The sequence below is a fragment of the Ligilactobacillus aviarius genome (assembly GCF_001654615.1).
Classification (GTDB): domain Bacteria; phylum Bacillota; class Bacilli; order Lactobacillales; family Lactobacillaceae; genus Ligilactobacillus; species Ligilactobacillus aviarius_B.
This window is the reverse complement of sequence record NZ_LWUD01000016.1, coordinates 1-57,671: the sequence shown is the minus strand read 5'-3', so window position 1 is coordinate 57,671 and position 57,671 is coordinate 1. Positions and strand designations below refer to the sequence as shown.

At 42.0% G+C, this 57,671-nt stretch carries 59 protein-coding genes and 1 other RNA gene (1 of these 60 running past the window's edge); 14 read left to right on the top strand and 46 right to left on the bottom strand.

The genetic code is table 11. The annotated features are described in order from the left end of the window. The 19 genes from A3O17_RS03285 to A3O17_RS03195 form a co-directional block, all read right to left on the bottom strand. Positions 1 to 443, bottom strand: the 5' end (the start) of a protein-coding gene (locus tag A3O17_RS03285) for an RluA family pseudouridine synthase (RefSeq protein ID WP_064212920.1). Its footprint begins 463 nt before the window's first position; the window shows 443 of its 906 coding nt (coding positions 1-443); the start codon lies at positions 441 to 443; its stop codon lies beyond the left edge, outside the window. Further along, a complete protein-coding gene (lspA, locus tag A3O17_RS03280; RefSeq protein ID WP_064212919.1) occupies positions 436 to 888 on the bottom strand; it encodes a signal peptidase II in 453 nt (150 codons plus the stop codon). The genes A3O17_RS03285 and lspA overlap by 8 nt, the downstream gene beginning before the upstream one ends. Before the next feature lie 70 nt (positions 889 to 958). Next, the gene (locus A3O17_RS03275) at positions 959 to 2,617 is read right to left on the bottom strand and encodes a formate--tetrahydrofolate ligase (RefSeq protein WP_064212918.1); all 1,659 of its coding nucleotides are present in this window, start codon (positions 2,615 to 2,617) and stop codon (positions 959 to 961) included. A 59-nt stretch (positions 2,618 to 2,676) separates the two neighbouring features. After that, a complete protein-coding gene (gene purD, locus A3O17_RS03270) occupies positions 2,677 to 3,927 on the bottom strand; it encodes a phosphoribosylamine--glycine ligase (protein WP_064212917.1) in 1,251 nt (416 codons plus the stop codon). Between the two features lie 18 nt (positions 3,928 to 3,945). Further along, positions 3,946 to 5,484, bottom strand: coding sequence for a bifunctional phosphoribosylaminoimidazolecarboxamide formyltransferase/IMP cyclohydrolase (purH, locus tag A3O17_RS03265; RefSeq protein ID WP_064212916.1), 1,539 nt, complete (start codon positions 5,482 to 5,484; stop codon positions 3,946 to 3,948). Beyond that, positions 5,481 to 6,080 carry a phosphoribosylglycinamide formyltransferase gene (gene purN, locus A3O17_RS03260; protein ID WP_064212915.1) on the bottom strand — a complete coding sequence of 200 codons (600 nt, stop codon included), beginning with the start codon at positions 6,078 to 6,080 and terminating at the stop codon, positions 5,481 to 5,483. The genes purH and purN overlap by 4 nt, the downstream gene beginning before the upstream one ends. Further along, a complete protein-coding gene (gene purM / locus A3O17_RS03255; protein WP_064212914.1) occupies positions 6,077 to 7,141 on the bottom strand; it encodes a phosphoribosylformylglycinamidine cyclo-ligase in 1,065 nt (354 codons plus the stop codon). Before purM ends, purN begins: the two co-directional genes overlap by 4 nt. Continuing rightward, positions 7,131 to 8,588, bottom strand: coding sequence for an amidophosphoribosyltransferase (purF, locus tag A3O17_RS03250; protein ID WP_064212913.1), 1,458 nt, complete (start codon positions 8,586 to 8,588; stop codon positions 7,131 to 7,133). Before purF ends, purM begins: the two co-directional genes overlap by 11 nt. Next, entirely contained in the window at positions 8,564 to 10,789 is a 2,226-nt protein-coding gene (gene purL / locus A3O17_RS03245) for a phosphoribosylformylglycinamidine synthase subunit PurL (RefSeq protein ID WP_064212998.1), read from the bottom strand. The genes purF and purL overlap by 25 nt, the downstream gene beginning before the upstream one ends. Positions 10,790 to 10,808: 19 nt before the next feature. Beyond that, complete coding sequence (purQ, locus tag A3O17_RS03240) at positions 10,809 to 11,474, bottom strand: phosphoribosylformylglycinamidine synthase subunit PurQ (RefSeq protein WP_064212912.1); 666 nt, start codon at positions 11,472 to 11,474, stop codon at positions 10,809 to 10,811. After that, complete coding sequence (gene purS, locus A3O17_RS03235) at positions 11,475 to 11,723, bottom strand: phosphoribosylformylglycinamidine synthase subunit PurS (protein WP_064212911.1); 249 nt, start codon at positions 11,721 to 11,723, stop codon at positions 11,475 to 11,477. It lies immediately after the preceding gene. Positions 11,724 to 11,735: 12 nt separating this feature from the next. Next, positions 11,736 to 12,449: a phosphoribosylaminoimidazolesuccinocarboxamide synthase gene (gene purC / locus A3O17_RS03230; RefSeq protein ID WP_064212910.1), complete on the bottom strand. Its 714-nt coding sequence runs from the start codon at positions 12,447 to 12,449 to the stop codon at positions 11,736 to 11,738. Positions 12,450 to 12,744: 295 nt separating this feature from the next. After that, positions 12,745 to 13,869, bottom strand: coding sequence for a 5-(carboxyamino)imidazole ribonucleotide synthase (gene purK / locus A3O17_RS03225; protein ID WP_064212909.1), 1,125 nt, complete (start codon positions 13,867 to 13,869; stop codon positions 12,745 to 12,747). Beyond that, positions 13,862 to 14,350 carry a 5-(carboxyamino)imidazole ribonucleotide mutase gene (purE, locus tag A3O17_RS03220; RefSeq protein WP_064212908.1) on the bottom strand — a complete coding sequence of 163 codons (489 nt, stop codon included), beginning with the start codon at positions 14,348 to 14,350 and terminating at the stop codon, positions 13,862 to 13,864. Before purE ends, purK begins: the two co-directional genes overlap by 8 nt. Before the next feature lie 195 nt (positions 14,351 to 14,545). Continuing rightward, complete coding sequence (locus A3O17_RS03215) at positions 14,546 to 14,935, bottom strand: EbsA family protein (protein ID WP_064212907.1); 390 nt, start codon at positions 14,933 to 14,935, stop codon at positions 14,546 to 14,548. A gap of 14 nt (positions 14,936 to 14,949) precedes the next feature. Continuing rightward, on the bottom strand, positions 14,950 to 16,080 hold the full coding sequence (locus A3O17_RS03210) for a THUMP domain-containing class I SAM-dependent RNA methyltransferase (RefSeq protein ID WP_064212906.1): 1,131 nt from the start codon (positions 16,078 to 16,080) through the stop codon (positions 14,950 to 14,952). A gap of 59 nt (positions 16,081 to 16,139) precedes the next feature. Further along, positions 16,140 to 16,509: RNase P RNA component class B (rnpB, locus tag A3O17_RS03205), an RNA gene on the bottom strand. Positions 16,510 to 16,535: 26 nt separating this feature from the next. Then, positions 16,536 to 16,877 (bottom strand): cell division regulator GpsB, encoded by a 342-nt coding sequence (gpsB, locus tag A3O17_RS03200; RefSeq protein WP_057827320.1) that lies wholly within the window; start codon positions 16,875 to 16,877, stop codon positions 16,536 to 16,538. Positions 16,878 to 16,940: 63 nt separating this feature from the next. Continuing rightward, a complete protein-coding gene (locus tag A3O17_RS03195) occupies positions 16,941 to 17,492 on the bottom strand; it encodes a DUF1273 domain-containing protein (protein ID WP_064212997.1) in 552 nt (183 codons plus the stop codon). 76 nt (positions 17,493 to 17,568) lie between these two features. Between A3O17_RS03195 and recU the strand changes: the two genes are divergently transcribed. From recU to A3O17_RS03180, 3 genes are all read left to right on the top strand, one after another. After that, positions 17,569 to 18,201 carry a Holliday junction resolvase RecU gene (gene recU / locus A3O17_RS03190; RefSeq protein WP_064212905.1) on the top strand — a complete coding sequence of 211 codons (633 nt, stop codon included), beginning with the start codon at positions 17,569 to 17,571 and terminating at the stop codon, positions 18,199 to 18,201. Beyond that, a complete protein-coding gene (locus A3O17_RS03185; protein ID WP_155728906.1) occupies positions 18,194 to 20,485 on the top strand; it encodes a transglycosylase domain-containing protein in 2,292 nt (763 codons plus the stop codon). The genes recU and A3O17_RS03185 overlap by 8 nt, the downstream gene beginning before the upstream one ends. 279 nt (positions 20,486 to 20,764) lie before the next feature. After that, positions 20,765 to 21,865 carry a baeRF6 domain-containing protein gene (locus A3O17_RS03180; RefSeq protein ID WP_064212903.1) on the top strand — a complete coding sequence of 367 codons (1,101 nt, stop codon included), beginning with the start codon at positions 20,765 to 20,767 and terminating at the stop codon, positions 21,863 to 21,865. Positions 21,866 to 21,943: 78 nt separating this feature from the next. Here the strand turns inward: A3O17_RS03180 and A3O17_RS03175 are convergent, their stop codons facing one another. The 4 genes from A3O17_RS03175 to A3O17_RS03160 form a co-directional block, all read right to left on the bottom strand. Further along, on the bottom strand, positions 21,944 to 22,639 hold the full coding sequence (locus A3O17_RS03175; protein WP_064212902.1) for a DnaD domain protein: 696 nt from the start codon (positions 22,637 to 22,639) through the stop codon (positions 21,944 to 21,946). Between the two features lie 73 nt (positions 22,640 to 22,712). After that, entirely contained in the window at positions 22,713 to 24,014 is a 1,302-nt protein-coding gene (asnS, locus tag A3O17_RS03170) for an asparagine--tRNA ligase (protein ID WP_064212901.1), read from the bottom strand. Positions 24,015 to 24,109: 95 nt separating this feature from the next. Then, positions 24,110 to 24,610: a cell wall elongation regulator TseB-like domain-containing protein gene (locus tag A3O17_RS03165; protein ID WP_064208019.1), complete on the bottom strand. Its 501-nt coding sequence runs from the start codon at positions 24,608 to 24,610 to the stop codon at positions 24,110 to 24,112. Positions 24,611 to 24,662: 52 nt separating this feature from the next. Next, positions 24,663 to 27,443, bottom strand: coding sequence for a helicase C-terminal domain-containing protein (locus A3O17_RS03160; RefSeq protein ID WP_064212900.1), 2,781 nt, complete (start codon positions 27,441 to 27,443; stop codon positions 24,663 to 24,665). A 252-nt stretch (positions 27,444 to 27,695) separates the two neighbouring features. On the opposite strand from A3O17_RS03160, the gene mvk reads away from it, so the two are divergent. From mvk to fni, 4 genes are read left to right on the top strand one after another with little or no spacing between them, the layout of a single operon-like run. After that, entirely contained in the window at positions 27,696 to 28,640 is a 945-nt protein-coding gene (gene mvk / locus A3O17_RS03155; RefSeq protein WP_064212899.1) for a mevalonate kinase, read from the top strand. After that, the gene (mvaD, locus tag A3O17_RS03150) at positions 28,633 to 29,610 is read left to right on the top strand and encodes a diphosphomevalonate decarboxylase (RefSeq protein WP_064208022.1); all 978 of its coding nucleotides are present in this window, start codon (positions 28,633 to 28,635) and stop codon (positions 29,608 to 29,610) included. The genes mvk and mvaD overlap by 8 nt, the downstream gene beginning before the upstream one ends. A 12-nt stretch (positions 29,611 to 29,622) precedes the next feature. Further along, entirely contained in the window at positions 29,623 to 30,687 is a 1,065-nt protein-coding gene (locus tag A3O17_RS03145) for a phosphomevalonate kinase (RefSeq protein WP_064208023.1), read from the top strand. Positions 30,688 to 30,689: 2 nt separating this feature from the next. Then, positions 30,690 to 31,718, top strand: coding sequence for a type 2 isopentenyl-diphosphate Delta-isomerase (fni, locus tag A3O17_RS03140; RefSeq protein ID WP_064208024.1), 1,029 nt, complete (start codon positions 30,690 to 30,692; stop codon positions 31,716 to 31,718). A gap of 56 nt (positions 31,719 to 31,774) precedes the next feature. Here the strand turns inward: fni and A3O17_RS03135 are convergent, their stop codons facing one another. Genes A3O17_RS03135 through A3O17_RS03125 form a run of 3 tightly spaced genes read right to left on the bottom strand, consistent with a single transcriptional unit; the run spans position 31,775 to position 34,964 of the window. Then, positions 31,775 to 33,148 (bottom strand): RsmB/NOP family class I SAM-dependent RNA methyltransferase, encoded by a 1,374-nt coding sequence (locus A3O17_RS03135; protein ID WP_064208025.1) that lies wholly within the window; start codon positions 33,146 to 33,148, stop codon positions 31,775 to 31,777. A gap of 43 nt (positions 33,149 to 33,191) precedes the next feature. Continuing rightward, the gene (locus A3O17_RS03130) at positions 33,192 to 34,175 is read right to left on the bottom strand and encodes a hypothetical protein (RefSeq protein WP_064208026.1); all 984 of its coding nucleotides are present in this window, start codon (positions 34,173 to 34,175) and stop codon (positions 33,192 to 33,194) included. 33 nt (positions 34,176 to 34,208) lie between these two features. Next, positions 34,209 to 34,964 carry an alpha/beta fold hydrolase gene (locus A3O17_RS03125; RefSeq protein WP_064208027.1) on the bottom strand — a complete coding sequence of 252 codons (756 nt, stop codon included), beginning with the start codon at positions 34,962 to 34,964 and terminating at the stop codon, positions 34,209 to 34,211. Between the two features lie 136 nt (positions 34,965 to 35,100). On the opposite strand from A3O17_RS03125, the gene A3O17_RS03120 reads away from it, so the two are divergent. Then, the gene (locus tag A3O17_RS03120; protein ID WP_064208028.1) at positions 35,101 to 35,910 is read left to right on the top strand and encodes a Cof-type HAD-IIB family hydrolase; all 810 of its coding nucleotides are present in this window, start codon (positions 35,101 to 35,103) and stop codon (positions 35,908 to 35,910) included. Positions 35,911 to 36,041: 131 nt separating this feature from the next. Here the strand turns inward: A3O17_RS03120 and A3O17_RS03115 are convergent, their stop codons facing one another. From A3O17_RS03115 to A3O17_RS03105, 3 genes are all read right to left on the bottom strand, one after another. Beyond that, positions 36,042 to 36,605: a hypothetical protein gene (locus A3O17_RS03115; RefSeq protein WP_064212898.1), complete on the bottom strand. Its 564-nt coding sequence runs from the start codon at positions 36,603 to 36,605 to the stop codon at positions 36,042 to 36,044. Between the two features lies 1 nt (position 36,606). Then, the gene (locus tag A3O17_RS03110; protein ID WP_064212897.1) at positions 36,607 to 36,792 is read right to left on the bottom strand and encodes a hypothetical protein; all 186 of its coding nucleotides are present in this window, start codon (positions 36,790 to 36,792) and stop codon (positions 36,607 to 36,609) included. 244 nt (positions 36,793 to 37,036) lie between these two features. Beyond that, complete coding sequence (locus A3O17_RS03105) at positions 37,037 to 37,225, bottom strand: 2-hydroxymuconate tautomerase (RefSeq protein WP_064212896.1); 189 nt, start codon at positions 37,223 to 37,225, stop codon at positions 37,037 to 37,039. A gap of 186 nt (positions 37,226 to 37,411) precedes the next feature. Here A3O17_RS03105 and A3O17_RS03100 point away from each other — a divergent pair, with 186 nt between their 5' ends. From A3O17_RS03100 to A3O17_RS03085, 4 genes are all read left to right on the top strand, one after another. Continuing rightward, on the top strand, positions 37,412 to 38,152 hold the full coding sequence (locus A3O17_RS03100; protein WP_064212895.1) for a gamma-glutamyl-gamma-aminobutyrate hydrolase family protein: 741 nt from the start codon (positions 37,412 to 37,414) through the stop codon (positions 38,150 to 38,152). Further along, a complete protein-coding gene (locus tag A3O17_RS03095) occupies positions 38,148 to 39,443 on the top strand; it encodes an APC family permease (RefSeq protein WP_225354678.1) in 1,296 nt (431 codons plus the stop codon). The genes A3O17_RS03100 and A3O17_RS03095 overlap by 5 nt, the downstream gene beginning before the upstream one ends. 254 nt (positions 39,444 to 39,697) lie before the next feature. After that, positions 39,698 to 41,134 carry a C69 family dipeptidase gene (locus A3O17_RS03090; protein WP_064208034.1) on the top strand — a complete coding sequence of 479 codons (1,437 nt, stop codon included), beginning with the start codon at positions 39,698 to 39,700 and terminating at the stop codon, positions 41,132 to 41,134. A 20-nt stretch (positions 41,135 to 41,154) separates the two neighbouring features. Further along, a complete protein-coding gene (locus A3O17_RS03085) occupies positions 41,155 to 42,114 on the top strand; it encodes a hypothetical protein (protein ID WP_064212894.1) in 960 nt (319 codons plus the stop codon). Positions 42,115 to 42,715: 601 nt separating this feature from the next. On the opposite strand, the gene tsf is transcribed toward A3O17_RS03085, so the two are convergent. The 5 genes from tsf to A3O17_RS03060 all read right to left on the bottom strand — a co-directional run bounded on the left by tsf (position 42,716) and on the right by A3O17_RS03060 (position 46,690). Next, complete coding sequence (gene tsf / locus A3O17_RS03080) at positions 42,716 to 43,591, bottom strand: translation elongation factor Ts (protein WP_057827794.1); 876 nt, start codon at positions 43,589 to 43,591, stop codon at positions 42,716 to 42,718. A 98-nt stretch (positions 43,592 to 43,689) separates the two neighbouring features. Beyond that, positions 43,690 to 44,484 carry a 30S ribosomal protein S2 gene (gene rpsB, locus A3O17_RS03075; RefSeq protein WP_057827793.1) on the bottom strand — a complete coding sequence of 265 codons (795 nt, stop codon included), beginning with the start codon at positions 44,482 to 44,484 and terminating at the stop codon, positions 43,690 to 43,692. A 157-nt stretch (positions 44,485 to 44,641) separates the two neighbouring features. Further along, positions 44,642 to 45,640 (bottom strand): D-2-hydroxyacid dehydrogenase, encoded by a 999-nt coding sequence (locus A3O17_RS03070; RefSeq protein WP_064212893.1) that lies wholly within the window; start codon positions 45,638 to 45,640, stop codon positions 44,642 to 44,644. A gap of 32 nt (positions 45,641 to 45,672) precedes the next feature. Then, positions 45,673 to 45,948 (bottom strand): GIY-YIG nuclease family protein, encoded by a 276-nt coding sequence (locus tag A3O17_RS03065; RefSeq protein ID WP_064208181.1) that lies wholly within the window; start codon positions 45,946 to 45,948, stop codon positions 45,673 to 45,675. After that, complete coding sequence (locus tag A3O17_RS03060; protein ID WP_064208180.1) at positions 45,938 to 46,690, bottom strand: tRNA1(Val) (adenine(37)-N6)-methyltransferase; 753 nt, start codon at positions 46,688 to 46,690, stop codon at positions 45,938 to 45,940. Before A3O17_RS03060 ends, A3O17_RS03065 begins: the two co-directional genes overlap by 11 nt. Before the next feature lie 90 nt (positions 46,691 to 46,780). Between A3O17_RS03060 and A3O17_RS03055 the strand changes: the two genes are divergently transcribed. Continuing rightward, entirely contained in the window at positions 46,781 to 47,416 is a 636-nt protein-coding gene (locus A3O17_RS03055; protein ID WP_064208179.1) for a lysophospholipid acyltransferase family protein, read from the top strand. A gap of 50 nt (positions 47,417 to 47,466) precedes the next feature. Here A3O17_RS03055 and A3O17_RS03050 read toward each other — a convergent pair whose 3' ends face one another. Further along, a complete protein-coding gene (locus tag A3O17_RS03050; protein WP_057827788.1) occupies positions 47,467 to 47,709 on the bottom strand; it encodes a YneF family protein in 243 nt (80 codons plus the stop codon). Between the two features lie 82 nt (positions 47,710 to 47,791). After that, positions 47,792 to 48,079 (bottom strand): DUF896 domain-containing protein, encoded by a 288-nt coding sequence (locus tag A3O17_RS03045; protein WP_057906915.1) that lies wholly within the window; start codon positions 48,077 to 48,079, stop codon positions 47,792 to 47,794. A 145-nt stretch (positions 48,080 to 48,224) separates the two neighbouring features. On the opposite strand from A3O17_RS03045, the gene lexA reads away from it, so the two are divergent. Continuing rightward, positions 48,225 to 48,854, top strand: coding sequence for a transcriptional repressor LexA (lexA, locus tag A3O17_RS03040; RefSeq protein ID WP_064208178.1), 630 nt, complete (start codon positions 48,225 to 48,227; stop codon positions 48,852 to 48,854). A 29-nt stretch (positions 48,855 to 48,883) separates the two neighbouring features. Here lexA and recN read toward each other — a convergent pair whose 3' ends face one another. From recN to A3O17_RS02990, 10 genes are all read right to left on the bottom strand, one after another. Further along, complete coding sequence (gene recN, locus A3O17_RS03035) at positions 48,884 to 50,572, bottom strand: DNA repair protein RecN (RefSeq protein WP_064212892.1); 1,689 nt, start codon at positions 50,570 to 50,572, stop codon at positions 48,884 to 48,886. 19 nt (positions 50,573 to 50,591) lie between these two features. After that, positions 50,592 to 51,410, bottom strand: a complete 819-nt coding sequence (locus tag A3O17_RS03030; protein WP_064212891.1) for a TlyA family RNA methyltransferase — start codon at positions 51,408 to 51,410, stop codon at positions 50,592 to 50,594. Further along, a complete protein-coding gene (locus A3O17_RS03025) occupies positions 51,407 to 52,306 on the bottom strand; it encodes a polyprenyl synthetase family protein (protein ID WP_064212890.1) in 900 nt (299 codons plus the stop codon). The genes A3O17_RS03030 and A3O17_RS03025 overlap by 4 nt, the downstream gene beginning before the upstream one ends. Beyond that, entirely contained in the window at positions 52,296 to 52,532 is a 237-nt protein-coding gene (locus tag A3O17_RS03020; protein ID WP_057827782.1) for an exodeoxyribonuclease VII small subunit, read from the bottom strand. The genes A3O17_RS03025 and A3O17_RS03020 overlap by 11 nt, the downstream gene beginning before the upstream one ends. Beyond that, positions 52,529 to 53,872: an exodeoxyribonuclease VII large subunit gene (gene xseA / locus A3O17_RS03015; protein WP_064212889.1), complete on the bottom strand. Its 1,344-nt coding sequence runs from the start codon at positions 53,870 to 53,872 to the stop codon at positions 52,529 to 52,531. Before xseA ends, A3O17_RS03020 begins: the two co-directional genes overlap by 4 nt. Continuing rightward, positions 53,873 to 54,718 (bottom strand): bifunctional methylenetetrahydrofolate dehydrogenase/methenyltetrahydrofolate cyclohydrolase FolD, encoded by an 846-nt coding sequence (gene folD, locus A3O17_RS03010; RefSeq protein WP_064212888.1) that lies wholly within the window; start codon positions 54,716 to 54,718, stop codon positions 53,873 to 53,875. Positions 54,719 to 54,976: 258 nt separating this feature from the next. Next, positions 54,977 to 55,375, bottom strand: coding sequence for a transcription antitermination factor NusB (nusB, locus tag A3O17_RS03005; RefSeq protein WP_064208171.1), 399 nt, complete (start codon positions 55,373 to 55,375; stop codon positions 54,977 to 54,979). Beyond that, positions 55,375 to 55,803, bottom strand: coding sequence for an Asp23/Gls24 family envelope stress response protein (locus tag A3O17_RS03000; RefSeq protein WP_057827778.1), 429 nt, complete (start codon positions 55,801 to 55,803; stop codon positions 55,375 to 55,377). The genes nusB and A3O17_RS03000 overlap by 1 nt, the downstream gene beginning before the upstream one ends. Positions 55,804 to 55,824: 21 nt before the next feature. Continuing rightward, positions 55,825 to 56,382, bottom strand: coding sequence for an elongation factor P (gene efp, locus A3O17_RS02995; protein ID WP_057827777.1), 558 nt, complete (start codon positions 56,380 to 56,382; stop codon positions 55,825 to 55,827). Positions 56,383 to 56,486: 104 nt separating this feature from the next. Continuing rightward, on the bottom strand, positions 56,487 to 57,563 hold the full coding sequence (locus tag A3O17_RS02990) for a M24 family metallopeptidase (RefSeq protein ID WP_180752506.1): 1,077 nt from the start codon (positions 57,561 to 57,563) through the stop codon (positions 56,487 to 56,489). Positions 57,564 to 57,671: the final 108 nt, after the last annotated feature.

Below are 57,671 nucleotides of genomic sequence, written 5' to 3'. Positions count from 1 at the left end.
GCTAAATCATTTTTCGCAACCATCAATAAGCCAGACGTATCCTTATCGATCCGGTGAACGATTCCGGGTCGAAAAGTCCCGTTGATCGTTGATAACGGCGAATGGTACAACAATGCATTGACCAACGTATGATCCGGGTGTCCAGGAGCGGGATGAACCACCATTCCTTGCGGCTTATTGACGACAATCACGTCATCGTCCTCATAAACAATATCAAGTAGAATATTTTCAGGCGTTAGTTCCAACGACTGCGGTTCAGGTTTGACCAGGGAAATTTTATCGCCAGCGTGCACCTTATATTTTGGTTTCACCGCCTGCCCGTTGACCGTGACATGCCCGTCATTGATCAGATTCTTCAACTGTGAGCGGGTAATTTCCGGTTCGAGGGTCGTTAACACCTTGTCGATTCTTCCCGTTTGATCAGTAATCACGAAATCACTCATTGTCATCACCTGTAAATAATGCAATTATCAGTAAAATCACCCCGACCGTTAGTGCACAATCGGCAACGTTAAAAATCGGGAAATTCATAAAATCAAGGGTAAACATGTCAACCACGTATCCTAACCGCAACCGGTCAAGAAAGTTTCCCAATGTTCCGCCGATCATCAGGGTCAATGCCCAGGCAAACAACCGGTCATTGCAATTTTTCTTTAATAAGACAAGCATGACCGCTAACGCTGCAACCGTAATCACAAACAGTAATAACTGCTGTCCTTGAAGAATACTCCACGCTGCGCCGTCATTGCGCACATTGCTCAGTGAAAGCACGTGCGGAATAAAACTGACCGTTGTATCCAGTTTGATGTGGGTCACAACCAGATATTTTACTAACTGGTCAAGTCCGAAAATTATCAGACTGACCGCCAGATAACCAATTAAAGGCATCTTCCTACCTCCGTTTTTAAACTTCGATATTAAGTTTACCTTTTTTTGGATGATTTGTATAATTCAGCAATTAATACAAGCCGCTGATCTTGCCGTTTTCATCAACGTGCATTCCGTTGGCAGCCGGAACCTTCGGCAATCCTGGCATGGTCAAAACATTACCGGTCAACGCAACGATAAATTGAGCTCCTAATTTTGGTACAAATTCCCGAATGTGAACGGTAAAGTCGGTTGGAGCCCCGAGTAATTTCGCATTATCTGAGAATGAGTATTGGGTCTTGGCCATGCAGACCGGCATTTTATCCCAGCCAAGTTTAGCAAATTGCTTGATTTGCCGCTTAGCCTTTGGACTGTATTCAACCTTTGATCCGCCATAAAACTTCGTAACCAAGGTTTCGATCTTTTGTTCAATTGAGTCTTCTGGTTGATACAATGGTTTGAAATCAGATTCTTGGTCGCAGGCATCAACAACTGCATGGGCTAAATCAATTACTCCTTTAGAGCCTTTTGCCCAACCATCTGAAATGTAAGCATCGGCATCATCAGCCTTGCAAAGTTCAATTACTTGATTTAATTCTGCATCGGTATCTGTTGCAAATTTATTAACCGCAACCACAACCGGAACACCATAGCGTTTCATGTTGCGGATGTGCCGTTGCAAGTTAACATATCCTTTTTGAACAGCTTCAACGTTTTCTTCACTTAAATTGTCCTTGGCAACGCCGCCGTTCATCTTCAATGCGCGAACAGTGGCAACGATCACGATTGCATCAGGCGTTTTGCCTAACCGTGGACACACAATGTCTAAGAATTTTTCAGCCCCTAAATCAGCCCCGAAACCAGCTTCCGTCAACGTATAGTCGGCTAATTCCATGCTTGTCCGGGTTGCAATAATGCTGTTGCATCCGTGAGCAATGTTAGCAAATGGACCGCCGTGAACTAAAGCGGGGGTGTGTTCAAGGGTTTGAACCAAGTTTGGTTTAATGGCATCCTTCAAAAGCAACGTAATTGCATCGGTTACGCCTAATTGGTCAACCGTTACTGGTTCACGATCAAAGTTATAGCCGATCACGATTTGACCGATCCGCTTTTTCAAATCATTCAGGTCCGTTGCCAAGCATAAAACGGCCATTAATTCAGAAGCAACCGTAATGTCAAAGCCGTCTTCACGCGGAACCCCTTGTGTTGGACCACCTAAGCCGATCACCGTATGCCGCAATGCGCGGTCATTGATGTCCAAAACGCGTTTCCAGATTACCCGTCGCTGATCGATTCCAAGTTCGTTGCCCTGGTAAATATGGTTATCGATCAAAGCAGCTAAGGTATTGTTAGCGGCGGTTAAGGCGTGCATATCACCGGTAAAGTGCAAGTTGATGTCTTCCATGGGGACAACTTGTGAATATCCACCACCGGTTGCACCGCCTTTAACCCCCATGACCGGTCCTAAAGAAGGTTCACGCAAAGCAACCATTGTCTTTTTACCGATTGCACTCATTGCATCGGCTAACCCGATCGTTACGGTTGATTTTCCTTCACCCGCAGGCGTTGGGTTGATCGCCGTTACCAGGATCATCTTCCCTTTGGTTTGCGTTTTCTTCTTCAATGGTAGTGAAATCTTGGACTTGTATTTTCCGTATAATTCAAGGTCGTCTTCAGTTAAACCAACTTTGTGAGCAACATCAACAATTGGTTCCATTTCTGTTTGTTGAGCAATTTCAATATCATTCATTGCGTAAACCTCCTATATAAATTAAGTAATTTTTATTATATCTTATTTAAGCTAAAAACTCATTTCTGAACTGCGCGATTTGCAATATCATGTCGGTAATATGTTTGATTGACTGGATAATTGCTTAGGATTTCGTAAGCATTCGCCTGGGCTTCCTTGATCGAATCGCCAATCCCGATTACGGATAAGATCCGGCCGCCGTTTCCGACTAATCGTTCTTGGTCATCAACGGCAACGTTGGCGTAATCGATCATCCCCCGGCTTTGAATTTCAAAATCCGGTAATAATTGACCCTTAACATAGTTTTGCGGGTATCCCTTGGCTGCAAGAACAACGTTGACGTAGGCTTGCGGATCGACTTCAATCGGATCAAGGACTTCCTGATCAACGCATTCAGTCAGCAATTTTCCAAAATCATTTTTGATTCGCGGCAAAACGACCTGGGTTTCAGGATCACCCAGCCGGACATTATATTCGATCACTTGCGGACCATTGGCCGTCATCATGATTCCAATATAAATAATTCCGGTATAATTGAAGCCCATGGTGTGAATTCCGTTGATCGTTGGTTCAACGATTTCTTTGACTGTCCGGTCAAACGCCGCCTGATCAAATTGCGGAACGGGACTGTAAGCCCCCATGCCGCCCGTGTTCGGTCCACGGTCATGGTCAAAGATTTTTTTGTGATCCTGTGCCATCGGTAAAATTTGAAATGACTTTTGATTCAGCAGAACAAAAATCGAATATTCCGGACCATCAAGATATTCTTCAAAAATCACTGGGGTTTGCGGCGAAACTTTCAGGGTTGCAAGAACCTTCAGGGCTTCCTTTTGATTTTCAACGATAAAGACGCCCTTCCCGCCGGCAAGACCATCTTCCTTAATGACCGTTGGGTATGAAGTTTGGGCAAGCACCGCATCAACCTCTTCCATTGAAGTGCATGTTTGATGCTGGGCCGTTGGAATATGGAATTTTTGCATAAAGTTCAACGCAAAATCCTTTGAACTTTCCAATTGGGCCGCTTGTTTATCCGGCCCGATGATTTTCAAACCATTGCTAGTAAAGTAGTCCACGATTCCATCTGCTAATGCATCTTCCGGGCCAACCATTGTCCATGTAATGGCGTGTTGGTTGGCAAACGCCGCTAACGCCTCAAAGTTATTTTCTTGAATTCCGACTGGATGAACGCCGATTCGTTCCATTCCAGGATTGCCGGGAGCACAGTAAACTTCGTCAATCAAGACACTCGCCTTTAATTTTCGGCAAATCGCAAATTCGCGGCCGCCGCTTCCAATTACTAATACCTTCATCTTATTCACCGTTTCTTTTTAGTGCCGGAAGTGCCGGTGACCGGTCATCACCATTACAATTCCATACTTATCAGCCATCTTGATCGAATCTTCATCCCGAATCGAGCCACCCGGTTGAACGATCAGCTTAATTCCGTGTTGGGCAGCATATTCAACGGAGTCATCCATTGGGAAGAATGCATCACTAGCAAGCACAGATTGATCATTCAACTTGCCCTTTGCGTGGTCAATTGCAATTTTGACCGCATCGATTCGGTTCGGTTGACCAGCGCCAACGCCAATTGTTTGATTGGGGTTAGCAACTAAGATTGCATTTGACTTAACAAACTTAACCGCCTTCCATGCAAATGCCATTGTCTTCAATTCATCAGCGGTTGGTTTCTTTTGGGTAACGATCTTCCATTGAGTTGGGTCTTCCTTTAAATCATCTTGTTCTTGCATCAGCATTCCGCCCATTACCGAAACAGTTTCAAGCCGTGGTTGTTCGCTGCGGTGATCGAAGTCTAACGTCAACAACCGGACATTTTTCTTCTTTGCCAATACATCATAAGCGTCATCGTCAAATGCCGGTGCAATAATGATTTCCAAGAATAATTGGTGCAATTTTTGCGCAGTTGCCAAATCAACTTTCCGGTTCAACGCAACGATGCCGCCGAAGATCGAAACCGGATCAGCTTCATAAGCGCGGTCCCATGCTTCTTCAATGGTCTTTCCACGTCCAATTCCGCATGGATTCATGTGTTTCAAGCCGACCGCTGTTGGTTCATCAAATTCGCGAATGATCCGCAATGCCGCATCCGCATCCTTAATGTTGTTATATGAAAGTTGCTTACCGTGAAGCTGTTTTGCTTGGCTGATTGAAAAGCTCTTCGGAATAACGTCTTCATAGAACCATGCTTTTTGATGACTGTTTTCACCGTATCGCATCGTTTGCTTCAATTGATATGGCAACGTTAATGTTTGCGGTGCCGGATCATCAGTCTGGTAATCGAAGTATTGGGCGATCAAAGCATCATATGCGGCTGTTTCGCGAAAGACTTTTGCTGCCAGTTCTTTCCGGGTTGCCAAACTTGTTTCCCCATTTGCTTGAATTTCATCGATCACCTTTTGATAATCGTTGATGTCCGTTACAACAGTTACATCCTTGAAATTCTTGGCCGCTGCCCGCAACATACTTGGACCACCAATATCGATCTGTTCAATTGCCCCTTCAAAATCATCTTGATCCTTTAAAATGGTTTCTTTAAATGGATACAAGTTAACACATACCAAATCAATCGGATCAATTCCGTGGTCAGCTAAGGTTTGCATATGATCGGCATGATCACGTTTAGCAAGCAAACCAGCATGGACATTCGGATGAAGGGTTTTAACCCGGCCATCTAAAATTTCTGGGAAATGAGTTACTTCTTGAATGTCAGTCGTTTGAACGCCGACTTGTTTTAAGAAATTCCGGGTGCCGCCCGTTGAAATAATTTCATAGCCGTTTTCAATTAATGCTTGGGCAAAAGGAACAAGATTCGTTTTATCTGAAACACTGATTAATGCTTTTTTCATTCTTTTTCTCCTTTACTGATTTGACAAATGACTTCATTTAATACTTGAGGGTAAAGCCGGTGTTCGGTTTGATGAATTCGCGTTTCAAGTTCATCTAACGTATCATCCGGCTTGATTGGAACGTGTTCCTGGCGAATTACCGGACCAGTATCCAACCCTTCATCAATGTAATGCAGCGTCACCCCGGTTTGCGTCCGGCCATTTTGAAGGTGATCATCAAACGCGCGTTCAATCGCATGCAACCCTTGAAATTCAGGTAAGTATGCCGGATGCAGGTTAATGATTCGTTTGGAATAATGACTCAAAATCGTTGGTCCGATCACCCGCATATAACCGGCAAGGGCAATCAAATCAACTTGATATTCCTGAAGTTTGGTTAAAATTGCCTGTTCATATTCGGCTTTCGAAGCAAACTGCTTCAACGGAAAAGTTTCATACGGAATTTTCAACCGCTTTGCCCGCTGGATCACCGGTGCATTCGGATGATCACAGAAAAGTAAAACTACCTTGCCATGTTGAATTTCACGCTGGTTGAATGCCTGGACTAACGTTTCAAAGTTCGTTCCGTTTCCGGAAGCAAAAATTGCAACTCTCATTCGATCTCACCCCCATCTACCAAAATTTTGATTGGGGCTTGATTGGCTTGCCGCTTTGATAATTTACCGATCGTCCACGCCGTTTCACCATGCGCCTGCAATTGATTCAAAACCGCATCTGCATTTTGCGGAGCAACGGCTAACACTAACCCAATTCCCATGTTGAACGTCAAGAAACAATCATGCCAATCTAAGTTTCCCTGTTTTTGTAAAAAGTTAAAAATCGCTGGCATCGGCCAGTTAACCGTGATTTCAGCCTTTAAAGCTGAAGGAAACATCCGCGGAACGTTTTCAAGCAATCCGCCGCCGGTAATATGCGCGATTCCGTGAATCTGCCCTGCTTTAACTAACGGCAAAACCGATTGCACGTAGATTTTTGTTGGTGTAAGCAATGCTTCGCCTAAGATCTGCCCGTCAAGTTCATCGAGCTGATCCGTTACCTTGAATCCCGCTTCATTGAATAAAATTTGACGAACAAGGGAAAAGCCGTTTGAATGCAGGCCAGACGAAGCAATGCCAATCAAGACATCGCCAGCTTGCGGATCATCAGTGGTCAATAGTCGATCACGTTCAACAATTCCGGTTCCAAAGCCAGCAATGTCGTACTCGTTGGCCGGATACATTCCAGGCATTTCGGCCGTTTCACCGCCAATAATTGCCATTCCAGCTTGACGACAACCGGCCGCAACGCCTTTAACGACTTCAGCAAGTTTATTCGGATCATTTTTCCCCGTTGCAATGTAATCAAGGAAAAACAATGGCTCCGCTCCCTGAGCTAAAATGTCATTGGCACACATTGCAACACAGTCAATTCCAATCGTTGAGTGGCGATTCATCATTTGGGCAATCATTAACTTGGTCCCCACGCCATCGGTTCCGGAAACAAGCACCGGCTGGCGATAATGGCCAAGCGCACTCAAATCAAACATTCCACCAAATTCGCCGATCTTTCCGTCAGCGCCAATCCGCTGCGTTGATTGGACATCTTTTTTGATTTGATCAACCAATTGATTTCCGGCTTCAATATCAACGCCGGCTTTTTGGTATCGATTAGTCTTCATCAAACATTCCCCTTTGCTGTTTTAATGACTTTAAATATCCTGCTTCATAGTCATATAACGGTGTTGGATACTTTCCGGTAAAGTAAGCAACGGTCAACCCTCCGTTGGGCGCACTGCCTGCATCCGGAACGGCAATTGAATCAATCAACCCTTGAACACTTAAAAAGCCAAGGCTATCGACATCGATCAACCGTTGCATTTCCGCAATACTATGGTTAGCAGCCATTAACTCTGCCCGGGTTGAAACGTCAATTCCGTAAAAACATGGGAACCGGAATGGCGGTGATGCGATCCGCAAATGAACTTCGCGAGCCCCCGCATTACGGAGGAGTTTGACCAGTTGGATGGAGGTCGTGCCGCGAACAATCGAATCATCAACAACAACGATCCGCTTATCCTTAACGACCCCGCTAACTGCTGACAACTTCATCCGGACGCTTTGTTCCCGCAGTTCTTGGGTTGGCTCAATAAACGTCCGCGCAACGTATTGATTTTTGATCAGTCCCATTTCATACGGAAGATGAGCGGCTTCAGCATACCCGGAAGCTGCTGATAATGATGAATTGGGAACGCCAATTACCATATCAGCATCCGCCGGTTGTTCTTCCGCAAGCCGCATTCCCATTCGCTTCCGCGCCCGGTGAACGTTTACCCCGTGAATATTAGAGTCTGGCCGGGCGAAATAAATATATTCCATTGAACAAATTGCCAGTTGGGTTTCGGTTGTGTAGTGATCAATGTGCATTCCGTCGCGATCAATAATGATCAATTCACCGGGCTGAACATCGCGGACAAACGTTGCCCCAACTGCATCTAACGCACACGTTTCGCTGGCGACAACATATGCCCCGTTTGATAATTGCCCCACACATAACGGCCGAATTCCATTTGGATCCAATGCGGCGATCAAGGCGTCTTGTTTTAAAATCAGGAATGCAAATCCACCGTGGATCTCATTCAAACTTTGTTTCAATGCATCCATAAACGGCATTGAATGCTTTTGCCGAATCAAGTGAATCAGGACTTCCGAGTCTGAATTTGATTGGAAGACCGCTCCTTTATTTTCCAGTTGAACCTTTAATGACTGGGCATTCGTTAAATTGCCGTTGTGGGCAAGGGCTAAATCACCATCGTTAAATTTAAATAGAAACGGTTGGACATTGGCAATTGAATTATTGCCACTTGTTCCGTAACGAACATGCCCGATGGCCGTTTGCCCTTCTAATCGATAAAGATCATTTTGATCCTTAAAAACTTCACTTAAAAGGCCGCGATCACGGTGCTGATAAAAACAATGATCATCATCGACCGTTACAATTCCCGCTCCCTCTTGACCGCGATGTTGTAAGGCATGGAGTCCAATATACGTTAACTGATTGGCATGCGGTGAATTAAAAACCCCGAAAATGCCGCATTCTTCATTTAATCCTTTGATTTCATTAAGCATGGAATTGCATCCTCCCATTGACGTTGAAGCTGCGTTCCGTTCAATTTGAATTCCGCATCGGTTGTTTTAACTTTTAATTCATGGGTTGCGGTTGTCTTTCCAATCAACGTTGCCGCGTTTCCAAGAACCTTTTCAAATGCAGCTTGGTCCGCCGGTTTAACCGTTAAGACGATTCGTCCCGGAGTCTCGCTAAACAACCGGTTGGCCTGATCGTTCATTTCAACGTCCATTCCAAGTGATGTGTCAAAAATCATTTCAGCAAGCGTTACCCCAAGGCCGCCTTCGCTGACATCATGTGCAGCCGTTACTAGCTGATCCTGCATGGCCGTAAGTGCCTTTTGCAAAGCAGATGCGGCTTGATGATAATCAAATTCATTGACCTTGCCATCAATCTTACCGGTCAGCATTTTTTGAAGTTCTGAACCGCTGAAATCATCTGCCGTGGAGCCAACGACATAAACCAGATTTTCATCCTGAGTAATGTGATTTGAAACTGCATGGTCAACGTTTGAAATCAGTCCGACCATTCCAACCATTGGCGTCGGATAAATCGCCTGACCATTATTTTCGTTATAAAGAGAAACATTTCCTGAAATGACTGGGGTATTAAGTTCCCGGCAAAGTTCTGCCATTCCGGCGATTGATTGGTGAAGCTCCCAGTATACTTCAGGATCATTTGGGTCACCAAAGTTTAGACAGTCAGTAATCGCAAGCGGCTGAGCCCCCTTCGCGATCACATTGGCTGCGGCTTCAAGGACCGCAATTTGACCGCCGACCCGCGGATTCAAATATCCAAACCGACCGTTTCCGTCCGTGGTCATCGCCAATCCTTTTTGCGTTCCACGAACCCGGATCACGCCGGCATCGTTGGTTGCATTCGGACCAGCAACGGTTGAAGCCCGGACTTGAGAGTCATATGTTTGGGTTAAAACTTTCTTCGAGGCAACAGTTGGTTGGTGTAATAAATCAACTAACGTTTGCGCAGGATCATCAAGTTGAGGAAGAGAATTTGCTTTAAGATGGGTTAACCGTTCCGGTTGGCGTTCAGGACACTTTTCTTGCAATACGTCATCGGTTAATGATGATACCGGAATATCGGTTACGACTTGATCGTGATGTGTTAATACATATTGATGGTCAGAAGTTACTTCCCCAATAACGACAACATCAAGGTTATACTTTTCAAAGAGTTGCCGCACATCTTCTTGATTTCCTTTTTTCACACATAATAACATCCGTTCTTGCGATTCACTCAGCATGATTTCATATGCTGACATGCCGCTTTCCCGTTGCGGAACCAGGTCAAGGTTCATTTTGACCCCGCTATTTGCTTTGGATGCCATTTCACAGCTTGATGAAACTAAGCCCGCAGCACCCATATCTTGAATTCCGACTAACCAGTCAGCATGTTTTTGAATCAGTTCAAGGCAGGCTTCCATTAACAGCTTTTCCATAAACGGATCACCAACTTGAACCGCTGACCGTTGGGTTTCATGTTCACTGTCAAAGTCCGTTGATGCGAAGGTCGCTCCATGAATGCCATCCCGACCGGTTTTAGCACCGACATACATGATCAGATTGCCTTCGCCTGAAGCGCGGCCTTTCTGAATATCCTTTTTATTCATCAACCCCACGCTCATGGCATTCACCAACGGGTTGCCTTCATAACATTCGTCAAACGTCGTTTCGCCCGCAACGGTTGGAATTCCCATACAGTTACCGTAACCCCCGATTCCGGCAACGACTTCGTTGATCAAATAGCGGGTATGGGCGTTATTGATTTCACCAAAATGCAATGAATCAAGCGAAGCAATCGGCCGGGCTCCCATACTAAAGATGTCCCGCAAAATTCCGCCAACCCCGGTCGCTGCCCCTTCGTAAGGTTCAACGGCTGATGGGTGGTTATGACTTTCAGCCTTGAAAACAACGGCTTGATCATCACCGATATCAACGATTCCGGCTCCTTCTCCTGGGCCTTGTAAAACCCGTTCGTTTTTATTAGGGAAAAGTTTCAACAGTGGCTTGGATTTCTTATAAGAACAGTGTTCACTCCACATTACCGCAAATAATCCCGTTTCGGTATAATTCGGCAACCGGTGAATCAGGTGATCGCAAATGTAATCATATTCTTTTTCAGTTAATCCCCATTCAAGGTATGGCTTTTGGTCTTTGATTTCTTGGGGCGTCATTTCTTGATCGATCATAAATTAACCTCCAATTTTAGTGCTTAAGCGCAAGCAGCGATTGAAAAACTTTGAAGCCGGCATCATTGCCGACAATTTTTTCAGAAGCTCTTTCAGGATGGGGCATCATTCCGACTACATTTCCGCGCCGATTACAGATTCCGGCAATGTTGTTCACACTTCCATTCGGATTTTGATCAACATAACGGAAAACGATTTGATGGTTTTGCTCTAATTCATCAATCGTTGCCGGATCAGCGTAGAAATTGCCATCTGAATGGGCAATCGGCAAATGGATTTTTTCATCTTTGGTGTACTTCTTGGTAAAAGGCGTGGCATTATTTTCAACCTGCAACGCAACTGGCCGGCAAATAAACTTCAAATTGTCATTTTTCTTTAAAACCCCTGGTAACAGATGGGCTTCCGTCAAAATTTGAAATCCATTGCAGATTCCGATCACGGGTTTCCCTGAATCAGCAAATTGACGAACTGCTCCCATAATCGGCGTTAAAGCGGCAATGGCGCCGCATCGTAAATAGTCACCGTATGAAAATCCACCGGGAAGCATGACTGCATCGAATCCATCTAAGCTCGTTGCCGTTGAAGGAACGTATTCTGCGTTGACATGGCACAGGTTTTCTAAAACGTAATGCAAATCGCTGTCGCAATTTGATCCTGGAAAAACAATGATTGCAACTTTCATTTAATCTTCCCCCAATTGTTCATAACGATAAACTTCAAGGTTAAAGTTTACGAGCAACTTTTCAGCTAATTCTTCAACCGTTTGAGCAGCCGTTCCCTCTGTGTCATCAACTTCGATATCAAAGAATTTTCCGACGTGAATTGCCTGAATAGTTTGATATCCTAAATCTTTGGCTGCGTCAGTGATCGTATCACCTTGGGGATCAAAAACGGATGGTTTATACGTTACATATACGCGAAACTTTTTCATTGTGCTCCTCCTTTAAAGTGAAATTACCTTTTCTAACCGTTGTAAAACTTCCTGGTAAACCGGGGTCAACTCGCCTAAGTCTTTCCGGTAAACATCCTTATCTAAATGATGATGGGTTTTCGTATCCCATAACCGGCAATTATCTGGTGAGAATTCATCAGCAAGAATCACCTTTCCGTTTGGCAAAGTTCCAAATTCCAACTTAAAGTCGATCAATTGCATCCCTGCTTTTTCAAATAACGGGGTTAATAATTGATCAACTTTCCGTGAAATTGCCCACATCGTATCTAATTGCGATTGGGTAACAATTCCAAGGGCGATTGCTTGGGAAGCATTAATTGCAGGATCATCAAGTTCATCGCTTTTAAGGCACATCTCTTCAACTGGGGTTTCAAACTTTTTACCCTCTTCAACGCCGTAACGGCTTGCAAAGTGACCAGCAGAATAATTCCGGGTGATCATTTCAAGCGGAATGATCTTGACCTTTTTGACAAGTTCTTCAGTATCCGAAATTTTTTTAATAAAGTGGGTTTCAATTCCATTTGCTTCAAAATATTTGAAAATCAACGTTGAAATTGCATTATTTGTTTTTCCCTTATCATTGATATGGTCTTTCTTTTTACCGTTTAAGGCTGTCGCCTGGTCTAAGTAAACGACCCGTAAAACATTTTCATCTTCCGTTGTCCACATTTCCTTTGCTTTCCCAGCATAAATTTGATGTACCATCAATCATAATCTCCTTTATATCGTTCGTTTGATAACGAACATTTTTAAATAATCAATTATTATACATTCAGAATATTCCAAGAGTGGTCGGATGTCAACAGGATATTCTAACAATTTTGTGACCAATCAATTTTATTGTTCATAATTACATTATTTTATTTTATAAATAACAGATTAAAATTACTTATTTAGCTTTTATTCGAATAAAATTAAAAGACATCTTTCTTCAAAGATGCCTTTTAATTGCCTAAATGTTTAAATTACGGATTTCAAAATCGCTAATAACGTTCGTCTTTTATTGTTTCCAAATTCCAGTTTGTTCAATTTTCTTCAACGTCTGATCAAGCTGATTCGTTAAAATTGTGATGTGGCCCATCTTTCGATTCAGCCGAACTTCACTTTTCCCATAGTCATGAAAATGCCAGTCAGGTTTCTCAAAAATTAAATTCCGCACTCCCGAAACATGCTGGCCTAAAACGTTGACCATCACAACGGGTTGCAAAAGCTTGATTTGCGGCATTGGCCAGTTGCAAATTGCGCGATTATGAATGTCAAATTGCGAAAAATTACATGCTTCGATCGAATAGTGACCTGAATTATGCGGTCGCGGTGCTAATTCATTAATGTAAACCTGATCATCAGTTCCGATAAACATTTCAATTCCTAAAATACCACACAAGTCAAGCGCCTGAGCAATGGCCACGGCCGTTTCTTCTGCCCGCGTTGCAACTGCACTCGGAATTCTTGCCGGAACGATGCTTTCGTGTAAGATCTGATTGCGATGAATGTTTTCACTGACTGGAAAAACACTTGAATCGCCGTCAACATTCCGTCCGACCATCACGGAACATTCGCACTTGAAATCAACGGCCTTTTCCAAAATACATGGGCAATGCTGCAAAATTTCCGCAGTTTGTCCTAGGTCTTCCTCACTGTTAAGCCGGACCTGGTCTTTTCCATCATAGCCGCCTTCACACGTTTTTAAATAACACGGAAAGCCAATTCGTTTTAATTCACCTTCAAAATCTTGCGCGCTGTTAATTGCAGCAAACTTGGCGGTTTGAAAGCCGTGTTCTTTCAAAAATGTTTTTTCACGAATCCGATCCTTGGTGATCCGCAATAATTCTGTTCCCTGAGGAATTGAAACAACGTCCTTGACCGCATCTAGCGCGTCCAAATCAACATTTTCAAATTCATACGTTAATACGTCAGCTTCGTCAGCTAACTGCTGAATTGCATTCACATCATCATATGGCGCAACAATTTGGCGATCGCATGCCTGTCCAGTCGGACATTGTGGATCCGGATCAAGTACGATGACTTTCATTCCCGCCGCTTTGGCTGAAAATGCCAGCATTTGTCCCAATTGACCGCCACCAATAATTCCAATCGTATCGCCCTGTTCAATTCGTTTATTCAAGATGCGCACTGCTTTCTACGGCAGCATCATGTTGCTGTTTCCGGTAATCGGCCAAGCGGTCTGCAAGCGCATCATCATTTAAAGCCAACATTTCGCATGCCATCAAAGCCGCATTTCGGGCTCCCGCTGCTCCAATTGCCATGGTGGCAACCGGAACGCCAGCCGGCATTTGACCGATCGAGAGTAATGAATCCATTCCTCCAAGTGCATGGGTTTGAACTGGAACTCCAATGACCGGAATGATCGTATTGGCCGCAAGCATTCCTGGAAGATGGGCTGCCCCGCCAGCCCCCGCAATAATTACTTTAATTCCCCGTTCACGGGCCGTTTGACCAAATTTCATTAATTCAGTCGGCATTCGGTGAGCGGAGACCACCTGCTTTTCATACGGAACATTTAATTTATCTAAAATCTCACCCGTCAACTTCATGGTTGACCAGTCTGAGATGCTTCCCATAACTACACTAACTTGAGCATTCATGAATTTCTTCCTCCTTCATTAAGGTAAGCTTACCAAATAAATTGAACGTTGTAAACATCATTTATTTTTATTGTTCGTTTATAATTATTTAATATTAATAATTATATTGAATTAAGGACTACCAAGGATAAAGCCGAACAAAAAAGAGACCGCAGCTTTCAGTTACGATCTCTTTTTACTTTCATTCTAAATCTTTTATTTAATTAATTCAGCAACATCTGCCGCCAACCGGGCAGCCGTCTTCGGCATCATCAAAAAGCTGTGAGTTGCCTTTTCCGTTACAAAGCGAACAACACCCCACCGGTTATGTTTCACTTCTTTAATATCGCTTAACTTAATGCTTTGACCATTAAAAACGATCAATGCATGGTAATTAATTTTTCCGTCTTCAATTTGAAGATACCGGCCCCGAAGTTCGACCAAGGCCACGATCAAAAATAAAATCAAAGTCATCAGGGTCCAAATCTGAAAGACCGTAATTTCCAACCATAAAAGCATACTGAAAAGAAAAATCATCCATGTAAATGACCAGCACACGATCGAGGTTGGAACATCAGGTTGACTGTAATATTTCTTTTTTTTCATTTTTTCACCTTCAATTAACGTTTCTTCTTTCCCCAATATTGAAAGAGGTCCGTTCGCAGCGAACCATTATATAGTTTACGTCTTTTGGTCGCCTGTTCGCCATAATATTTTTCAAAATTTAAATCACTTGTAAGAATATATTTACTCCAGGTGGTCATCGGACGGTAAATTTTCCCCATTTGTTCATACAAAACGTGAACACTATCCCGGTCGCTTAACCGTTGTCCGTATGGGGGATTGGCGACAATCACGCCATTTTCCTTATCCGTCTTAAAGTCTTTGACCGCGAGTTGTTTGAAATGAATATCATGTAAAACGCCGGCCGCCTTCGCATTGACCTTTGAAATGTTGATCATTCGCCCGTCAATATCATATCCAGCAATGTCGAGTTCAATGTCCTGGTTTTCAGCTGCATGCGCCTCTTTGCGAAGCTTTGTAACCATCGCTTCATCAACTTGCTGCCACTGTTCACAAACAAAATGACGGTTGATCCCCGGCGCGATGTTGCGTCCAAGAAGAGCCGCTTCAATTGGAAGCGTTCCTGAACCGCATACCGGATCCATAAACGGATCTTCAGGATACCAATGCGACAATAAAACCAGGGCGGCAGCCATGTTTTCCTTCATCGGCGCGCCCCCTTTGTCCAACCGGTATCCCCGCTTAAATAAACTTGATCCCGTTGTATCAAGGGTAATCATTGCCTTGTTTTTATTGATTGAAACCTGAACCGGATATTCAGCTCCCGTTTCCGGAAACTTTGTCCGCCGGTGATAAGTTTGATTCATGCGTTCGACAATTGCCTTTTTGGTGATTGCTTGAACGCTTGGAACATTATGCAGTTGCGATTTTTGCGATTTACCGCTTACCGGGAAGGCCGCATCAAGGGCCAACCAATCTTCCCACGGGATTTGCTTTACATTTTCAAACAAATCATCAAAGGTTTTCGCCATAAACTTTGCCAAAACGATTTTTACCCGGTCAGCAGTCCGGAGCCACAAATTTAAGCGGATAATATCCTGAAAGTCGCCTTCAAGGCGTGCCCGGCCATTTTCAACGTTTGCGTGATATCCAAGGTGTTTCAGTTCATTTCCAAGAATTCCTTCAATTCCAGCTGCGCACGTTGCGATTATTTCCATTTTCCTCATCCTTAATTAAAAATAGGAGGTTGCAACAATGTCGCAACCTCCTCCTGTCATATGTAGTGCTCTATAAGCCACGTTCCGTACGTCATCCAGCCAGGACTGGAATCGGTGGTAATCATCTATCTCCGAGTTAAAAACTCGCCCCCATGATTAGTTCATTTCCGTCATGAAGCGCCCCTACCAAAATTTGGGTTACCTGCTCGAGGGGTTTACCGCGTTCCACTAGCACCGTTTCCAATACTACTTCGTCACTGTGGCACTTTTCAAGACTACTCAGGCATGACCGAAGTTTTAGCCCTTTTATCTGCCGTTACCTACAATGTAGGTACCTTGCCTTATTTTTTCAGCAAGCACGATCACTACAGGCATCGCAGCCTGTGCAAGCTTGGACTTTCCTCAGACTGCATTTGCAGCCCGCGATTACCCGAACACTACACGCTAATTAACATATTTAATTATTAAAAACGACTATTTTGGTCATTATCATCATTAAGTTGAGCACCAAAAACGCGCCGTTCCAAATTAGAAAGTCGCTTCAAAATGTCCATGTTATTGACATTTGAAGTTGGTCTTGCAGCTTGACCAGACTTACCAACAGCAACTTGCTTTGTAAGTTCGTCAACTTTGCTTACAAGCCGATCATTTTCCATTTGTAACCGTTGATTTTCTTTAGTGAAAGTCTCGTAGTCTTGGATAACTTTATCTAAAAATTCATCAACATCCGCTGGATCATAACCGCGCATTTTAGGCTTAAAATGCTTGTTTACGATTTCTTTAGGCGTAAGATTGACATTTTCCATAAATTACACCTCGTCTCCGATAGGTACTTAACTCATAACAGTAGTATTATAGCAGAATTGTTTTTAGTTGCCAAGATTTTCTTGAAATTCATTCGCTGCGTCTTGTAAATTATCCATCTCAAACATCGTTACCGGATAATCATGGGCTTCGCCATACCGTTCAATGGCTTGAAAATCATACTTGGGTTTCCCCGGATATTCGGGATCATAAATCATCGTTGCTTCGTCTGTATGAGCTAACATAAATTTTTGGAAATTTTTCAGTTGCGCAGGCGATTGATAGGGTTGCTTACTGATACTTGCACAAAAGTCAACTTTGGATTCCAAATCACTTAACAGCATCCGATTCTGTTCATTCCACTGGCTGCCAAACTCACTGAACGGATACATTAATGAAACTTTTAATTCCGGATACTCTTCTTTTAATTCCACTGCCGCTTCTGCAGCCCATTGTTCAACTCCCAGTTGGCCGCCGGTGATCACCCATTCAAGCCCATCGTTAAATTTCTGTTCAAAATGTTTTTTTAGCAAATACTTAATAACTTTGACTTTCGGATCATTATTTGCAAAAACTCCGAGTTCATAACTTCGATAACCAGTTACCCACAACCGCAACTGCTCCACCTGCCCTTCATGATTTTGCCTAAAATCTTGATAAATGGTAAAATACCGGGATAGGAGTGTGATTTTGATGACACTTAACTATCCGAATGGTCAGCATTACTCTCAAAAGCAGAGTAACACATTCAAGGCGAAACATAAATCGCCAAGTCGAATTGTCTATGGTAACCGCGGGATGACGCTTGAACAGGAGATCAATGATAGCAATCAATACTACCTTGAGCGCGAGATCGCCGTCATCCACAAGAAACCCATTCCAATTCAAATTGTTGACGTTGATTACCCCAAACGAAGTGCAGCGGTGATTAAAAAAGCGTATTTCAAAACGCCGTCAACAACTGACTATAACGGAATTTATCGGGGCTATTACCTTGATTTCGAAGCAAAAGAAACTAAAAATAAAACAGCATTTCCGTTAAGCAACTTTCATGAGCACCAGATCAAACATATGAAAGCTTGTGAAAAGCAACACGGAATTTGCTTTACGATCGTTCGTTTTGTTTCGCAAGATGAGTTATATTTGATGCCAACGTCCCTTCTATTTAGCTACTGGGACAACCAAGCTCACGGACGCAAGTCGATTCCGAAAAAGGAAATCGAAGACGCGAGCTTTAAAATTGAATATGGCTTGCAACCCCGAATTCCATATCTTAAAGCGGTGGATTTACTAATTAACCAAATCGAAGGAGATAATAATGAGTAATCAAGATCCAGAATATTCAAGAGTTAATCGGCGCGAAGCTGAAGAAGCAGTTCGCACAAAGGGCCCTTGGCATATTATCAAGCGTGTTTTGCTAGTTATTTTGATTATTTTTGTCCTCGGAATTGCGGCTGGTTCAGCCCTTTTCTTCTACTATGCAAAGAGCGCCCCTGAACTTTCAACAAGCAAATTATCAAGCCCGGGTTCGACAATCATTTATGATGCCAACAATAAAAAGATCACTTCGCTTGGATCTGACAACCGGACTTTGATTGCCGAAGATAAAGTTCCGCAACAGTTAAAAGATGCGATCGTTTCAATTGAAGACCGGCAATTCTATCAACAAAAAGGAATTGACCCTAAGCGGATCCTGGGAGCGTTTTTAAACAACCTGAACCCTGATTCAGGTCTTCAAGGCGGAAGTACGATCGATCAACAATTGATCAAATTATCATACTTCTCAACTGCCAAGTCTGACCAAACGCTTAAGCGGAAAGCCCAAGAAGCCTGGTTGGCCTTGCAACTTGATAAGCATTACTCAAAGGACCAGATTTTAACGTTCTATATTAACAAGGTCTTTATGGGATATGGAAATTACGGGATGGAAACGGCAGCGAAATTTTATTACGGCAAGTCATTAAGTCAACTTGACTTGGCGCAAACCGCATTGATTGCCGGAATTCCAAATGCCCCATCTTCATACAATCCGTACTCAAATCCCAAGCTTGCGTTAGAACGGCGGAATGAAGTTCTTCAGGCAATGTATGAAAATCACAAGATCACAAAGGCTCAAGAACAACAAGCCCAAGCCGAAGATATCAACAATGGCCTTCTTCCAGTCCACCAAAACAACGTGGAAGACAGTGAAAAGGCCAAAATTGCTGATCCATATTTGAAAGAGGTTATTCAAGACGTTGAAGCCAAAGGATACGATCCGTTTACTCAGTGCCTTAAAATCTATACCAACCTTGATATGAACATTCAAGAGAAGTTGTACGAAATTGCCAACACAAACAATTACGTCTACTTCCCGAATAACAAGATTCAAGTGGCATCAACGATCGTTAACCCGCACAACGGAAAGGTTGTCGCAATGATCGGTGGCCGGAAATTAGGAAACGTTACTTTCGGATTGAACCGGGCTGTCCAAACCGATCGGACTGATGGTTCAACGGCTAAGCCATTGATGGATTACGGTCCAGCAATCGAATACAAGCAATGGGCAACGTACCATATGTTGAAGGATGAACCGTACAATTATCCAGGTTCAAGTACTGCCCTTTATGACCTTGATCACAAGTATGAAGGCAACATGACAATGCGGGAAGCGTTGATCGAATCGCGGAATATCCCTGCAATTCAAACGTTAGCCAGCGTTGGCCTTCCAAAAGCAACAAAGTTCCTTCAAGGGCTTGGGTTCAACTATAAGTCTGGATTGCACTATTCAAACGGGATCGGCCTTCCATCATCAACGTTGCAAAACGCAGCAGCCTATGCCGCATTCGCAAATGGCGGAATTTATTACAAGCCGCAATTTGTCAATGCCATTGAAACTCCTGATGGAACGGTTAAACAATATGCCACTAAAGGAAAACGGGCAATGCAACCGTCAACGGCATACATGATTACTGACATGTTGAAACAGGTAATTACCTCACCAAAAGGAACCGGGACAGAAGCTAATATTCCTGGACTTTACCAAGCCGGAAAGACTGGGACAAACGCTTATCCATCCGATGTTGCTAACGAGTTCCCATCCAACGCGATCATGGATTCATGGTTCAACGGTTACACCAAGAACTATTCCGTATCTGTATGGCTTGGATATGATCATCAGTATCAACCAGGAAATTACATGACGCAACCAACGGCCAACCTCGCTTCGCAATTCTATAAGCAAATTATGGAATACATGTCCGAAGACGTATCAAACACTGATTGGGTAAAACCAAGCAACGTTTATGTCAAATACATCAATGGTGTCCGGCAACTATACTTAGCTGGTTCTCAACCGCCTTCAAGTGAAATCTTCTCCAAGAAAGGAAGCATGGCTAAGTTCCAAAGCGTCTTTTCAAAGATCGATGATTCACAAAAGAGTCAAAACAATAACTCACAGGCAAATTCAAATTCAGACCAGCAAAGCAAGGTTCAGGCAAACAGCCAACCGCAACAACAAAGCGGCAATAGTAACCAAAACAATAACAACAATAATCAAAACCAAAATAACAATAACCAGCAGAATAATAACAATAATAATAATCAAAACAATAACAATGATCATCATTAATGTTATTTAGCTGCTAAAAAGAGGTTGTGATATAACAAATCGCAACCTCTTTTGTTGTATCTATCCCCATAATCGGGCTCCAAAACAAACGAGCTACGACGCGAAGCTAGTGAAGTTCGAAAACCTCCGAATCTATGCTGACGCGATTCGTTCGCTTTTCTGCTTCCACCACGCTCGTTTTTACTATTTTGTCACACCTTCTTTTTCCAAGCATATTGATAACCTTTTCATTCCAACCAATATATAATAAAAATGTAAAGGTTAAAGGAGGTTTTGATTATGTCATTAAAACATGATTTGAAAAATATTGTAGTTAATGAAGAAGTTTCAGGACCATTTATTTCATTGTTTTTACCACTTTATCCTAGCAAAGACAATTTCAAATTTGATGACACCGAATTTAACAGTCTTCTTTCAAAAGCCAAAAAGCAATTTATTGCAAAATATGGCGAAAAGAACTGGTCTAAGTACGAGAAGAAAATTAAAGCAACGCAAAACGATATTATCTTTGATTATGCTCAATCAAAGTCACTTGCGATCATTATTAGCAATGAAACAGCTTACCACTACTACCTTCCACGGAAAGTTGATCTCCAAGTTCGGGTAGCTGATAAACCATATATTTTGCCAATCATTCGCGGATATGAATATATGCCAAGTTATAATATTGCAAAGATCACTCGTTCCTCATTTGAAATGTTTACCGTTAAAAATGGATTAGTTTCCCAATTGAATTTGAGTGATGACGCCCCGGTTTCAGCTGAACAAGCATTAAACATTGATACGCCTGATCAAAAGATTCGGATGGAACAACGTGGCGGCGGTTCATATGACCAATTCAGAGGAACCGATGTTAAAGCAGAAGCTGAACAAGCAAACATGGATCAATACTTCAGAATGGTCGATGAATACATTACTAAACACATCAGCTTAAAGGATCACTTAAAAGTTGTTTTGATGGCAACTGAAGATGATGCAGGCGAATTCAAGAAATTATCCCACAACCACTTCTTGGATAAAGAAGATACATTGACAATTCCAGCAGTAATTAATCATGAAACGCTTGAAAAGGCAACGGCCAAAATTACCAAACGGTTCATTGATGAAAGCCGGGAAAAGATTGAAGATGCAATTGACCTTGCCCACTCAAAGAAGAGATATCTTGAAGGAATGAAGGACGTTCAAGCGGCAGCTGAAGAAGGTCGGCTCGATACGACCGTGATCGCGCACGAACTTGCCGTTAACGAAACCGAAACTGACGAACAGATTCAAGCAAATGAAATTGCAATCGACACGTTGGTATACGACGGTCAAGTTGACTTAGTTGATCCAGCTGTTATCAATGATCAGTCAATTGTGGGAATTCTTCGGGGAATTTAATTTAAAATCACGATAGTTAAAAAGAGGATGTGATCAAAATCACATCCTCTTTATTATATCTGGATAATCATTTTTCAGTTACTCCGACCATTTATTCAACGGAATCTTCGGTTTCACCCGATTTCCTTGTTTTCGTTGGCTTTGGCCCTGATGTCTGAATTTGGCCCGTTGACGCTGGACATCAGCCGCCGTTTTGATGCCCTTCTTTTCCCATGCAAGCAAAATTTTATCCATGTACTTTAAATTATAAACGCCGCTTAAAACGGCCTCTTTTAAAGCTAAAATGATAATCTCAGGCGAGTAATGATCCTCATTAAGCCAACTATCGATCATTTCCATATCAAATGAAGACAAGGGATGGCCAAATTCCTGCTCAATTCGAGCAAAGACATCATTGCGTGTTTGCTGATGAGCTTGAATTTGGTGTTCTTGGGTCTGATCGCGTAAAAGTTTAAGTGTCTTTTTATACAATGGATCTAAGCTATATTGGTCTGAATTCCGTCCCTGATCGTCCACCACTGATGTCAGGCTGATAATACCCTTTTCGATCAATCCGTGAAGCAATTGATAAATCTGAGCTTCATCCTTACTCATGATTTGGGCAATCGTTTGAAGATCAAAGGCTTGGTTCCCATCCTTCAATGCAGCTTTAAGTTCAAGCAAAAAGACAAATTCTTCCGCGGTCATTCCGAGCTTGACGTAATTTTTCAAAATCAAATTTGGAATCATCGTACTTTCTGTCTGCAATAACTTCAATGCAATTGCGTCATCCATTCAAAATCCCTCCTCAATCATTCAGATAAGAAAAGAGGCTGAACATATCCAGCCTCTTTTTCAAGTCCCAATTTTACGGGTAAATCCGGTTTAACAAACGTGGGAATGGAATTGCTTCCCGAATGTGGTCTTCGCCTGTGATCCAAGTAACGGCCCGTTCAAGCCCAAGACCAAATCCTGAGTGCGGAACACTTCCATAACGCCGTAAATCAAGATACCATTCGTAATCTTTCATGTTTAAACCGGCTTTTTCGATTTGTTCCTTCAAGTAATCCGTATCAGTTGCCCGTTCTGAACCTCCGATAATTTCACCATATCCTTCGGGTGCCAATAAGTCTGCACAAATAACAACATCATCCCGAGTTGGGTGCGGCTTCATGTAGAATGGCTTGATGGCCTTCGGATAGTTCATTACAAACACTGGCTTACTGAATTGTTCAGCCAAGTATGTTTCTTCTGGTGAACCAAAGTCTGCTCCCCATTCAACATCTGGGAATTCACCTGAATCTTGCAACATCTTGATTGCTTCATCATATGAGATTCGTGGATATGGTAATTCGGTATACCGCTTCAAAACATCCTTGTCACGGCCTAAAATATTCAATTCGTAATCACAGTGATCCAGGACATTTTGAACAAGGTATGCAATGTACCGTTCTTGAACTTCAAGGCTTTCTTCTTGGTGAGTAAATGCCATTTCGGGTTCAATCATCCAAAATTCGATCAGGTGCCGCCGGGTCTTTGACTTTTCAGCCCGGAATGTTGGGCCAAATGAGAAGACCTTACCGTAAGCCATTGCACCGGCTTCTTCATAAAGTTGACCAGATTGTGAAAGGTATGCATCCCGGTCAAAGTACTTCGTGTGGAATAATTCAGTTGTTCCTTCTGGTGCACTTCCGGTCAAGATTGGAGCATCAACCTTCATAAATCCTTCCTTGTTGAAGAATTCATATGTTGCCCGAATCATTTCGTTCCGGATCTTCATAATTGCGAATTGCCGGCTTGAACGTAACCATAAGTGCCGGTGATCCATTAAGAAATCTGTTCCGTGTTCCTTTGGGGTGATCGGATAATCTTCACTTTCACCAACGATTTCAATATCTTCAACTTCAATTTCGTAACCAAAGTGAGACCGTGAATCTTCATGGATCGTTCCGGTTACGTACATACTTGTTTCTTGCTTAACTTCCTTAGCAATCTTAAAAACTTCTTCAGAAACGTTGTTTTTTACAACCACTCCTTGGAAATATGCTGATCCATCGCGCAATTGTAAGAAAGCAATTTTCCCGCTTGAACGCTTATTTGTAAGCCAAACTCCGATTTTGACTTTTTCGTTTACGTGGTTCTTTGAATCAATAATGCTGATCGTTTCCACAAGCCGTTCCTCCTCTAATCTTAATTGATAATCTCAAAAAAAGATTTACTTTTTTTAATTATAAACTATCTTCCGAAATGTGTCATTATCATTCACTACATATTCGTGATATTTTGTAAGACTTGCCCGTCTTTAAATGCAACCTGGGCATAGCACAAATTACCTTGTTGATTTTCATAGGCCACTTCCCATAATGGTGTGCCTCCGTTTTTCATTCCAAAAACGGTTTTCACAATCTTTTGCGGTTGATACTTTTGATTAACGATTTTTTCAGCCGCTTTCTTTGTAATTCCCTTGTTTTTCTCGTAAATATTTACGCGATTGCCCTTCTTGGGAATTACAACGTACACATCTTGGTTATCATTGTTTTCGCCTTCAATTGTGTAATATGTACTGTTCCGGTTATAAATATAAAAGTTTTTAACACTATCAACCTTCGCATATTTTGCCGCCATCTGAAAAGCTTCACTCTTCGCTTCACGGTACGGCAATTGGGCAACCATATAGTATCCCCAAATGACGATCAAAATTAAAGCAATGATTCCAATGATGATCATCCGTTTGATGCGCTTCGTTTTGCGTTGAACCCGTCCCATTCTGAGCCTCTTCTCTATTACATGTTATCAACTATTATAACAAAAAAATAACCTAACGTTTGGAATTAAAGAAATTTGTAATTTCAGCTGTCAGTTGTTCGCTCTCAATTACCTTGACCGGCATTCCCTGCGGAAAAGTATTCACAAACTGCTTTCCATAACTGCGGTTAACGATTCGCGAATCAAGCGTGATCACTAAGCCCCGGTCATGTTGTGTTCGAATCAAGCGGCCAACTCCCTGGGCAAACCGCATAACCGCTTCAGGAAGCGCAATGTCGTTGAACGCATTGCCACCGGCCCGTTCATCCCGCTGATACCGAATCTGGTTATACGGACTTTGAATCGCTTGAAATGGCAGTTTAGCAATCACAAGGGTTTCAAGCTGGTCAGCCGGTAAGTCGACCCCTTCCCAAAATGTCCCCGTTGCAAGCAACAACTGCGGTACATTTTGGACTGACTGAAACTTTTTCTTTAAACGTTCAGCGGTGCCCGTAACGTTTTGCGCCAAAATCTGCCATGGCTGCATCCGTTCGTCATCGCGCAATTGGTCGTAAACTTTTTCAACCATTTCGTTTGAATTAAACAGAACCATTGTCTGCCGGTGTTGTGCTTGGCAAATCTGAATAATCTGATCACTTAAATAGTTTGCATATTCGTCAGCCGGAACTTGATTGACATCCGGGGCATCCTTAACCAGTAAGGCCTTCGCCTGATGCTCATAATCAAAAGCCGACTGATATTTGAAATGTTTGCTTTCAACCGCGCCAAGCTGATCAACGAAATACTGATACGTTTGCGAAGTAAAGTAGCTTCCACTAAAGAACAGCACCTGATTGAAAAACGAATAGACGTTAGTTTGCAAGAAATCTTGGGACTCCATCAACCCAAAGTGAAGCCTTAAGTGGGCGCCATCCTGGGCTTGCGGATAACTGAGCCACATCAGTAAACTGTCCGCCGTCTTTTCAAGGTTTTCCAACGCAAGCCGATCCCAGTTTTTTAACTTTGCAAGCAATTCATTACTGAGTTTAAAGTACGCTTTAAACAGATTAAATGACTGACTATCAAGGCGCTGTTGGTCAAGCAATTCAATAAAGTGCCGGTAAAGTTTTGGATTTTTATTTTCCAAGAACCGAATTGCATTTTGCACCTTACGATATTGATTGACATGTTCCTTAACAAAGCCAAAAATCTTTTTAAACTGAATCGGAGTTTCCGTAATTTTGGCGATTCGTTGCAACTTCATGAACCGCTGCAGCATTGCATCGCGAAATTCAGGAATCGTATGGTCGATGACTTGAATTTTTTGGAGAATCTTCCGGTACTCAGCCTTAGTCAGCAGCCGCTGTTCGATCAAATTTGCAAATGAATATGAAACCTGCGACTCCATTTTGACAAGCAACGTATCAGCGAGAATTTTGACCGCATCAAGATCCATTACCTGGTTATTATTTTGCAACGTTGTCGTTACTAGCTGTTGGGCTTCATCGACGATCAAAGTTCGATGCTGATCTGCAAATTCCGCCGCATGCTTGATCAAATAAGCGTGATTCGTAATCACAAAATCCGCATTTTGCATCTCATCAGTTCGCCGCCGCATGAAATCATATTGGTAATACGGACTTTCCTGATTTAATCCCTGAACTCCATGATGAGTAATTTCATCAAATAACGGTAATTGCTGAACCGTAAAGTTCAATTCATCCATATCACCCGTTTCAGTCTGAGTCAGCCATACTAATAACCGCATCTGAATCAAACGGGTATAGTCATTTTGCGGCTGATCAAGCGTATGCGCAAACTTATCTAAGTCAATATAGTGCTGACTGCCCTTTAACGAAACGACGTTGACCTTAAATGGTAAAAACTGATCAAGCTGATTGATTTCCTGGTCGATCAGCTGATTTTGAAGGGCATTCGTCGTTGTACTGATCAAAAAGCGGTGGCCATATTGGAGCTCATGGGCTGCCGGCAGCAAATATCCCAGTGTTTTTCCTGTTCCCGTTGGTGCTTCGAAAAAGGCTTGCGGCTGTCCATGTCGCATCTGGGAAGCAACATCTTCCATCAAATTTAACTGCTGCGGCCGCTTTTCATAGCTTGACGGCCACGCTTCAAGCAATGGTTGCTTCGATCTTCCCTGTAAATGATCGCTAAATTTGCGGGGGCGCCGGAAAGTAATTTTTCCGACTTGAATCAAATCAGCGTCATGCTTCTTTGGCGCATTCCGGTTTCGCAGTTCATTTGAAAACAGCATTCCAGTTTCAAATAATAATGCATCCCCCATTGATTCAAGCTGGCGTAATAACGAATCCGGGAGTTGATGAATCTGATCCATTAGTTTGATCAACAACTCGGCCGTCACGACCGCATCACTATCCGCCTGATGGGGCCGTTCATGACTAATTTTCAAGGCCGCACTTAAATCCTGGAGCCGATACGACGCCAGACATGGATATAAAATCTGACTAAGCTGAACGGTATCAACGCCCTTTAAGTCCAGTTCCGGGTACCCGACCCGTTCAAGTTCAGCATTTAAAAACCGATAATCAAACTGAATGTTATGCGCTACAAAAACGGTATCCTGCAATAACGCATAAATCGTTCCCGCAACGTCATCAAAAAGTGGGGCGTGCCGCACATCCTTTTCATGAATTCCCGTTAAATTCTGAACATCGGCCGGAATGGCCATTAACGGATTAATTAACGTATTAAAAGTATTTACAATTTTGCGATTTTGGACGAGAACACAACTGAATTGAATGATCCGGTTCGTTCCGTCCATCTTCGTTCCGGTCGTTTCAAGATCAACCACCGCGAATGTTTGATTCTTTGCCATTCTTCCGTCATTCCTTTAATTTCTAACTTTGATTTTACAATAAACTACCGTTTAAACTCAAAATAAATTCTCAAATAGTTAAAATAACAAATTATTACTCATTAAGAGATCCTTTAATTAAAATTTCATTGGTCTATTCCCAATTAATACGGTATAATGAGCGTTGAATTAACATGTGTTTATACTGACAATTTCAAAAAGGTAATATGTTCTTTTTGAACTTCTCAAATCCATTTTGAAAGGATCTTTACCTTGGTAAGTAGTAATCCAGCTCACGGAAAGAGCAACGCAAAAATTATTCTGATTGGCGAACATGCCGTTGTTTATGGTCAACCGGCAATTGCCCTTCCACTCACAACCGTAAATGTTAAAGTAACGGTTGAAGACGCCGAAACCGAAAGCACAATTAACAGCAGCTACTTTACAGGAAAGTTAGCTGATTTTCCGGTTTCAGGAATTAAACATTTAATTAACTATTTAATCGATAAAAATGAAATTGAAAATCCATTAAGGATTACGATCAAAAGCGACCTTCCTGCCGAACGCGGAATGGGTTCGTCAGCAGCGGTGGCGGTTGCTTTGATCCGGGCATTTTACACATATTTAGGCAAGCCATTAACCAAGACCCGGTTACTGAACCTTGCAAATATTTCGGAAAAAGATACCCATAAAAATCCAAGCGGGTTAGATGCCGCAACCTGTGCAAGCGAACAACCAATTTGGATGGTTCGCAACCAGGAATTAAAAACTTTTCCAATTAAAACCCACGGGTACCTTGTAATTGCCGACAGCGGAATTAAAGGCAAAACAAGTCAAGCAATTGCCGTTGTTAAGGAACGGTTAATGCATAACCCGGATGAAACCCAAAAATTGATTTCTGACTTAGGGCAACTTGCTTTTAATGCGAAGGATGCCCTTGCATCAGATGATATTGAAAAACTCGGCGAAATTTTCAATGCTGCGCAAGCCATTTTGCGCCAGTTAGGCGTTAGTTGTGCGCAACTCGATGATTTGATCGCCCTCAGTTTGAAGAACGGTTCGCTCGGCAGTAAATTAACCGGCGGCGGCAAAGGCGGATGTTTCATTTGCCTTACGAAATCAATTGGCGATGCCAGTGGTCTTTCGCAAGCCCTTTTAGATGCCGGTGCAACCCAAACATGGATCGAACCTTTGCTTAAGGAGGCCGTTCATGAATAGTTCACCAATTACTGCCCGTGCACATACAAATATTGCATTGATCAAGTATTGGGGAAAAAAAGATGTTGATTTGATCATTCCGCAAAACAGTTCGCTTTCACTTACCCTTGACCACTTTTATACCGATACAACGGTCAAGTTTGATGAAACATTAACGCAGGATGTCTTTACCCTTAACGGCGAACCTGCTGAAAATCCAAAGGTCGATCATTTTATGGACCTTGTTCGCGAACTTGCAGGGATTCAAACTTTCGCCCGAATCGATTCAATCAATCACGTTCCTTCAGCTGCTGGACTGGCATCTTCGGCATCAGCTTTTGCTGCCCTTGCCGCTGCTGCCAGCAAGGCCGCAGGATTGGATTTGAACAGAAAAGATCTTTCACGCCTTGCACGTCGCGGATCAGGTTCTGCCAGCCGGTCGATCTATGGCGGATTTGTTGAATGGCGTCAGGGAAAGGATGATCAAACATCCTATGCCGTCCCCGTTGAAGAACACCTTGACTGGCCGATTGGAATGTTGGTTGGAATCGTCAACTCCGGGCAAAAGAAAATCTCTTCCCGGGCCGGAATGCAGACCGTCGTTGAGACTTCCCCGTATTATCAAGGATGGATCCAATCAACAACCGCAGATTTAGAATCAATTAAAAAGGCAATTCAAAACCGTGATTTTCAAAAAGTTGGTGAAATCACTGAAAGCAACGCGCTTAAAATGCATGCATTAAATTTGAGTGCCCAACCGCACTTTAACTACTTTGAACCAATGAGCCTTGCGATCATGCAAGAAGTCGAACGGATTCGTGAAGAAGAACACATCCCGTGTTACTACACCCTTGATGCGGGTCCAAACGTTAAAATTTTATGTATGCAAGCGAATGCCCCTGCTATTCAGCGGATTTTAGCTTCAAAATTTGACCAAATCACGTTTGAATTTGCTAAACCTGGAGAAGGAGTTCGCTTTATCAAAGCATAAGGAGGTAACTAAGTGGTTAACGTCAAAGTTCCCGGAAAACTTTATCTTGCTGGCGAATATGCCGTCGTTGAGCCCGGAACCCCAGCCGTGATCGTTGCAGTGGATCGGTTTGTCCACCTCAAAATTACATCGGCAACTGAGACTGGGACCATTTACTCGCATCAGTATCAGACCGTGCCGGTTAAATGGCACCGAACAGCTCACCACCAAATTCAACTTGAAGACGATGTTCAACTTGAATTTGTGCTTGAAGCAATTCGCTTGACCGAACGTTATGCTACTGAATGCGGTCACCAACTTCAGCTTTTCAACCTTGAGATCGATAGCGAGCTTGATAGTTCTGATGGCAAAAAATTTGGTCTTGGCTCATCGGCGGCTGTAACCGTTGGCGTTGTGAAGGCGATTGCTGCGTTCTATCACCTTCACCTGACTGCTATGGAAATATATAAACTTGCCGCTCTTGCGCACTATAACGTTCAAGGCAATGGCTCCTTGGGAGATATTGCGGCCAGTGCATTTACTGGATGGATCGCCTATTACTCGCCTGACCGGAATTGGTTACTTGATCAGCCGCAAACACCACTCAAGCCGTTAATTGCAGCTGATTGGCCGGAGTTAAAAATTGAGCCGCTTACTCCCCCAACGACTGCCGATTTGATTGTCGGATGGACCGGCGCCCCCGCCTCAACCAAACATCTTGTTGCCGAAGTTAAACGGCGCAGTCATTTAAAGTATGATACGTTTGTTGTTCAAAGTGCGCAATGCGTTGAAAAGTTAATTCAGGCAATCAAAAATGATAACTTTGAAGAAATGACCGCTGCAATTACCCGCAACCGGGAACTTTTAAATGAATTAAGTGAAATTAGCCACGTCGAATTGGAGACTCCCCGGCTCAAAGAATTGGTCGAGCTTGTCGTTCGCTTTGGCGGAAGCGGCAAAATGTCCGGGGCTGGCGGTGGCGATTGCGGAATTGGGTTCGTTAAACATGGATCAAATTACCAGCAGATTTTTGAACAATGGCGGCAGGCCCAAATCTTGCCGTTACAGTTATCGACGTACACAAGTAATGAGGAATAATAATGGATATTCAAGCACATCGTAAAGACGAGCATGTTTTTATTGCTGAAAAACTTTATCAGCCAGAAAGTCGGAATCGTTTAAATGAAGTCCGACTATTATTTAAAAATATTCCTGAAATTTCGAAAAACGAAATTTCATTAACAACAACCATCATGGGATATCAAGTTGATAATCCCTTTTTTATTAATGCCATTACCGGCGGCAGTCCACAAACTGACAAGCTTAATTTTCAGCTTGCGCAAGTCGCTAACCAATGCCATGTCCCCTTTGCGACCGGTTCGGTGAGCGTTGCATTAAAGGATCCGGCAAATGCTGATGGCTTTAAGCAGTTGCGCCAGTTAACACCAGATACCCTGCTTTTCACAAATCTTGGGGCTGGAAATGACCTCGCAACGGCCAAGCAAGCGCTTGAACTGACCCAAGCAGATGGACTGCAAGTCCACCTTAACGTTGCTCAAGAACTAGTAATGCCTGAAGGCGACCGGATTTTTTACTGGAAAGACCAGCTTCAAAATATCAACGATCATCTTGAAAAACCGTTAATGATCAAGGGCGTTGGCCAAGGGTTAACTCCTGAAACCGTCAAAATGCTTGCTGAAATAGGGATTCAAAACATCGATCTTGCGGGCAAAGGCGGAACGAACTTTGTCGCGATTGAAAATGAACGCCGGCATGACGCCGATTATTCATTCCTAAATGACATTGGACTCAGTCTGGCTGAATGCCTCCTTGGAGCTCAGCCGCTGCGTGATCAAGTTTCGATTACTGCATCCGGTGGAATTCGAAATGCCCTTGAAGTCGTAAAAAGCCTTGTTCTTGGAGCGGACTCAGTCGGCATTTCCGGAATGTTCCTTCACACCTTGATCAAAAACGGCCCTGAAGGATTAGTTGATCAAATTACTACGTTGCAAAGTCAGATCAAAGACTTAATGGTAATGCTCGGTTGCCGCACGATTCCAGAACTGCATCAGGTTCGTTACCTGCTGAGTCCTGCGTTAATCAGTGATCAAAAACAATTAAATGAGTAAAAAAATAGGTTGAGCCTCAGCTCAACCTATTTTTATTTCGGATCATCAGGATTTTATTAATTCAAAAACCGTAATCCCTTTGGAATAAAGTTTTTAACCGTTGATCCCACAATTTTTCCAAAGGCAAAGCCGACCCCTTCACACGTTAAAAGCGTCCATCCATTTGAAACCGGATTTGAAAGCGTCACGGTTTCACCATGCATGTATTTTTCCCACTGATCCATTGAAAGTTCAACTTTTGCCGTTCCTTCATCAGGGTTTAAAGTCAACGCCAAATTATAGCTGGGTTCAAACCGTTTCTTTTTGAATTCTCCAAGATACAATCCTGGCCGCATATACTTCATTGCAAAAATATCTGGCCAATTGCGATCAAAATAGTACAAATGATTATTAAACACCTTAAAGTTTGACCGCTTAACATCTGCCCATTCATCCGTGATATGATTAATTGTTTGCTGCCAAAGCGCAAATTGATCAGCTGTTAATTGCGACTGATTTTGTTTCTTATTTTTCTTTTTGGTTTTAACTTTTCCGGGTTTGCCATTTAAGTGTAATTTCGCAACGAACTGCCCTTCACCCTTAAAATGATGTGGCATCAACCGAACCGTCTTCGCAAGTTCTGGATTACCATCCGCAAAGTCTGGTCGCCCGGCATCCATTCCCTCAAACTTCGGAATTTCAACCAATTCAAGGTCCGGATAAGTTGTTAATAACCAACTGACGATCTGTTCATCCTCTTCGGGTGAAAATGTACAGGTCGAATAAATCAGTTCACCACCCGGTTTAAGGGTATGAATCGCATCGACCAAAATTTTACGTTGCCGCGCCGCACATTCTGCCGGGTAATCCCTGTGCCAGTATTTGATCGCGTTATGGTCTTTGCGGAACATCCCTTCCCCGGAACACGGCGCATCGACGACCACCTTATCAAACCGCTGTTTGAGATTCTGTGCAAGGTGGGATGGATCCTCATTCAAAATAATGACGTTTTTAGCCCCAAAACGTTCAAGGTTTTCCACTAAAATCGAAGCGCGCTTATGGTTGATCTCATTACTTACCAACAAGCCTTGATTATTTAGTTGTTGGGCAATATGAGTCGACTTTCCCCCGGGAGCGGCACATAGATCTAACACCGTTTCGCCGGGTTGCGCATCTACAACCTGGCCGACATACATCGCACTGATGTCCTGACTGTACACGTAGCCTGCCTGATGGGCTAACGAGCGCCCACTGACCGTCCCATAATATCCGTCCTTAATGAACGGAATGGGATGGGACGTGTCAAGCTGAAGATGATCAGCATGCGGTTTAAGCGAATTGATGCGGAACCCTTTTTGAACATCTTCATCAAGGCTTTTGAAAAAGGCTTCGGCTTCATCGCCAAGTAAGGTTTGATATTTTTCAATAAAATCTTGCGGTAACTTTAACATAAAAATAGGGACGGATAACTTCGTCCCTGCTCCTTTCTAAAAATTAAAGGTTGATCTTCAATTTCTTAACATCATGTTTGATTACAAAGTAGAACAACAAAATTGCTACAATGTACAAAATGACAATAAACGGAATCAATTGAGCATAGGTACTCAACGTAAAGACGACCGTCCCAATCAACGTACCGACGATCATTCCAACCCCGTTATAAATGGTAAATGAGCGCCATTCTTGGAAAACAACGCGTCGTTTATCATTTGAAGCAAATAATTCGGCTTGGAAATCTTTCCGGGTTGCAATTGACCACAAGAATGCTCCGCCAAGGGTTCCAATGACAATCGCAATCAAGCCCATCAAGTGAGCAAAGTGATTTGAAATCCATGAACCGCTTTGCGCAAGCGTATTTTGATGAACGACCCGCTTTACGCTGGCTGCATTAAAGGTCTTTTTCAATAAACTGGTTGAAAATGACTTGCGCCCATCGATTTTGATGATGAAATCATTTGAATTCAAATTTTCCATAATGTCGCGCCCACCGGCAATGAAAATTTGATTATCAAGTTTTGAATGGGCCCGGTTTTCACCCATGATTCCTAATACCGGGATATAGTGATTTCCATAATGCAAATAAGCTTGATCCTTAGGCTTATAAAGCTTCTTCTTCAAATTCTGACCAACGACCGCAACGTTTACGATCGAATCAAAGTCATTTTTAGAGAAAAATTCGCCTGAAACCATTGGTGGAACCGGGAAGTTTCCCTTTCCGTAGAAATATGTAATGTTCTTATCTTTCTTTGATTGAAAGTGGACCTGAACATTATCGATCTCGGAACTATCATCCAGTTCCTTGGTAAACTTGCTTAACTTTTCGTTTTGCCGAAGATTGATCTGGTATGCCTCAGCCGTTAAATTATGGTTATCCAATTGCAAAATCAAATCCCGTTGGTTGATCTTTGAAAAAATAAACACACAGAGAAATGAAAGCAATGCGGTGTACAAAATTGTTAAAAAATTCTTTTTTGCCACTAAATGTCATTCCTAACTAATTCAAATTAAAATTTACTTTGCAAAATATTCAGCAAATTTATCGGCCATTTCAACGGTCGTTTCAAATGATACTTTGTGCCCTGCTCCAGGGGTCGTAGTCATTGTAACATTTTTCGCAAAATCTTTTCCTTGAATTTCATCAAAGAATTTCTTCGTTAAGTTGTATGGCACCATGTCATCAGCCGTTCCGTGCCAGAAGTGCAATGGCCGACCGGCAATTTTTTCGCGGTTTAATGACATGTCGATTTGATTCAATCCGGCTAACTGTTCGTGAATATATTCTTGGGGAACGTCTTCGATTCCTGGTAAATTGTCAACCAAAATTTTTGCAAACGCAACCGGGTTCGGTGTTCCTTCAAGGCAAACGGCGTTCTTGATCCACGGATAGACCGTAAATAAAGCGCAAACAGTAATTCCGCCCATTGAAAGGCCGCCAACCGCAACGTTATCGCCATCGATCAGACCTTGATCAGCATACAACTTGACGAATTTTGGAAATTCTTCAATCGATTTTTCAATAATTTGCCAAAATTGCAATTGGTGATTTTCAGCTGGACCATCTGCCCGTTCACCGTGGAACAAGGCATCCGGCATTACGACCCGAAACCCCTTCTTCGCAATTTCGTACCCTTGGGTAAGATTATTTTCTTTTCGTCCTGTCCATCCATGATAAAAAACAATCAACGGAAGTGATTGGTCTTTTTTATCTTCCTCAATTAACTCCAAATAAGGCAATCCTTGACACTCTTTATGAATAATTGAAATCATAATCATGCTCCTTCCATATTGACCGTATAAGTAAAATTATAACGCTAAATCATGATGAAAACCTAGTAATTATATTGACTTTGTGGTAGTTTTAAATTAATTCGACTTTTAATTACTTTAAGGAGGGAGATTTTTAATGGATCAGAAATTAATTGCCTTAGATCTTGACGGAACGACCTTAAATTCCGAATCACAATTAAGTTCCAAAACAAAGGAAGTTCTTCAAAAGGCTCAAGAGGCTGGGCATATTGTCGCATTAGTTACCGGTCGGCCCAACCGCAATTCCGTTAACTACTATGATGAATTAGGATTAAAAACGCCAATGATCAATTTCAACGGTTCACTGGGGCATATTCCACACCACCACTGGGATAAAGAATATGAATTAACCTTTAACCGTAAAATTGCATTTGATATTTTACATGAAAAAGAAAATCTTGGGATTAAAATCATTGCCGCTGAAGGAAAAGACCTTGCGCTTGCAGACGTTCCCAATAACGTCCTTGGTGGTTATTTCCCAACCGCATTAAAATCAACTGAAGTTTTAAATCAAATGAACTTGCAACGCGATCCAACATCAATGATGTTACTGGTTGATCCTGATAAAAAGGACAACATTGTTCATCAACTTGAATCCAACTTCGGTGATCGAATCACGGTTGGCGTTTGGGGCGGTCCGAACCCGATTCTTGAATTATCACCGCGCGGAATCAACAAGACTTACGGCGTGCGTTACTTAGCGAACTACTTTAACATTGATCGTCAAAACGTGATTGCATTCGGTGACGAACACAACGACGCTGAAATGTTAACGTATGCTGGCTGGGGCGTTGCCATGAAGAATGGAACGGACAAGATCCGCAGCCTTGCCAATGACGTTACGCCCCTTGACAATGCGCATGACGGCATGGCCTACTATCTTGAAGATTATTTGAATTTAGCTTAATAAAAGAATTTAGCTTAATAAAAATGGATGACTGAAAAATTCAGCCATCCGTTTTTTTATTTTTCGTCGCTCTTCTGTTTTCCGTCGTGAAAAGTGCGTTTTTCTTGTTTAATTATTATGCTAAAAAAGAGCTAGTGTGACTGGCTAGATTGTGGTTGCTCATTCTTAATAAGCTTGTCAACATTGATTGTTAACGCGCCTTTACCGTCAAACATTGATTTGATTTTAAATTTGCCATTTCCCTCAAGCTTGTAGATGAGCAACGCATCGACACTGGCGTTTGGTTCAAGTTCATCATTAAGACGCTTATTTAGGTTTTCGTCTTCAGCAGTCAATTGATTTGCGTATGGTACATATGTGGCGATGTGTGACCATACACCCTTACCAGTTTCTTGCTTTGCTCCAAAAGAAACTGCAGGTGTGTCAGTTCCTTTTCCTGTGTTTTTGAATGTTCCTTTAATCAATAACACCTGAACTTCCTTACCGTCCGGCTCTGTCATTTTTTGAACACGAATGTTCTTAGGGTTAACTGTCAACGCCATTGATTTCTTACCAACTTTAGCAGTAATTTTCCTCGTTGTTGACTTCTGAGTGGTCCTTGCCTCTATTGACTGGTTAACAACTGTGTTGCCAACATATCCTCCAAAAGTCAAACCAACTAACACCCCTGCACTCATAATTAAACTCTTCTTCACTCTATCTATCCTTTCCTAGATCTCCCAACCGATCATTGATTAATTTTTTCAAGTCGATTAAGTCTTCTGGCATCGCTGCCTTTTCGATAAAACTTCTTGCCCGTGAACGCCAACTAAGATACTTGCGTCGTTCCTGGTGGTTTTCATCCCACTTACGAGCAGCCCGTTTTTGAGCATCACTTGTCATTTGACGACCTCCTCTTAACTTGATGAATCAATTATATTGTTAACACTAGATTATAATCAAGAATTTTATTTATAAAAATTGATTAAGGCCTTAATAAAAAAACAATCGCCGCTATGAACGATTGCTTAAGTAACCATTTTATTTATAAATATGTGGGTTAATTTGTCGGTAGGTTTTGTTTTTACTTACAAAAAATAAAAACGATTGAAAGAACCTGAGTCTCTCAATCGTTGATATGACGGTATTATTTTTCGTCGCTCTTTAAAACGCCCGCAACCGCATAACGGTCTTTACGCATTTCATCTAAGACAACGTGAACGTGTTCTGCAGGTGCACCTGTATTTTTAGTAACTGCATCAGTAATGTCAGCTACAAGTTGCTTAAGTTGTTCTTGTGAACGTCCTTCGATCAATTCAACGTGAATTAATGGCATGCCAACCTCTCCTTTCGCCTTTTAATCATCATTCATCGTAACCAATCAAATCCTAAAAGTCAATTTGAGATTTGTGCTATAATTAGCTTGACTAACAAAAAGTAATCTAATATATTATTGATAACATCATTTTATGGGTAAATAAATTATAATTATGATAATTATTGCAGAAAGGAATTGATTCACATGACAAAGAAACCAATTATTGGAATCTCAGGAAGCATTATCGTTGATTCGGGAGCTCCGTTTCCAGGCTATCACCGGTCATATGTAAATGATGACTACATCGATTCGGTGATTCAAGCTGGCGGAATTCCGTTTATCCTTCCTTTTAATACTGACAAGGAAGTTATTAAGGACGAAATTTCTCACCTCGATGGAATCATTTTGAGCGGCGGTCACGATGTTGATCCGTTGAATTATCACCAAGAACCGCGTCAAAAACTGGGAACAACATTTCCTGAACGCGACGTTTTTGACTTTTCATTAATCAAATATGCCGAAGAAAAAAACATTCCGGTATTGGGAATTTGTCGGGGATTTCAAGTCCTGAATGCATATCATGGCGGAACGATTCTTCAAGACCTAAGCTACGCTGATCATGAGTTACTGCGGCATGCCCAACCGGCTGATCCAACGACCCGGACCCATTCATTAAACGTTAACGAAAACACGCTTTTCGCTCAACTATTGAATGATTCTCAAATTCGGGTAAACTCATTCCACCATCAAGTCATTGACCAGGTTGCTGAGGATTTTGAGGTCGGGTTGGTTGCCCCTGATGGCGTTGTTGAAGGATTTCAAAATATAAAGTCGCCGAACTTTGAATTCGGAGTTCAATTTCATCCTGAAATGCTTCACCGCTTTGATCCAAATGCACAAATAATTTTTAAAACCCTGATTGACCATGCAAAGAGAGTTGATTAATTATATGAAAACTAAAAATAAAATGGGACTTTTAAGCATCATCCTGCTTGGAGTGAATGCCATTATCGGTTCCGGAATCTTTTTACTTCCCAACAAGGCATATTCCCTTGTTGGAACGTCCAGCTTATTCGTTTTTCTTTTTGATGCCGTCCTTGTGATCACGATTGCCCTTTGCTTTGCGGAAGCTGCCGGGCTATTTAAAGAAAATGGCGGCCCGTATGTTTACGCCAAGGAGGCCTTTGGCGATTTTGTCGGTTTTGAAGTCGGCTTTATCAAATGGATCATTAGTATGATTGCTTGGGCAACAATGGCAAATGGGTTTGCAACGGCTTTAGGCCAAATTTTCCCAGCATTTAATCATCGGCCAGCTCAGGTTGCCGTCATGACCACAATCATCGTCGGGCTTTCGGTCATTAACCTTTTGGGAGTTAAATGGTCAAAGGTTGTTAATAACTTTGCAACGATTGGTAAATTGATCCCGCTGGTTATTTTTATCATCGCTGGAATCTTCTTTATTAAGAGTGGAAACTTCCATCCAGTTATTTCGCCGAAATTATCATCCACATCATTTGGAGCAGCCGCCTTATTGATTTTCTACGCCTTTACTGGATTTGAATCAATTGCCGTTGCCGCAGAAGATATGGATAATCCACAAAAGAAGTTGCCGCGGGCCATTCTTCTTGTAATGACCATCGTTTCAATCTTTTACATTTTGATTCAGGTCGTTTCAATCGGCGTTTTAGGTTCGCATCTTGCTGCCGCAACTACCCCTGTTCAAGCAGCAATGACTGAATTTATGGGAAATGGCGGATTGATCATTGTTGCTGCCGGCGAATTGATCTCAATTGGCGGAATCAACATTGCTTCGTCATTTATCACCCCACGCTCGGCAGTTGCCTTAGCGGACGACGGCTTGTTACCGCAATTCATGAAAAAACGGGCCCAAAATAATGCACCGGTTTGGGCAATTATTATTACGGGATTGATCACATTGCCGATCGCCCTTTCAGGTTCATTTACAACGTTGGCCGCGATCAGCGTTGTTTCCCGGTTTGCCCAATACTTGCCAACTTGCTTATCAATTTTGATTTTCCGGAAAACGAAAAAAGACGTTGACCGGCCATTCAAAATTCCGTTTGGCCCGATTATCCCGATCATCGCAATTTTAGTAAGTCTTTGGTTACTTTCAAAGGCTACCTTGCAGAATCTGATCTGGGGGTTCGGCGGTCTGATCATCGCCGTTCCGTTCTATTTCATCATGCGTAAACTGAATGCAAAGAAAACACGTTAGAATTTGAAGAGAGACTGTGACTTAAGTTGCAGTCTCTCTGTTATATTCATATAATCGGGTTCCAAAACAAACGAGCTACTTGGAAGTTGAAAACCTCCGAATCTATGCTGGCGCGATTCGTTCGCTTTTCTGCTTCCACCACGCTCGTTTTGAACGTTTTGTCACACCTTCTTTTTTATTAAAAGCAAATTTTAAATTTAATTAAAAGCTTGATATAATTAAAGTAAGAATATTAACTGAAATGAGGCCTTAAGATGTTTAGTAATCGCCAAACTCTCTCTGCATGTACAAGTATTTTAGTTGGTAAAAAGGCAACTGCAGACGGCTCAACAATGATTGGGCGGAACGAAGATTGCCGTAGCGCATGGCCAAAACACATGACCGTTCATCCTCACCAAGAAGGAATTGAAAATAATCATTACTCATCTCCTGACAAAGATAATGATTTTGAAATTGACCTTCCATCAACTAGTTTCAAATACACCGCGACGCCTGAATGGACTGACGAATTTGGAACCTTTGAAGAAGATGGAATCAACGAATTTAACGTTGCAATGAGCGCAACCGAAAGTGCATACGCTAATCGCCGGGTTCTTGGATACGATCCGCTCCTTAAAAGCGGAATTGCTGAAGAAGCAATGATCAACGTTGTCCTCCCATTTATTAAATCTGCTCGCGAAGGGGTTAAACGGCTCGGTCAAATCGTTTCTGAACATGGTGCCGCCGAGGCAAATGGCGTCCTCTTCTCAGATGAAAATGAAGTTTGGTACTTTGAAATTGGATCAGGCCACTACTGGGTTGCCCAACAAATTCCGGCCGACTCTTATGCAGTTGTTGCTAACCAACTTGCAATTCAAGAAGTTGATTTTAGTGACCATGAGAATTTCATTACGGCACCTGGAATTCGGGACTTTGTTCAAGAACATCATTTGAACCCGGCTAAAACCGGCTTTAACTTCCGCAACATTTTTGGAACGCATTCACTTTCAGATGAAATTTATAATACGCCGCGAGTTTGGGACGGTCAACGGTTATTAAATCCTGAAATTCACCAAGAACCAATGGACGAAAGCCTGCCGTTTATCCGCAAAGCTAACCGGTTGCTTCACCGCGATGACGTTGAAGCAGTTCTTGCTTCGCACTTTAAGGGAACTGAATATGATCCAATTGGAAACGGTCCGGAAGAATCAAAGAAGAAATTCAGACCGATCAGTTTGGCTAAAACTCAGGAATCACACATTCTTCAAATTCGGTCAAACGTTCCTGAAACGCTCAAGGGAATTCACTGGCTTGCATTGGGAGTAACTGCCCAAAGTTCATTCGTTCCGTTCTACGCAAGCGCAACGGATGTTCACCCAGCATACAAAGTTGGAACAAAGGATTACTCCCCTGACTCAGCTTACTGGATCTATAAGCTTGTAAGTGTTCTCGTTGATCCGCACTACCTTGAATTTGGCAAAATGCTTGCTGATACCCAGGACGATTTATACGCTCAATTTACTCATTTAGTTGAGGAAACTGACCACCATGCTGCCGAATTATCTGGTGATGCCCAAATTGACTACCTCACAAAGCAAAGCATTTATTTCCAACAAGTTGGAATCGATCGTATGCAAGCTTTAACAAGCAAATTAGTCACCGCCGCAACTGATATGTCACCATTGAACTTCAAGACTGACATGAATCTTTAAAAAGGAGAGTAAAACTTCAAATGAAAATTACTCAAATCAGCAATAACCGCGGGATCATCATCAAATCCTCAATTAAAAAGGTCATTATTGATGGTGACGTGGAAAATGCAAGTGCGTTTAAGGATGTTGTAATTACCCATCTTTCAGCGAACACTTTAAATATTATTGAAAGCAACTCTTCACCCTACCGAAGAATCAACGTGAGCTTTGATTTGATGCAGTTGCTGCAAAAACTTTGGCGGAATGGTCTGTTAAAGCGTCCCGAAGTAATGCCCAAGTTTCGCATTTTACCAACAAATTATCCGTCAGTTCTCGGACTCGAATTTCGCATCACCCCGTTTGATAACGATGATGGATTAACCGGTTCATTTGCAATCTTGATTGAAGACATGAATACCGGTGAAAAGCTGGGATACGTCCCAAACTTTATTACACAAGGGCAGCATCGCAACCGAATCAAAAAATGGAAAAAGCATTTGCGCGACAGTAAATTAAATCAATTGATCATGTTTAACACGAACGTTGATCCGGACGGAAAACAGGTTAGCTATTCTGAAAAAGAATTTAAAAAACAGTTAACTGAAAAAATCAAAAAGCATGATAATGATTGGTTTCAAAATCAATTAGTGCCGTTTAACCCGGCGCGGCTACTAACGATCAATCAACTTGCAGCTGAAAATAATAATTCGATTGTCTGGTTGCCGGCGTATGCTCGTCTTCTTCACTATTACTATCCTGATGAAGACTGGTTATATCAATCAGACCAGTTACCGGATGACTTGAAAGAATTCTTTAAAAAGGCCCATCACCTTGTCGCTGCTAACCAACAAGACTCAGATGGCATTCTTCAATCAAAGTCAATCATTCCACTTAATCAACGTTTAAGCGAATATGCTGCGCAATTTAAACATACCCTTCCGCAAAATGATTTAACGGAAATTATGCAAATTATCGGTGCTCAAGAAACATATTTAATTTAAGAATAACGGTCATGACAATGTCATGACCGTTTTTGAATATAAAAAAAGAGGTTGGAAGATCCAACCTCTCAAGGTAAGTGTAAAATTGAAAAAAAGCTACTGCAAAACTTTTCTTCATTAAAAACATACCAAAGCAAATTATTAAATCAATTAAGTTATTTTTAGATTTTATTTGAATATTATTCGATATTTAACTTAATTGTTCCGTTAATATCGGATTAATATTACCTTTCAATGAGAATACTTAATAAATACTCGAATAAACATTAAAATTAGAAAATGATTATTTTAACGTTGACTAACAATTAAAATTTGTTTAATATCGTATCAAACAATGAATTTTCTTTGTTTTTCGTCCAAAAAATTGATGACGCTAAAAGCTAAAAATCAGGGGAGGTTTATTCATGCCAAAAAAGATTTTAAAGAAAGTGATCGGAACAGTTTCAATTCTGATCGTTGTAATGGCTGTTAATCAGTGGTGCAACAATTAACTTTAACTAAAGAAGACGCGAGCTTGGTTTTATCAAGTTCGCGCCTTTTTTACATCAAAAAAGCCCTATCCCCCTCAAACCAAGGGAATAGGACTTGCAAATTAAACTAATTATTTAATTTGACTCATAACTTCGTCTACAAAGTTATCTTCTTGTTTTTCGATTCCTTCGCCGACTTCATAACGGTAGAATGCTTTGATCTTGCCGCCCTTTGAAGCAACGTACTTGCCAACAGTTTGGTCTGAATCCTTAACAAAGTCTTGGTCTTCCAATGAAATTTCTGAGAAGAACTTGTTCAACCGGCCTTCAACCATCTTTTCGATGATCTTTTCAGGCTTGCCTTCGTTCTTAGCTTCTTCAGTTAAGACTTCTTTTTCGTGAGCAACTTCGTCAGCAGGAACTTGATCACGGTTGACATACTTCGGATTGATAGCTGCAACGTGCATTGCAACGTCCTTAGCAGTTGCTTCATCAGCACCTTCTAAGACAACTAATACAGCGATCCGGCCACCATCGTGTAAGTATGAACCGAAGTTATCGCCGTCAGCTTTTTCAACGATTTGGAAACGACGTAAAGTAATCTTTTCACCGATAACTTGAGTTGCATCGATGTATTCGTCGTTCAATGTACCGCGGTCTGTCTTGATTTCCAAAGCAGCCTTAACATCAGCAGGCTTGTTTTCAGCAAGAAGTTCGCCTGTCCGCTTTACTAATGCTTGGAAACGGTCGTTTTGAGCAACGAAGTCTGTTTCAGCGTTAACTTCAACGATTACAGCTGTGTTTCCGCTAATTACAACGTTAGCTAACCCTTCAGCAGCAACACGGTCGCTCTTCTTAGCAGCCTTTGCAATTCCCTTTTCACGTAAGTAATCGATTGCCTTGTCCATGTCGCCATCAGTTGCAACTAAAGCCTTCTTAGCAGCCATCATGCCGACACCTGTTTTATCACGTAATTCTTTAACTTGTTTTGCAGCAATTTTTGCCATGAGCCATCCTCCTCAAAGTGTTTAAATCTTTTATTAAAAAAGCTGTCATCAAATAAAAGGCTCGACGCCCACTATCTGAGACAGCCAATTATTATAAACTATTCAGCATCTGAGTCATTGTCGCCTTCAACGGCTTCAACAATGTCTTCGATTGAGTCGACTTGCTTGTCGTCTTTCTTGAATGTATCTTCTGTAACGTCTTCTTCGTCTTCGCCTTGACGACCTTCGATGATAGCGTCAGCCATCTTTGAAGTGATCAAGCGAACGGCACGAATAGCATCATCGTTTGATGGAATCTTAACGTCGATTTCATCTGGATCAGCGTTTGTATCAACCATTGCAACGATCGGAATGTTCAACTTTTGAGCTTCCTTAACGGCAATCCGTTCCTTACGAGGGTCAACGATGAAGATTGCGTCTGGAATCCGTGGCATGTCTTCGATTCCGCCAAGGAATTTTTGAAGACGGTCGCGTTCCTTAACTAACAAAGCAACTTCTTTCTTTGGAAGACGTTCGAATGTGCCGTCTTCTTCCATCTTCTTGATGTCCTTTAAGCGCTTGATCCGTGTTTGGATCGTGTTCCAGTTAGTTAAAGTACCACCTAACCAACGGTGATTTACGTAGTATTGACCTGCACGCTTTGCTTCTTCTTCGATTGCGTCTTGAGCTTGTTTCTTTGTACCAACAAACAATACAACGCCATCGTCAGCAGCAACGTTCTTCATGAAGTCGTATGCTTGGTCGATCAACTTAACAGTCTTTTGTAAGTCGATGATGTAAATTCCATTCCGTTCTGTGAAGATGTACTTCTTCATCTTAGGGTTCCAACGACGTGTTTGGTGTCCGAAATGTACACCAGCTTCAAGTAATTGTTTCATTGTAATTACTGACATTACAATACCTCCAAAATAGTTTTTTATCCTCCCCTATGTTCAATTGAACCGGAACTTGAATTTTCAAGCACTTCCCGTTCCATCGCATAAGGTGTGAATTAGTGTATGAAACACTTTTTTAATTATACTTAAATCCCTTTAAAATTGCAATAACTAATTAATGAATTTCAACAACCGGATTCGTCATTTTACCTTCATTCAAATATGTTGCTGCACAGTTCAACGCAACTTCCACCATGTTCTTAACTGCTTCGGTCGTATAAAAGGCAATGTGCGGCGTGATCAAAACGTTATCCCGTTCATTTAAGTTATTAAAGATCGGATCATCGATCTTTTGCCCTGTTAAGTCATAATCAAAAATCGGCAATTCATGTTCATAGGTATCCAACGCTGCGCCACCGACTTTGCCACTATCTAACGCCTTGATCAAGGCTTCTGAATCGATCAACGTTCCGCGAGCAGTGTTAATGATCATTACCCCGTCTTTCATTTGATCAAATGCAGTGTCATCCAATAAGTGGTAGTTGTCCTTTGTTGCTGGCATGTGAAGCGTGATTACATCTGCCATGCGGTACATCTCTTCCATTGAGTCAACGTACATTCCGCGTTTTTCCAATTCAGGATTATGATAAGGATCAAATGCAATGACCTTCGCTCTCAAACCATCAAGTAAATTGATCACCGCCCGGCCGATCCGGCCAGTTCCGGCAACCCCAACCGTCATTTGGTTGATTTGACGGCTGATATTCGGTTCCCAACGATAATCTTGATGACTCATTTTTTCATTGAAAATCTTGGTATGCCGAACAAGTTGCATGATCTGCGTAATCGTAAATTCAGCAATTGCACTTGGCGAATATGCTGGAACGTTTGTAATTGGAATCAAATTATCCTTGGCAGCATCAAGATCAATATTATCAATTCCGATATTCCGAATTGAAAGGATCTTGATTCCTGCATCCTTCATTTTTTCAAAATATTCACGCTTATACGGGGTCGTTTGCAAGCCGATGATTCCATCGTACCCCTTAATTAAATCAATATTCTTTTCTGAAAGCAGCTCCGGCACAAGCTTGATTTCCGTATCGTTTTGCTGTTCCCAATTTTTAAAATATGGTTCTTCGTCTTTCCGAACGCCAAATGCAATTAACTTCATTTTCAAAAACCTTCTTTCTGTTCACGCTTATATTATATCCACGATGACCGTGAAACACCATGATTAAGCAAAAACTGCTCCTTCTTTTTGCGGGACTGATGTTTGAATGCATATTCAGCTTTTAAAGCGGCTGATTTCGTTTCAAATTCTTCATGATACAGCAATTTGACCGGCCGCCGGGTTTTAGTATATTTGGCGCCTTTTCCTGCATTATGCGTGGCGACCCGTTTCGCAACGTCATTGGTAAACCCGCCGTAAAACGTTCCATCCGCACACAACAGGACATACATGTAATATTTACTTTCCATATAAAATTTCCTTAATCGTTGGCGTGTATTCATTTTGATCAGTGTAGGTGATCACCGGTGGTAAAAACTTCAAGCCATCTGATTTGCCATCTTTGATTGCTTCAATCAAGACCATGTTGGCATCGCGTCCCTGCTTCGGATAGATCAACTTGATCCGTTTTGGTGCCAAGCGATGAGCCTGCATCGTATCTAAAATTTCGATCAACCGGTCCGGACGGTGAACGTAATATGCTTTCCCGCCCGTTTTTAATAGTCCACTGGTAATTTCAACCGTATCCTCTAACGTAACCGCAATTTCATGCCGTGCAAGTGCCAAATACTGGTTCGGATTCTTTTTGCTTTGCGGCAAGGTTTTAAAGTACGGCGGATTACACGTCACAACGTCATACGAATCCTTCTCAAGAAATGAAAATGCATCCTTTAAATCCCGGTTATAGACCTTGATACGATCGGTCAGGCCGTTTAATTCCAAACTGCGCTGGTTCATGTCCGCCAGTCGTGATTGAATCTCTACCTGATCGATTTGGCCCGCAAATTTTTTACTGATAAATAATCCGACTGCCCCATTTCCCGCACACAGGTCAACCGCTTTCCGGTCCGGCCGGTTGACCGGTTTCACAAAGTCAGCAAGTAAAACCGCATCAAGCGAAAACGAAAAAACATCAGCGCTTTGAATGATTTGCAAATTCTCCGCCAACAGCGAATCTACCCGTTCATTTTCATATAACTTGACCTTTTCCATAATCCTTCCTCACTAATTTAATATATTTACTTGAAAGTTGCTGTAATTTTTTGCATACTAAAATGGATTAAAAACGAAAGGAGTGACACCATGTTTTACAATTTTATGCGCCGGGTCGTTGCATTTCTTGTTCGAATCTTCAACGGTAAACTGACCGTTTTAAATAAAGAGAAGCTTCCTGAAGGCAATTATATCCTTGTCGGGCCGCATCGAACATGGTTTGATCCACTTTTATTTGCCCTTGCTGCTGCCCCAAAGCAGTTTGCATTTATGGCAAAAAAAGAACTCTTTAAAAATCCAATTTTAAAATTTATTTTAACACATGCCAACGCATTTCCAGTTGACCGTGAAAATCCGGGACCATCGGCAATCAAAACGCCTGTTAAATGGCTCCGTAATCAAGACATGTCACTGATCATGTTTCCATCCGGAACCCGGCATTCACAAGCAATGAAAGGCGGCGTGACCTTGATTGCTAAAATGGCCAACGTCCCGATCGTTCCAGCAGTTTATCAGGGTCCATTAACCTTTAAGACATTACTTTCCCGGAAAAAAATTACCGTTGCAATTGGCGACCCGATCGTCGTTGACCGGAAAATGAAATTGAACGATGAAAACCAACACAAAATCATTTCGCAAATGGAACAAGCTTTTGATAAACTGGATGATCAAATTGATCCGAATTTTGTATACGTTGATCCGACGGCGAAGAAAGTTAAATCATAAAAGAAAGACTGTGACGATTCCGTCACAGTCTTTTTCGTAATTCAATCTAATTATTTTTTCTTCTTGCTATTTTCTTTAGCATAGCTGGCCTTCATTGAAGTCATCATTTGGTTGATCTTCCGTTGTGATGGCTTTTGACCCATTTGAAGCATCATGGTTTTAAGCATTTGTTCGTTGAATGGTGGATTCTTCTTCAAGTAGTTTTCAAGATACTTCTTTGCAGCAAAAAAACCAATTGCAAATCCAGCAATCACGCCAATGATTACAAGTAAAACTACAATTCCTGTTGACAAGATTCTTTCCTCCTTACGACTAACATAGTTATCATTTTAAGCGAAAAAAGCTAAAAAATAAAGCCTTCATTCCAAATTATAATTAATCATCCCGCAAGCCGCGTTCGCGTTGAATCCGTTTTACCTTTTCGGGGGTAACTTCTTTTCCATCTTTATCGTAAACCTGAAGCATTTCGATATGACTTCTGAAGTTTTCCCGGAAAAGTGAAAGGTAAGTTTCACGCAACCGCTTTTGTTCAGCTTGTTCTTCCTCAGTCAATCCCTTGTCTTTCTTCTTGTGAGCAAGTTCATTGATTCGATCGATCAGATCTTGAGGAATTGCCCCGCCGCGTTGTTCGTTTTGTTCGTTCGTTGATTTATCTTCCGTCATCGCTCAGTGCTCCTTTCCCTTAAGTATTTAGTTTAATTTTACAAAAGAAAATCTTAAATTTCAATGATAGCGAACCTTTGTTTGTTTTTGGCAAAAATATGTGCTAACATTTAAGTCAAGAAGAAGATCGATAAAGGAGTTTATTATGAGTAAGCCGACTGAAGAACGCCAAATGAGAGTTCTCCGTTTTATTTATGAAACGGTCCAAGAAAAAGGTTATCCGCCAACCGTTCGCGAAATCGGTGAAGCCGTTGACCTTTCATCAACATCAACGGTTCACGGCCACCTTGCGCGGTTAGCAAAACGCGGATTTATTGTTAAAGATGCAACCAAACCACGAGCAATTGAAGTTACTCCTGCTGGAATGGAAGCATTGGGGGTTTCGAGTTCCAAACCAGATGCCATTCCAATGATTGGAACGGTTACTGCTGGCCAACCAATTTTAACGGTTGAAGAAACAACGGATTATTTCCCGCTTCCACCGAACTTCAATACCGCTGATGATTTATTTATGCTGACGATTCGCGGTGAAAGTATGATCAACGCTGGAATTTTCAACGGCGACAAGGTGATCGTTCGCAAACAGTCAACGGCTGATAACGGTGAGATCGTAATCGCAATGACTGATCAAAATGAAGCAACGTGCAAGCGATTCTTCCGTGAAGCGCACAATTATCGCTTACAACCGGAAAATGACACCATGGATCCAATTATTCTCGATCACGTAACTATTTTAGGAAAAGTAATTGGTTTGTATCGTGATTATATTAAATAAAGGATGAATTCCAAAATGGAATTCATCCTTTATTTTTGATTATTTTTAATCTGATCAGCCATTTGAATCAATTCATCGGCATGTTTCAGGGTCAGTTCTGTAATTTCTGAACCAGATAACATCCGGGCAATTTCGCGAATTCGGGTCTGGGCAGTTAATTTTTGAACACTTGTTTCGGTCCGGCCATCAATAACCTTCTTCGAAATAAAGTAATGGTGATCCGCAATCGCTGCCACTTGCGGCAAGTGCGAAATACATAATACCTGTGAATTGTGCGAGATCTGCGAGATCTTTTCGGCAATCGCCTGGGCGACCCGACCGCTGACCCCCGTATCAACTTCATCAAAGATAATACTTGTAACGCCTTGCTGTTGTGAAAAGATCGTCTTTAATGCCAGCATGATTCGTGAAAGTTCCCCGCCAGATGCAATTTTGGCAAGCGGACCCATCGATTCCCCTGGATTTGTTTGAATGTAAAATTCAACATCATCTAATCCGGTTGAAGTTAATTCTTGATTGCCGCTGAATTTAACTTTAAAGACGGCCTTATCCATATATAATGCGCTTAATTGTTGATGAATGGCCTTTTCCAGTTCATGCGCTGCTTGATGACGATGACTTGAAAGCGTCTGGGCTAACTTATAAGCTGCATCATACGCTGTCTTGACCGCTTTTTCCTGTTCTTCTGAACTTTCCGCGCTGTCTTGCATTTCAGCCAATTCCTGTTTGATCTTTTGACCATAATCAATTACCTGTTGAACTGAATCGCCGTATTTCCGTTTCAATTGATGAATCAAGTCCAAGCGCTGCTCGATTTGGTCAAGCCGGTTTTCATCCCATTCCATTGAATCCAGTTGGTTGTTGATCTCATGCGAAACATCTTGCAAGTTATAAAACGCGTCGGAAACTTTTTCATAAATTCCATTCAAATCGCTTGAAAGATCTGAAATCTTTTCAAGTTCATCCATCGTCGTTCCCAGTTGACCGATCACATCCACGTTTTCGCCCATTAGTGCCTGATAACTGTTTTCAAGTGCATCATGGATCGTTTGGTAGTTATCCAGTTGATCCTTTTCCTCAATCAACTTTTCTTCCTCATGCGGAACAAGCTGGGCACTTTCGATTTCATTAAGTTGAAATTGTAAAATATCGAGTCGTTGGGCCCATTCTTTTTCATTGGCTTCTCGTTTTTCAAGCGCGGTTTTTAATTTACGATATTGCTGGTATGCATCCTGGTAACGCCGAAGCTCATCACGTAAATGGTGATCATATTCATCCAATAAACTAAGGTGCGTTTCCGGACGCATTAATGACTGGTGTTCATTTTGACCATGAATATCGATCAACATTTCGCCGACTTTCCGCAATGAGGTTAAGTTAACCAATACCCCATTGATCCGGCAAACGTTTCTTCCCGCTTGGTACAAATCCCGTTGAAGGATCAACGTTTGATCTTCATGATCAATTCCTAAATCGTCAAGAATTTGGAAAACCGGGGCTGAAGCTGGCAAGACAAATTGTCCTTGAAGAATGGCCTTCGCAGCCCCCTTGCGAATAAAATCAACTGAACCGCGGCCACCAGCTAAAAGACCTAAGGCATCGATAATGATCGATTTCCCAGCACCTGTTTCCCCGGTTAAAACCGTCATTCCAGCTTGGAAATCAATATCTGCTTCTTCAATGATTGCAAAGTCTTTAATTCTTAATTCTTGAAGCATATTAATCCCCTTCCTTTGATTATTGGTTCTGTAACGTTGCATGCGCCTGTTGAACAACTCGGTGCGGATCGATTTCAGGTGCAATTTGGCCTTCCCGGTCAACGGCCTTTAAGTGAATCAAAAACTCAATATTGCCGTGACCACCCGTAATCGGTGAAAAGTCCAAATCACAAACATCGTATTGGTTTTCAACCGCAAAGTTAATGATCATGTTGATAACCTCTTCATGAACCTTTGGATCGTGAATGATTCCATGCTTGCCGACTTTTTCGCGACCGGCTTCAAATTGCGGCTTAATCAATGCTACCAAATCACCATTTTCCTTCAAAATTGGATGAAGCGGCGGCAAAATCAACTTTAATGAAATGAAAGAAACGTCCGTAGTTGCAAATTCCGGTTGTCCCGCGGTAAAGTCTTCGGGCTTGCTGTACCGGAAATTGGTATTTTCCATGACAACGACCCGTGGATCTTGTCTCAATTTCCATACAAGCTGGTTGGTTCCAACGTCAAGCGCATAAACCTGTTTTGCCCCTTTTTGAAGCGCAACATCCGTAAAGCCGCCGGTTGAAGAACCAATATCCAGAACAATTTTATTGCGCACCGATAACTTGAAAACTTTAAGTGCTTTTTCAAGTTTCAATCCGCCCCGGCTGACATACGGCATTTTTGTTCCCTTAAAATGCAGTTTGATTTCCGGATCAATTTTCATTCCCGGTTTATCAAGGCGTTCTTCGTTTTCACCTAAAATTTCACCCGCCATCACCGCGCGTTTTGCCTGTTCGCGGCTGTCAAAAAGGCCTTGTTTTACAAGTAATACATCAATTCGTTCTTTTTTCATGCTTTATCCTTTATCTTAAAATAATTTAAAAAATCAGCTAATAATGAAATATCAATTCCATCCTGGTGAAGCACCGCAAGACTTTCGCGCATTAACTGCACTGAATGGCGTAATTCTTTCTGGGCGCCTTCAAGTCCTAACAATCCCGGATAGGTATTCTTATTTTCAGCTTGATCTTTATGAACTTTCTTTCCTAATTCCGCTTCCGTTCCAATCACGTCGAGGATATCATCATAAATTTGGAATGCTAATCCAAACTGAATTCCAAATTGCTTCAATGCATCCTGCTGGTTCGCAGAAACGTTACTCAGTAATCCACCCGCATAACAGGCATATTGAATTAAAGCGCCGGTCTTTCCGCGATGGACGCGTTGAAGCTGCGCCAACGTCAACTGATGATGTTCACCCTGAATATCGCCCACTTGCCCGTTGACCATGCCTTCAGGACCCGCTGCCTTGCTTAATGCGTGGACTAATTTAATTTGAATTGCGGGGGCAAGCTCTAACCGGCTTAACCACTCAAATGCAGTCGTCAGCAAACCATCGCCGGCTAACACCGCCATTGCTTGCCCATAAACTTTATGATTGGTTGGTTTTCCCCGCCGCAAATCATCGTTATCCATTTCCGGCAAATCGTCATGAATCAGTGAATACGTATGAATTAATTCCAAACTTGATGCGGCTTGCAGGTCCAAATCAGAATACGTTCCCTTAAATGTTTGGCAAATTGCCAAAATCAAAAATGGCCGCAACCGTTTGCCGCCTGCATCGACCGAGTAGCGCATTGCTTCCTTTAAAACCGGGTAACTTTCTAACCCAGCAAGATATTCATCAAGGCACTGATCAATTTTCGCAATCGTTGCCTGCTTAAACTTTTCAACTTGATTATTCTTCATCTGAATTTCCTTTTTCAAATAACTTTTCGTTTCCTTGATCATCAACAACATGGGTCAATGTCTTTTCCGCATTTTCCAACGTATCCTGGAGATGTTTGCTTAACTTCATTCCCGCTTGGAATTGATCAAGCGCCTCTTCCAATGGAACGTCGCCCTGTTCCAGGTGATTTACGATTTGTTCGAGTTGATTTAACTGTTCTTCAAATGTTGGTTTTGCTGTCGTCATGATTGATCCTTTCTAACTTTCTGAACTTCAACTTGCGCTGTTCCGTCTTTCAAATGAAGACTCAGTTGATCGTGGACGGTCAAAGAATCAACCGACTTGATCACCTGGTCATCCGAATCCGTTACGTACGAAAATCCCCGTCCCATAACGTTGAGGGGGTTCAACAGCGCCAAAGCATGGTTTGCGCGAAGATACTGTTGTTCCTTCGCCGTCACTAAGTTTTTCGTCCGTTCAATCAAATGTTCTTCTAAATTAGCCACCCGATGCTGCCGCTCCTGAATCAACTGCTGCGGACTGCACTTTTGTAATCTTCCATTTAAAACTAAAAGTCGTTGATGTTCAGCTTGTAATTTTTGTTGAACATTCCCTAAAAGACGGGTTTCAAGCAGGTCAATTTTTTGCATAAACCCATCATATAACCGTTCAGGCTGCCGAAAAATATATGATTTTTCCAACTTTAAGAGCCGTTGCTGCTTAAGCTGGATTATCCGTTTCATTGCCTGTGCAAGCCGGACTTGATAGTCCTTCAGTTTCAATATTTCATCGGCTAAAACGGGCGTTGCCAATTCCGCCGCTGCTGTTGGGGTTGCTGCCCGCACATCAGCTGCCAGGTCTGACAACGTCGTATCCGTTTCGTGACCGACCGATGAAATTACGGGAATCTTGCTGGCTGCAATTGCACGGGCAACCTCTTCTTCATTAAACGGCCACAAATCTTCGATCGAACCGCCCCCACGACCAATAATGATCGTGTCAAAATCACCGCGCGCATTAACTTCCTTCAAACGCCCAACTAACGAATCTTTTGCATATTCTCCTTGAACTTCAGCTGGAAACAAAACAAGCTGAACGATTGGATAACGGCGGCGCGTTGTTGTAATAATGTCTCGAATAACTGCTCCGGACGGGCTGGTAATTACCGCAATTCGCTTCGGAAACTTAACAAGCGGGCGCTTTGGCCGACTGAAAACTCCCTCTTGAGTCAATTTTGCTTTTAACTGTTCATAAGCTTGATACAAGGCCCCGACGCCATCCGGTTGCATCGTCTCAATGTTGATTTGGTACTTTCCGGTCTGTTCATAAACTTCAATCCTACCAGTTACCAGGACTTTCATCCCATCTTCAGGAACAAATTTGATTCGGTTAAAGTTTGATTGAAACATCACCGCTTCAATTTTGGCATTTTCGTCCTTAATACTAAAGTATTGATGCTTTTGCCGTAACCGAAAATTTGAAATTTCCCCGACTAAGTACACACGCTCAAGATATGGATCATATGTAAATTTGCGGGCAATGTACTTGGTTAAAGCCGTAACGGTTAAGTAGTTTTTCCGTTCCATTTAAATACTTCTCTCTGCAATTTCAATCGTTTGTTTTAAAAGCATTGCAATCGTCATCGGACCGACTCCGCCAGGAACCGGCGTCATAAATGCCACTTTATCCGCTGTCGAAGCGGCTTCAACGTCGCCAACTAATTTTCCGGCTTCATTCCGGTTCATTCCGACATCAATGACAACTGCGTTCGGTTTAAAGTAATCGCCTGTCAAAAATTCTGCTTTGCCGACAGCCACGATCACCACGTCGGCTTCCCGTGTAATTTCCTTTAAATTATGAGTATGACTGTGAGTTACCGTAACCGTTGCATTCGCATTCAACATCATTGCAATCATCGGCATCCCGACAATCTTACTGCGGCCAACGATCACGACCCGTTTCCCATCAAGTTGGATATTATACTTTGCTAATAAGTGCATGATTCCATTTGGGGTACATGGTGCAAGCTCACCCTTGTTCATAAATAATTTTCCAATATTTTGCGGGTGAAAGCCATCAACGTCTTTTGACGGCAAAATTGCCTGAATCACCCGATCCTCATTGATTCCTTGCGGCAACGGCAACTGAACAAGAATTCCATGAACTTGCGGATCATTGTTTAATGAATAAATTAAATCAATAATCTCGTTTTCACTTGTGGAAGCCGGTAAAACATTATCAAGGGTTTTAACGCCAACCTTTTGTGCCGCCCGTTTTTTGTTGCGAATATATACCTGACTTGCAGGATCATCGCCGACAAGGATAACCGCTAGGCATGGGGTAATCCCCTTATCTTGAAGACGGTGGACCCGCGTCTTTAATTCTTCTTTAATTTCATTTGAAAGCTTTTTCCCATCCAGTTTCGTTGTCACCAAAATCAATCTCCCTTAAGTAATTATTCATACTATGATTTTAGCATATCTCTTTCAAAATAATTATTTGAAAAAGAAATTGGACAAGAAAAAAAGGTTGTGACACAAGTCGCAACCTCTTTACTATATCCACATAATCGGGTTCCAAAACAAACGAGCTATGTGGAAGTTCGAAAACCTCCGAATCTATGCTGCGCGATTCGTTCGCTTTTCTGCTTCCACCACGCTCGTTTTTACTATTTTGTCACACCTTCTTTTTTAAATAAAATTCGAAAGAACGCCGTTAATAAAGCCGCGTTGCTTCTCATCACTAAATTCCTTTGCAAGTTGAAGGGCTTCGTTCAGCGCAACCTTATTCGGAATTTCATCACAATTTTGAATTTCATATAATCCTAAGCGTAAAATGATTAAATCCGTCTTTGGTAACCGGCTTAACGTCCACTTTGAACTAATTTTCGAAGCAATCTCGTCATCAAGTTCAGCTTGATGGCTTAAAACTCCCTGAACCAATTCCCGCAAATAATCTGGGCATTTTGAAACATGCTTCTCTTCAAGCAGATTATCAACAACGGTCATCACATCAGTGTCAGGATTACTGTTCACCGCGAATAATGCTTGAAAAGCAACCTCTCGAATTTGGTGTCTTGTAATACTCACTATTCTTCACCGTTTTCTTCTGCAAAAGGATTATTTGGATCAATTGTTGGTTCTTGCTTTTCAGGAACGATTCCTTGGATATGAACATCAACAACATCCAGTTTCAATCCCGTCATAAACAAAACTTGTTGTTTTACCTTTTCTTGGATTTCATATGCAACTTTCGGCACTGAAACCCCATAGTTAAGTAATGCATAAACGTCGACTTTTAATGCTGAATCTTTTTGATCAAGCTTAACGCCTTTACTCCGATTTTCCTTGCCAAAAAGTTTTGAAACACTATTGGCTAATGAACCCCGCATTGAGTATACGCCGTCAACTTGACTTGCTGCGATTCCAATAATGACCTCAACAACTTCGGGCGCAATCTTAATTTCGCCTAAACTAGGTTCTTGACTTGCTAAAATGATGTTATTATCTTCAGCCATTATTAATAGCCTCCTTCAAAATTATGCACGTGAAATGTAAGTACCGTCTGATGTATTAATTGTAAGCGTATCGCCTTCGTTGATAAAGAATGGAACTTGAACAACTAATCCAGTTTCCATTGTAGCTGGCTTTGAACCACCCGATGATGTGTCACCCTTAATGTTTGGTTCAGTTTCAGCAACGACCAAATCAACAGTATTTGGCAATTCAAGTCCTAAAGTTTCTGAATCATGCATGATAACCTTAACAAGCATGTTTTCCTTTAAGTACTTGATTTCGTCTTCGATTTGAGCCTTGTTTAATTCAAGTTGTTCGTATGTTGAAGTATCCATGAAGACGTAGTTGTCACCATCAGCATACAAGTATTGCATTTCTTTCCGATCGATTTGGGCTTGTTCTACCTTTTCACCAGCACGGAATGTCTTTTCTTGAACAGCACCTGTCCGTAAGTTTTTAAGTTTTGAACGAACGAAGGCTGAACCTTTACCTGGCTTAACGTGTAAGAATTCAACGACCCGCCATAATTCGCCATCAATTTGAATTGTTAATCCTGTTTTAAAATCATTTACAGAAATCATTTTTTGTCCTCCTCAGGTAAAAATTTCGAATTTCCGATACATAGTTAAAGAAATCACTATACTGAATATTTTCACGTGAATTCTTTATTTTGTCAAGCAGATTATTAGAGTTCCGTTAATCCCAGATCAAAATCAGTCAAATTTTCAAAGCCGTCCGCAGTTACTAATAAATCATTTTCCAATCGAATACCGCCAACTCTGGGAACGTATACTCCCGGTTCGATCGTAATTACTTGTCCGACTTGAAGCGGCTCATCGCTGCGATAGCTCAGCGTTGGCATTTCATGAATCGACCGGCCGATTCCATGTCCGATTCCGTGGGTAAAGTACTGATCAAGGTGGTAGGTTTGCAAAACATCATTTGCTTTTTGCCAAAGAGCAGAAACCGGCAATCCCGGAGCAACAATTTGCATCGTTTCAAGAAGCGCATCCTGAACAGCCGCCGTTAACCGGTGAATTTCGAGTGATTGAACTCCCATTCCGCAGACCCGGGTAACATCAAACGTATATCCTTGATAAAAATAACCGTAATCAACCAGAATCAAATCACCGGTTTGAATTTTACGCGTTGAATTAACACTGTGCGGTTTGACCGTATTATCAATTCCGGTTGCAATAATCGGGTCAAATGACGCCTTATCAGCTCCTAACCGCCGCATTTCAAAATCAAACCGGTCAGCCACTTCCTTTTCAGAAAGTCCCGGTTTAAGAATTTCAGTAAGTAAACGAGCATAGCCTTGTTTAGCCAATGCCGCTGCCTTTTTTAAAGTCTGAATTTCAGCATCACTTTTGATTGCCCGTAAAGATTCGATCACATTTTCAGTTGGAACGATGTCCGCAACTGAATTTTCATCTAAATAATCATAATCATGATAGCTAATCGAGGCTTCAAACCCGACGGCTACTAAGTGATCTTCTTCAAATAACTGACACGCGGTTTGAAAATAATCACTCGTGATTCGATAATCTGTAATCGTCTGAGTCATCAGCTCAACTTGAAACCGAGCATCACTGATCAAATAAGCTGTTTGATCAGTAACCAAAAGCAACCCCTCATCACCAGTGAATCCTGAAAGATAATTAATATTGACCGGATCAGTTACCAGAAAACCATCCATATGATGATCCCCAATAAAGGTTTGAACCTTCTTGATTCGCGTATGATATTCCGTTTTATTCATCATAATCCCTCACTTAACAAAAAAGAGGCTGGACTTTCTGAAGTGAACCCTAAAAGTTGGACACTTTATTAGCTAGGCAACCTGGGACTGAGTTCTGTATTGAACAGG

What these genes read in the sequence shown, in the direction of transcription:
- rpsB (WP_057827793.1), bottom strand. Translation starts at nt 44,484, where the DNA reads ATGTCAGTAATTACAATGAAACAATTACTTGAAGCTGGTGTACATTTC.
- A3O17_RS03060 (WP_064208180.1), bottom strand. Translation starts at nt 46,690, where the DNA reads ATGGAAAAGGTCAAGTTATATGAAAATGAACGGGTAGATTCGCTGTTG.
- xseA (WP_064212889.1), bottom strand. Translation starts at nt 53,872, where the DNA reads ATGGAACGGAAAAACTACTTAACCGTTACGGCTTTAACCAAGTACATT.
- purH (WP_064212916.1), bottom strand. Translation starts at nt 5,484, where the DNA reads ATGAAAAAAGCATTAATCAGTGTTTCAGATAAAACGAATCTTGTTCCT.
- fni (WP_064208024.1), top strand. Translation starts at nt 30,690, where the DNA reads ATGGATATTCAAGCACATCGTAAAGACGAGCATGTTTTTATTGCTGAA.
- A3O17_RS03055 (WP_064208179.1), top strand. Translation starts at nt 46,781, where the DNA reads ATGTTTTACAATTTTATGCGCCGGGTCGTTGCATTTCTTGTTCGAATC.
- purE (WP_064212908.1), bottom strand. Translation starts at nt 14,350, where the DNA reads ATGAATGCTCAAGTTAGTGTAGTTATGGGAAGCATCTCAGACTGGTCA.
- A3O17_RS02990 (WP_180752506.1), bottom strand. Translation starts at nt 57,563, where the DNA reads ATGAATAAAACGGAATATCATACGCGAATCAAGAAGGTTCAAACCTTT.
- purF (WP_064212913.1), bottom strand. Translation starts at nt 8,588, where the DNA reads ATGCTTAATGAAATCAAAGGATTAAATGAAGAATGCGGCATTTTCGGG.
- A3O17_RS03215 (WP_064212907.1), bottom strand. Translation starts at nt 14,935, where the DNA reads ATGAAAAAAAAGAAATATTACAGTCAACCTGATGTTCCAACCTCGATC.
- A3O17_RS03180 (WP_064212903.1), top strand. Translation starts at nt 20,765, where the DNA reads ATGTCATTAAAACATGATTTGAAAAATATTGTAGTTAATGAAGAAGTT.
- efp (WP_057827777.1), bottom strand. Translation starts at nt 56,382, where the DNA reads ATGATTTCTGTAAATGATTTTAAAACAGGATTAACAATTCAAATTGAT.
- A3O17_RS03185 (WP_155728906.1), top strand. Translation starts at nt 18,194, where the DNA reads ATGAGTAATCAAGATCCAGAATATTCAAGAGTTAATCGGCGCGAAGCT.
- A3O17_RS03065 (WP_064208181.1), bottom strand. Translation starts at nt 45,948, where the DNA reads ATGGAAAGTAAATATTACATGTATGTCCTGTTGTGTGCGGATGGAACG.
- A3O17_RS03160 (WP_064212900.1), bottom strand. Translation starts at nt 27,443, where the DNA reads ATGGCAAAGAATCAAACATTCGCGGTGGTTGATCTTGAAACGACCGGA.
- purS (WP_064212911.1), bottom strand. Translation starts at nt 11,723, where the DNA reads ATGAAAAAGTTTCGCGTATATGTAACGTATAAACCATCCGTTTTTGAT.
- A3O17_RS03275 (WP_064212918.1), bottom strand. Translation starts at nt 2,617, where the DNA reads ATGAATGATATTGAAATTGCTCAACAAACAGAAATGGAACCAATTGTT.
- recU (WP_064212905.1), top strand. Translation starts at nt 17,569, where the DNA reads ATGACACTTAACTATCCGAATGGTCAGCATTACTCTCAAAAGCAGAGT.
- recN (WP_064212892.1), bottom strand. Translation starts at nt 50,572, where the DNA reads ATGCTTCAAGAATTAAGAATTAAAGACTTTGCAATCATTGAAGAAGCA.
- gpsB (WP_057827320.1), bottom strand. Translation starts at nt 16,877, where the DNA reads ATGGAAAATGTCAATCTTACGCCTAAAGAAATCGTAAACAAGCATTTT.
- A3O17_RS03120 (WP_064208028.1), top strand. Translation starts at nt 35,101, where the DNA reads ATGGATCAGAAATTAATTGCCTTAGATCTTGACGGAACGACCTTAAAT.
- A3O17_RS03045 (WP_057906915.1), bottom strand. Translation starts at nt 48,079, where the DNA reads ATGACGGAAGATAAATCAACGAACGAACAAAACGAACAACGCGGCGGG.
- A3O17_RS03085 (WP_064212894.1), top strand. Translation starts at nt 41,155, where the DNA reads ATGAAAATTACTCAAATCAGCAATAACCGCGGGATCATCATCAAATCC.
- A3O17_RS03030 (WP_064212891.1), bottom strand. Translation starts at nt 51,410, where the DNA reads ATGAAAAAAGAACGAATTGATGTATTACTTGTAAAACAAGGCCTTTTT.
- A3O17_RS03020 (WP_057827782.1), bottom strand. Translation starts at nt 52,532, where the DNA reads ATGACGACAGCAAAACCAACATTTGAAGAACAGTTAAATCAACTCGAA.
- A3O17_RS03000 (WP_057827778.1), bottom strand. Translation starts at nt 55,803, where the DNA reads ATGGCTGAAGATAATAACATCATTTTAGCAAGTCAAGAACCTAGTTTA.
- A3O17_RS03135 (WP_064208025.1), bottom strand. Translation starts at nt 33,148, where the DNA reads ATGTTAAAGTTACCGCAAGATTTTATTGAAAAATATCAAACCTTACTT.
- lexA (WP_064208178.1), top strand. Translation starts at nt 48,225, where the DNA reads ATGAGTAAGCCGACTGAAGAACGCCAAATGAGAGTTCTCCGTTTTATT.
- A3O17_RS03105 (WP_064212896.1), bottom strand. Translation starts at nt 37,225, where the DNA reads ATGCCATTAATTCACGTTGAATTGATCGAAGGACGTTCACAAGAACAA.
- A3O17_RS03110 (WP_064212897.1), bottom strand. Translation starts at nt 36,792, where the DNA reads ATGACAAGTGATGCTCAAAAACGGGCTGCTCGTAAGTGGGATGAAAAC.
- purN (WP_064212915.1), bottom strand. Translation starts at nt 6,080, where the DNA reads ATGAGAGTTGCAATTTTTGCTTCCGGAAACGGAACGAACTTTGAAACG.
- A3O17_RS03070 (WP_064212893.1), bottom strand. Translation starts at nt 45,640, where the DNA reads ATGAAGTTAATTGCATTTGGCGTTCGGAAAGACGAAGAACCATATTTT.
- purD (WP_064212917.1), bottom strand. Translation starts at nt 3,927, where the DNA reads ATGAAGGTATTAGTAATTGGAAGCGGCGGCCGCGAATTTGCGATTTGC.
- A3O17_RS03025 (WP_064212890.1), bottom strand. Translation starts at nt 52,306, where the DNA reads ATGAAGAATAATCAAGTTGAAAAGTTTAAGCAGGCAACGATTGCGAAA.
- purM (WP_064212914.1), bottom strand. Translation starts at nt 7,141, where the DNA reads ATGAAGACTAATCGATACCAAAAAGCCGGCGTTGATATTGAAGCCGGA.
- A3O17_RS03090 (WP_064208034.1), top strand. Translation starts at nt 39,698, where the DNA reads ATGTTTAGTAATCGCCAAACTCTCTCTGCATGTACAAGTATTTTAGTT.
- A3O17_RS03100 (WP_064212895.1), top strand. Translation starts at nt 37,412, where the DNA reads ATGACAAAGAAACCAATTATTGGAATCTCAGGAAGCATTATCGTTGAT.
- purQ (WP_064212912.1), bottom strand. Translation starts at nt 11,474, where the DNA reads ATGAAAGTTGCAATCATTGTTTTTCCAGGATCAAATTGCGACAGCGAT.
- mvaD (WP_064208022.1), top strand. Translation starts at nt 28,633, where the DNA reads ATGAATAGTTCACCAATTACTGCCCGTGCACATACAAATATTGCATTG.
- A3O17_RS03210 (WP_064212906.1), bottom strand. Translation starts at nt 16,080, where the DNA reads ATGAGGAAAATGGAAATAATCGCAACGTGCGCAGCTGGAATTGAAGGA.
- A3O17_RS03125 (WP_064208027.1), bottom strand. Translation starts at nt 34,964, where the DNA reads ATGATTTCAATTATTCATAAAGAGTGTCAAGGATTGCCTTATTTGGAG.
- purC (WP_064212910.1), bottom strand. Translation starts at nt 12,449, where the DNA reads ATGGTACATCAAATTTATGCTGGGAAAGCAAAGGAAATGTGGACAACG.
- A3O17_RS03165 (WP_064208019.1), bottom strand. Translation starts at nt 24,610, where the DNA reads ATGGGACGGGTTCAACGCAAAACGAAGCGCATCAAACGGATGATCATC.
- lspA (WP_064212919.1), bottom strand. Translation starts at nt 888, where the DNA reads ATGCCTTTAATTGGTTATCTGGCGGTCAGTCTGATAATTTTCGGACTT.
- A3O17_RS03175 (WP_064212902.1), bottom strand. Translation starts at nt 22,639, where the DNA reads ATGGATGACGCAATTGCATTGAAGTTATTGCAGACAGAAAGTACGATG.
- tsf (WP_057827794.1), bottom strand. Translation starts at nt 43,591, where the DNA reads ATGGCAAAAATTGCTGCAAAACAAGTTAAAGAATTACGTGATAAAACA.